Source organism: Paenibacillus sp. S25 (genome assembly GCF_019454085.1).
Lineage (GTDB): Bacteria > Bacillota > Bacilli > Paenibacillales > Paenibacillaceae > Paenibacillus > Paenibacillus polymyxa_B.
In genome coordinates this window covers 2550001-2607671 of sequence record NZ_CP073683.1, presented here as the reverse complement: position 1 = coordinate 2607671, position 57671 = coordinate 2550001, and the positions used below count along the sequence as shown (strand labels likewise).

Below are 57671 nucleotides of genomic sequence, written 5' to 3'. Positions count from 1 at the left end.
TCCAGTGTATACGTTCGAGCCATGGTCGGGCTCAGCGGCATCCCACCCTCATATGAGGATGATTGCAAGTCGTTCCCTTTCATATCCTGATCGAACTGTCCCAAATAGTTAAAGCTGATTTCGGGATCTGTCGTAAATATGGCTGGAGATGCCTCCGGTGCCTGTGTCTGACGGTCAGCTAAATATTTCAGTACACCGTAGCCAATTCCTTTTTGCGGGATACCGCGCAATCCTTCCTTCACACGCTTAATCCGTTGCGAAAGTGCCAATTCTTCCGGCATATCGAGCAAAACAGGATATTGGCTTGTAAACCATCCTATCGTTCGGGTAATGTCCACCTCTGGTAAAATGGCTTCACGTCCATGTCCCTCCAGATTAATCAGGAAACGCTCATGTCCGCTCCATGCTTGCAATGCCATTCCTACCGCCGTCAACAACAGGTCATTAATTTCTGTACGGTAGGCACGATTGGCCTGCTTGAGCAGCTGGTCTGTCTCTGCATGTGTCCACAAAGCAGTAACCGACTCACTATCGCCAATCAATGGCTTTTCGTGCTCGTTATGCCCGTAATCCTGCGGCAAAGGAGCCCGTTCCGCTTGTGCAAGTTTCCCCCAATACGCTCGCTCACGTTCCATAGCTGGACTGTTGGCATAAGCGTGCAGCTGCTCGGCCCACGTTTGGAACGAATCTGTTTTATGAGGCAGCTGAATCACCTGTTCACCCTTGGAGGCTTGATCATAGGCAGTCGCCAAATCCTCGAATAAAATGCGCCAGGATACCCCGTCCACCGCCAAATGATGAATCACGACCAGCAGATGATCTCCATCCGGGCAACGGAACAGCCCCAGTCTCATCAACGGACCTTCGCTTAGGGAAATACCAGATTGAATTTCATTGCATTTCGCTTCAATTATCTTCGCCAAATCTTGCTTGTTTACATCGCTGTCATTATAGTCAAAGCACTCCAGATGGTACGGTTCGCCTTCCTCTACACTGCGGTTCCATGCTGTACATCCGTTCTCCGACAAACTAAAAACCATACGCAATGCATCATGGTGCGATGTAATCTGATGGAGCGCCCGCCGTAGTGCCTGTTCGTCATAGCCTTCCTGACGATAGAGCATGACAGATTGGTTAAAGTAGTGTGGTTCTCCCGTTGGCTGTTCAAAAAACCAGCGCTGAATCGGTGTAAGCACTACATTTCCTGTAACCTCGCCCTGCTCGGCTATTCGGTTAACAGGCTGAATATATGTGCTTAGTCCCGCAATTGTCGGGTATTTGAACAAGTCCTTCATTTCCAGCTTGTATCCAGCCTGAAACAAGCGGGACGATACTTGGATGGCCTTGATGGAATCACCACCCAAATGGAAAAAGTTATCCTGTATTCCGACTTTCGGGATACCAAGAATGGCTCCCCAAGCCGTAGCCAGTGCTTGTTGAACATCCGTCTCGGGTGCCACATAATCCATACCTGTATCGAGATTGTGCTCAGGTGCAGGCAGTGTCCTGCGGTCTACTTTGCCATTCAGCGTCAAAGGCAGTCTGGAGAGCTGCACAAAGTAGGACGGCACCATATAGCCAGGCAGATCCTGCGACAAAATGTTACGTAAGTCGCTGGCGCTCAATTCACTGTCTGTTGCAAAATAGGCACACAGCTGTTTTTGTCCGTTATCGTCCTGCCGCACGGTAACAACCGATTCCTTCACACCTGGAATCGTGGACAAACGGGTCTCAATTTCACCCAGTTCAATGCGGTAGCCGCGAATTTTGACCTGTTCATCCATTCTTCCCTTGTACTCCAGTACACCATCAGCACGCCAACGCACTAAGTCCCCTGTACGATAGCAATATTCTCCAGACCGGAATGGACTTTCAATAAATTTTTCCGCTGTAAGCTCGGGCCGATTCAGATATCCTCGCCCAACACCGTCGCCACCGACGATCAGCTCTCCCCAGGCTCCGATAGGTTGCAGCTTCAACGAACGATTGACCACATAAGCGGTCGAGTGATCAATTGGACGTCCAATGGGAATAGCCTGGGTTTGCGGTTCTGTAATATCATAGATGGTGGAAAAGGTGGTGTTCTCCGTCGGCCCATAAATATTGGCCAGGCGAAGCTGCGGGTACTCCTTCATCACACGATTGACGTGTGGTACAGACAACACATCACCACCCACGAGCAACTCCTTCAAGGACGCAAACACTCCGATTTCTTGCTGCGAATACTGATTGAATAAAGCCGTGGTCATGAACATCGTGTTAACACGATACTTGTCAATCGCCTGCTTGAGCTTGGAGGCATCCAGAATAGTGTCATGACTTACCACATACAGTTGTCCCCCGTTCAGCAGCGTTCCCCAGATTTCAAAAGTGGAGGCATCGAACACAACTGCGCCCAATTGCAGCATACGTGTATTTTCATCAAGCATGGCATAGCTTTTGTTTTTCACTAGTCGCACGACATTACGGTGCTCAATCATCACGCCCTTCGGCTTGCCTGTCGTGCCAGAGGTGTAAATCACATACGCAAGATCTGAGGAAGATCCCCCTGTTGTCATCGCAATTGTTCCATCCGTATGAGCGTCACCTTCAGATTTGCTATTCCATCGTTGTTCATCACTCAAATCGATGACCGGAATGCCGGGTTCAAAAGGCATCTGTTCACGTCGCTGTAACAGTAACAGCCCCGCACTGGAATCCTCCAGTAAATAACGGATACGCTCCTCAGGATAATCGGGATCAATGGGAACGTAAGCCCCTCCGACCTTCAAAATTGCCAGCATACCGACGACCATTTCAATGGAGCGTTCAGCCATAATCCCTACTCGCTGTGTCTCTGGCTTGGACCCGCGCCGTATCCCATGGGAAGCGAGTATGTGTGCCAGACGGTCGGCACGTTCATTCAGCTCGCGGTAGGTAAGCTTCGTGTCCGCAAAGGTGACGGCCAGCCGATCTGGTGATTGCGCTACCTGTTCCTCGAACAGCACATGCAGTGCTTGATCTCGTGGATACGGATAGTCTGCTACCGTATCATTGAATCTCTGCACAAGCAGCTCTTTTTCTTGGGCCGAAACCATTTCAATAGCCGAAAGAACGATATCCGGCTGTTCTATAACCGCATTGATAAGCTGCTGCAAATGTTCAGTCAGTCGTTCAATGGTTTCCCGTTTGTACAGCCGAGTTCCGTATTGAAGAGCACAGGAAATTTGTTCTCCATCCTCCACTGCGAACAGACTCAAATCAAATTTGGCCGTCGTTTGTTCACTTGGATAGGATGCCAATTGCAGCCCTGCCAGCTGCTGCTCTTTTTGCTCTAGGTTTTGCAGTGCAAACATGGTATCAAATAACGGATTACGGCTTAAATCTCGATCCACGCCCAGCTTCTCCACCAGCTCTTCAAACGGATAATCCTGATGTTCAAAAGCCTTTAACGCGTTATCCTTGACCTCCAACACATAATCGCGGAACGTTTTCCCGCCTTCTGGATAATTACGGATTGCCAGTGTATTCACGAACATCCCGATCAGACTGCCAAGATCCGCATGGGGCCGCCCTGCAATTGGCGAACCGACAATAATATCCTCCTGCCCACTATAGTGGCTAAGCAAAGCCGAATAGGCAGCCAACAGCACCATATATAATGTCGATTCCGTCTGCACCGCAATGCTTTTTAAGCCTTCGCTTTGTCGTTGGTCAAGCGTAAATTCCAGCACATCTCCTTCAAAGCTTCTCACCGCCGGGCGTGGATAATCAGTCGGTAGATCTAGCACAGGTAGCTCTCCTGCGAAGGTATTGAGCCAGTAGTTTTCCTGTTCCCGGTAGTGTTCACTTTGCTGCTGCTTCTGTTGCCAAGCGGCGTAGTCTTTATACTGAATGCGCAGCGATGGCAGCGTGTCGCCTGTATATAAACGAATGAAGTCCTGAATCAGTACATTTATAGAGGTACCGTCCGAAATGATATGATGCATATCCATGAGCAAAATATGATGCTCTGGGTCTGTTTCAATCAAACCAACTCGGAATAACGGAGCCTGCTCCAGATCGAACGGCTGAACAAAGTTACGTACCAGCTCATCCGTTTCCTTTGGGGCAGCTCCGTGAGCATAGGTCAATTCCATGCGAAAAGGAACCTCGTCATGTACTCGCTGGACAGGTTCACCGTTCATGGTCTCAAAACTTGTGCGCAATGTTTCATGGCGTTCAATAAGCTGACGGAACGCGTTATCCAGTGCCTTGTGATCAAGTGAACCGGTCAGAGTCAGGGCACCAGGTATGTTATAGCTAATTCCCGCTCCATCAAGCTGATTGAGGATATACATCCGTTTTTGAGCCGATGAGACCGCATAAAATGGCTTATTCTCCGTAACAGGGATGGATTCATAAGTGGTTTGCTCCAGTGCTTCAATAACCTGCGCCAGCTGTTCGATTGTCGGATGCTGAAACAGATCCTTTAGCTGCACATTTTTATGCAATTCCTTATAGATGAGTGATATGACATGTGTCGCCCGCAGGGAATGTCCTCCTGCCTCAAAAAAGTTATCCTTAATCCCAATGCGCTCAAGCTCCAGCACATCTTTCCAGATGCTAGCCAGTTGTGCTTGTAATTGATTTTGAGGAGGTACATATTCTGCGCCTGAGCTTACACCTCCCTCTGGCTGTGGCAACGCTCGGCGATCCACCTTGCCGTTGGGCGTCAGTGGCAACTGCTCCAGCTGCATAAAATACGACGGTACCATGTAGCCCGGCAGCTCCTGACTCAAAGCGCTACGCAGCTCACTTGTCGCTACTTCCGCATGGGTGACCACATATGCGCAGAGCAGCTTTTGCCCCTGTTCATCTTCATGTGCAATTACAACAGCTTCTCGGACTGCCTCCAGCTTCAACAGCTGTGCTTCCACCTCGCCCAGCTCGATCCGGTAGCCCCGGATTTTTACCTGCGCGTCGATCCGTCCCTTATATTCCAGCGTCCCGTCCGCATTCCAACGCACCAGGTCCCCTGTACGATAGCAGCGTTCGCCGCCACGGAATGGGCTGTCAATAAACTTTTCGGTCGTCAGGTCTGGGCGGTTGCGGTATCCGCGGGCCACCCCGTCACCGCCGACGATCAGTTCTCCCCACGCTCCAACAGGCTGGAGCTGCATCGAACCGTCCACGACATATGCCGTCGAGTTATGGATTGGGCTGCCAATGGGCACAGATGCCGATTGAACGCCGGTAATGGCATGTGTGGTGGAAAAGGTCGTATTTTCCGTCGGACCATAGCCGTTAATGATATGTAGATTCGGATGGGCCTCCAATACCCGGTTAATATGCGGTACGGACAGCACATCACCACCAACCAACAGCTCCCGCATCCCCTCAAATAGTTCCAAGTCCTGCTGGGATAGCTGATTAAAGAGTGGTGCGGTCAGCCACATCGTGGTAATGCCGTGATTGCGGACAACTTCCTTGAGCTTGGGTGCGTCCAAAATAATATCCTGACTCACCAGCACCAGCTGTCCACCGTTCAATAGCGCACCCCAAATTTCGAAGGTCGACGCGTCAAAGACAACAGACCCGGTCTGCAAAATGCGCGTGTCGGCATTCAAGCGTGCATAATTTGTGTTTGTCACCAAACGCACGACATTACGGTGCTCCACCATAACCCCTTTGGGCTGGCCTGTAGTCCCTGAGGTGTACATAATATAGGCCAAGCGACCAGCTGCGCTCGCCTTCGGTTGTTCTCCAGCTGCATAAGCCTGCTGTATTTGTTCTGCTTGTTCTGATTGCGTAGCTTTTGGTTGCATGGTTTCTGGTTGTATGGTTGTCGTAGAAGCAAGTTCGGGACTGGCGGAAATGGAGTAGAAAGGATCTAGGCAGTCCACGTATCCCGGATCAGTATTCGTCCCGTGATCATTCGGCAAAATTGGATCGTAACGATTAGCATCATCCGTTCCATAAATTGCAGCATCGCTAAGGTGGAGCACCATTCCCTTAAAATCAGTGGGCCGATGTTCCATTCGCTGCACGAGCAGTATGTCCGCACCGGAATCCTTCAGCAAATAGCGTACACGCTCATCCGGGTAATCAGAATCAATGGGTACATACGCTCCACCTGCTTTGAGAATTCCGAGCATACCGACAATCATCTCAATCGAGCGTTCAGCTACAATGCCGACCGTCTGCTCGGTGCGGATTCCCTGCTTACATAAAGAATGAGCCAGTCGGTTGGCCTTTTCATTCAATTCTGCATAGGTTAGGCTATCTTGCCCACACACTACCGCCACCTGCTGTGGTGCCTGCTTCGCCTGTTTCTCGAACAATTCATGAATAGACGCATGACGTGGATAATCCACATTTGTATCGTTGAAGGTATGAACCAGCTGCTCTACTTCTTGCTCTGACAGTACTTGTGCTGTGGAAATCGCCAACTCTGGCTGCTGCAAAACAATAGTGTACAGCCGCAGAAGCTGCTCAACAAAGTGCTCAATCGTCATCTCGCTATAACGGTCGCTACTATACTTTACGTTCAGGGAGACCGCTTCATTTTCCCATTGAAACTGGAAATGTAGTTCGGATTGTACGTGATTCAAAAATTCAGATACATGAATATTTTGCAAGGATACTGTGGTGTGAATAAGAGGCTTTCCATCCTCATGACGTTGAATGTCAAGTAATTCGGAATAGTTCCAAAAAGGAATGTTTTGATGTTCAATAGCTTCGCCGACAGAGGTTTTGATTTGAGACAGCAAGGCTTTGAAGGTTGTGCTGGAATCCAGCGTATTTTTCAATAAAAGCAGATGGTTGATCGGCTTTGTAGCACCGTTGCTAGACTTGGCTACCGGAATGCCCAGCAGCACACGTTCCTCACCTGTGTATTTATGCAATAAGCTCTCTACTCCAGCAAGCAGGACCATAAACACGGCCCATGGAGCGCCACCAGTTATAGATGATATTCTTTGAGAAATTTCAGTTGGAAATGTGAGCGTGTACGTATGGGAATTTAAACTCGTTACAGTTGTACTTCTGGACACATGGTTGGTGTATGGTAGGCAGCTGATATGATCCTCAGATTCCAGTTTATGACTCCAGTAATTTTTTTCCTTCTCAAATAAGGCTTTCAATGACATCCCTCCTGCTTCTCGGGGCCTGTTCCCCCGGTTGGATGGTGCGTTGTTACGTACATGAGCGTTGTGTCAGAAAAAGAATACTTTGCAGGCAAGGGCAGTCGGACAAGCCGCCGCCCTCTGCACACGCAAAGTGAAATCATTGCATCTTAGAAAACTGATTTAGAAAACAAAGTCGATGGAATCCGGCGAGAAGCCTTCTGGCTGCTCGTCCGTGTTCACCTGAATATCGCTTAACAGTAAATCTGGATCGGTTCCAATCTGGGACAGGATCGCTATCAAATCTCTGGTTAATCTCTCAATAGCGTCGCCCCCAAATAGCTTCGTGCAGTATTCAAAGGAACCCTTGATTTCCCCATCTTCATCACTCATGGACAAGGTCAAATCGAATTTGGAGATACGATGCTCCTGAACATGCGGGCTGAAGGACAGCGTCTCAAGCTGCGCTTCCTGTGACTCCGTATTTTGCAGTACAAACATAGTGTCGAATAACGGGTTACGGCTTGCATCCCGTGCTACATCCAGTTTTTCCACCAACTCTTCCAGTGGATAATCCTGATGCTCGAAGGCTTGCAACGTACGATCTCTGGCTTCCAGCAAGTAGCTGTGGAACGTTTGGTTGCCCTTCGGCTGATGCCGGATGGCTAGCGTGTTGACGAACATTCCGATCAGTGGCTCCAGTTCAGGCAACAAGCGGCCTGCTACCGGCGTACCGATGATCAAATCGTCCTGACCGCTGTATTTGGACAGCAGAACGGTGTAGGCACTCAATAGCACCATGTACAGCGTACTTCCGGTCTGTGCCGCAATTCGGCGCAGTTGCTCGGATACATTCGCGTCCACTGTAAATTCATACATCGCACCCTCGAAGCTGCGAACAGCAGGTCTAGGATAAGCAATTGGCAAATCCAGTACCGGCAATGCTCCGGCTAAATGCTCCAGCCAGAAGTGTTCTCGGCGTTGGTATGACTCACGCTGCATCTCCTGCTGCTGCCACACGGCGTAGTCTTTGTACTGAATTTGCAGCGGCTCCAATTCCTGTCCCTCGTACAGTTGTACCAGCTCATGCACGATGTTGCTCGACGATACACCGTCTGAAATAATATGGTGCATGTCGTACATCAGGAGATGGCGCTCTGGTCCGGTTTGAATGAGACGGACACGCAGCAGTGGTGCCTGGCGAAGATCAAAGCTACGTACAAAGGACTCGATATAGGCTTCGACTTCGGACTCCCTGGCCTGCAGGTGCTCTACTGCAAACTCCACTTGATCGTAAACCCGCTGAACGACCTCGCCTTCCAGCATTTCAAAGGAAGTCCGCAGCGTTTCATGGCGGGCTATTAACTGACGGAACGCATCCTCCAGCCGATCGGCCTGAAGCGGTCCCTCCACGGTTAATACACCCGGCATATTGTAACTGAGATCCCCACCTTCCAGATGGCTCAAAATGTACAATCGTTTTTGAGCCGAGGAAACCGGGTAGTACGCCTGTTGCGCCGCCGCAGGGATCACCGTATAGGTGTCTGTACCGTGCGTTGCGATGAGCTGGGCTTGCTGCTCAATCGTGAAGTGTTGGAACACCTCACGCAGCGTAATCCGACTGTCCAGTTCCTGATGGATTTTGGCCACCAGCGTCGTTGCCCGCAGGGAGTGTCCACCCACGTCAAAGAATGAGTCGGTGACTCCTACGCTGGACAGCTTCAAGACATCCTGCCAGATTTGGGCTAGCTTGGTTTCCAGCGGTGTCCGCGGTGCAACGTACTCCAGGCCTCCTTCGAGGCGTGCTTCCGGTGCCGGCAACGCCTTGCGGTCGATTTTCCCGTTCGGTGTCAGCGGGAAACGATCCAGTTGTACCACATACGTCGGGATCATGTAATCCGGCAGCTTCGGCTGCAGCGCATTGCGCAGCTCCGGCAAACTCAGGGACTCTGAAGCTATGATATAGGCACACAGGTCCTTGTGTCCGTCTTCGTTTTCCCATGCTGTGACCACGGCTTTCTGAATGCCGTCCACGGTCAGCAGCTGCGCTTCCACCTCGCCCAGTTCGATCCGGTACCCCCGGATTTTCACCTGGTGGTCGATCCGGCCCAAATACTCAATACTGCCGTCTGGCATCCACCGTGCCAAGTCGCCCGTCCGGTACATCCGGTTTGCGTGATCCGCTGGATCAGCTGCTGCCGCATCAGCGAACGGATTCAGGACGAACTTCTCTGCCGTCAGCTCCGGCAGGTTCAGGTATCCTCGTCCCACACCTGCACCTCCGATATAAAGCTCACCTGCGATACCGATCGGTACCAGCTGTTGCTGGCTGTTCAGGATGTACACCGACTGGTTCGCTATCGGCGTTCCGATGGATACTGTGTGCTCCCCTTTTTCCAGCAGTACGTTCAGGGACTCCACATCTTCAATCGTATAAGCAGTCGCATCTACCGTCGTTTCGGTCGGGCCATACACGTTCGTAATGACTGGACGATACCCGGACCACTTGTGCAAGAACACATTTACCAGTTGCACGGATAATGCTTCGCCACCGATCAGGTAATGCTTCACTTCCGGCGCTTCCGTCACACTGACGCTTTCGTTCAAAATATGCAGATGCGCAGGTGTGCCGTCCGACAGATCAATTCGGTGCGTGCGGTAGTAGGCGATCAAATGCTCTCCGCTCAGACTGACGTCACGGGACACCACGTGCAGGGTGTGGCCTAACAGCAAGCTGGCAAAGATTTGCTTCACTGAAGCGTCAAATACAAATGCCGACAGCCATGCGACATGAAGCGGCTGTTCATAACGGCTGTATACTCGTTCCCATAAAGCATCTACCAGATTGCTAACACTGCCCTGCTCGATCATGACCCCTTTCGGCTGACCGGTGGTGCCTGACGTGTAAATCATATAGGCCAGGTTATGCGGGCGGGCAACAGGGATTAGATTGCTCGCATCCTGTGCTCCCAACTGAGCTTGAACGTCCTCGTCGTCAAGAACTACAGCTTGTACTAGGGATGGCAAGCTGAGCGACAGGGTGGCGACTCTACTTGTAATCACGACCTTGGCCCCACTGTCTTGGAGCATGTAGTCGATGCGCTCCTGTGGATACACCGTATCCATCGGCACATATGCGCCTCCGGCCTTAAGTACCCCCAGAATGCTCACCAGAATATCCGCAGAACGTTCCAGCAATACGCCAACCGGTTGATCTGCTTCGACCCCTTCCGCTCGTAACACACGAGCCAATTGGTTTGCACGCTCATTCAGCTCAGTGTAGGTCAGCGCGGTGGCCCCAGACACAACTGCTATCCGCTCAGGGTTGCGCTTCGCTTGGTCTTCAAAGCGTTCGCTGAGCGAACGGCCTTGTAATGCTCCAAGCAGGCTGTGCGCATTCGGATCATTGAACACCTTCAGAATCTGCTCGGTTTCTTCTGCCGTAATCAACTCCAGCTCACCCAGCTTCGCATCCGGGTTCGCCGCGACGGCTTCAGCCAAGCGAACAAAGTGACGCGTCATCCGTTCTACCGTTTCGCGCTCGTACAACGCAGTTGCATACTGCAATCCGAACTGGATACCTGCCTCTTCCTCTCTGGCTTCCAGCGTCAAATCAAACTTCGCTGGCGTTTGTTCCAAGCCGTATGGACGGAAGCTCAGATCTGCCAGCTGCAACTCGCCTTCCTCGGTGGTTTGCAGGGTAAACATCGTATCAAACAGCGGATGGCGGCTCATATCCCGCTTCACATTTAGCTTTTCCACCAGTTCCTCAAATGGGTAGTCCTGATGTTCATAGGCTTGCAGAGCACAAACTTTCACTTCTTCCACGTAGCTGCGGAAGGTATGTTCCGCTGTCGGATAGTTTCGCAATGCCAACGTACCGACGAACATCCCGAGGATCGGTTCCAAATCTGCATGCGGTCGTCCTGCAATCGGTGTGCCGACTACAATATCTTCTTGCCCGCTGTATTGGTGTAAGAGCGCGGTGTACGCAGCCAGCAGCACCATGTACAGCGTGGAGCCTGTGTGCGCCGCCAGTTCCTTCAGGCGTTCGCTAGCTTCGCGTTCCAGCCCGAACACCACTGTATCGCCTGCGGTACTTCGCACCGCCGGACGGGCAAAGTCCGTAGGTACATCCAGCACTGGCAGCTCACCCCGGAAGGTGTCGAGCCAGTACGCTTCCTGACGTTGCATCCACTCTTGATGGGCTTCGCTTTGCTGCCATACCGCATAATCCTTGTACTGTATCCGCAATGGCGAAAGCACTTCACCGTCGTATAAGCGGACAAATTCATCGGTCAGTACTCCCATGGACACACCATCCGAGACGATATGGTGCATATCGAGCATGAGCAAATGCTGCGGTTCCTGCTCGGTTCCTTGTACACCCAAATCTACCAAGCCTACCCGCAGCAGCGGAGCGGCTTGCAGATCGAACGGACGTACAAACTGTTGCACACGTTCTTGTGCTTCCTGACTGACCATCGTGTCCGCAGTTGCACCCTCTACCTGTACCTTCGTATACTCCACCTCGAACGGTACGGTGTCCTCTATCCATTGCACCGGCTCACTGTCCACCAGCTCAAAGCGGGTACGCAACGTTGCATGGCGGGCGATCAGTTGACGGAACACGTCCTCCACTCGCTTCACGTCCAACGGACCACTCACTTGCAGCACTGACGGCATGTTGTAGTTCACATCATTCGGGTCGAACTGATGCAGCACATACAGTCGTTTTTGCGCCGAGGAAAGCGGGTAGAAGCTGCGTTCTTCCGTCACTGGAATACACGCATACGCCACTTGATCCAGACCTTCCATGACCGCTGCCAGTTGTTCAATCGTTGGCGCTTCAAAAATACTGCGTAGTGGAAGCGGCTTGTTCAGCTCCTTGTGAATCTTCGAGGCCAGCGTCGTCGCCCGCAGCGAGTGTCCGCCAATCTCGAAGAAGTTTTCCTTCACACCGACCTGCGCCAGACCCAGCACATCCTGCCAAATTTGCGCCAGCTTCACTTCCACCCATGTCCGCGGTGCGACATAATCGGCTCCGCTTTGCAGGTTGCCTTCCGGTGTTGGCAGTGCCTTGCGGTCGATTTTACCATTCGGTGTCAACGGCATCTGCTCCAGCTGCACCAAATACGAAGGCACCATGTAGTTTGGAAGCTCCTCGCCCAGTAAGCTGCGCAGCTCACCAGTGCTCACTTCCCGTTCAGCAACATAGTATGCCACCAGTTGGTTTTGCCCCTGTTCGTCTGCCTGGGCCAGTACGATGACCTCTTGTACGTCCTCCACTTTCAAAATTTGTGCCTCGACCTCGCCCAGCTCGATCCGATAGCCCCGGATTTTCACCTGATGGTCGATCCGGCCCAAATATTCGATGTTGCCGTCTGGCATCCATCTCGCCAAGTCACCCGTACGGTACATTCGTTCGTAGCCGGCTTCACCAGCCGCAAACGGATTTGGTATAAATTTCTCAGCCGTCAGCTCTGGGCGATCCAGATAACCACGGGCCAGACCCGGACCGGACACGCACAGTTCACCCGCTACGCCTACCGGAGCCAAATGTCCATGCACATCCACCATGTATACCCGATGATTCGGCATAGGGCGTCCGATGGAAATCAGTTGTCCGGCTCTCTCATCCTCGGATACCGGCCAGATGGATGTCGCCACCGAGTTTTCGGTTGGACCGTAACCGTTGTAGTACGCCACCTGATCCTTCCACTTGTATACCAATTCTGTTGAAGATGCAGAACCCGCAGTGAACAGAATACGCAGATTTGGCATCCGCTCCGGCTCCAGATACACCGCATAGGTCGGTGGTAACGTCGCCACCGTAATCTGATGTTCTGTCATGTAATGTTCGAATCTCTCATAGTCCAAAATCGTCTCTGACGTTGGCACATACAACGTGGCTCCGCAGAACAGCGCCTGGAAGATTTCCCAGCAAGCCGCATCAAACGAATAGCTGGCGAACAGCAACGTATGATCCGACGTTCGGATCTTGAGCGTCTGATCAAAATACGTTTTCAGATTGCATAGACCGCGATGCTCCAACATAACACCCTTCGGCTGCCCCGTCGTACCCGACGTATAGATGACATACGCCAGATCGTTCGGACCAGACAACGGTTCCAGATTGGAATCATCCTCGTGATACACCGTTTGCTCCCCATCCAGCACCAGCACGTTACCATCGAAAGCTACTTTATCCACCAGATGGTTTTGCGTTAACAACAGCTTCGCACCTGAGTCGTCCAGCATGTAGCGGATACGCTCCTCCGGATAGGTTGGATCAATGGGGACATATGCTCCTCCGGCCTTCAAAATCCCGAAGATCCCCACGATCATGTCCACCGAACGCTCGGTCATCAGACCCACCAGACGATCCTTCGTCACGCCTTGGTTACGCAAGGTACGAGCCAAACGATTGGCGCGTTCATTCAGCTCGCGATAGGTCAACTGTTCTCCTTCGAAGAACAACGCTGCCTGCTCCGGTGTCTGCGCCGTTTGTGTCTCGAACAAGCCATGAATCGTTTGCTCGCTTGGATACTCAGCAGCTGTATTTCCCCATACGCTGAGAATTTGCTCACGCTCCTGCTCACTTACCATATCCAGCTCCTGCACTCGAATGTCTGGCTTCGCCACCACCTGCTCCAACAGCTGTATCAGATGGCCCTGAGTCCGTTCAACGGCTTCACGATCATATAACTTCGCATTGTATTCAAATCGGATTTTCATCGCTTCCTGCGGCATAACGACCAGATTGAAATCATAGTTGGTTTGTTCAATCATGCCGGCATTGCGAATTTCAAAATCCGACTCTGCACCTTCGCCAAGTTGCTCGACCTGCTCCTCCACCGGATAGTTTTCAAACACGATAATGTGGTTGATCAGATCTTGCTTTTGCTCGCTTAAGGCTTGAATTTCATACAGCGGATACGTTTCATAATCTTGAGAAGTCAGCGCCTGCTTCTGATTCGTTCTGATCATGTCGGCAAAGGTGTCCTCAGCCCCGCTGCGGATCCGTATTGGAATGGTGTTAATGAACAAGCCCACCATATTTTCGATCCCCGGAATATCCGCTGGACGACCAGACACTACACCGCCAAAAACAGCGTCGTCACTACCGTTGTACTTTTGGAGCAGCAATCCCCAGGCTGTTTGCAGCAACGTATTCGGGGTCACGTGGTACTGCTTGGCCACCATTTCCATACGTTCGGTCAAGTCCTTGCCCAGATCACACAGGATATGCTCAAATTGTGCACCGTCCGCTTTCACGCCTACTTTTCCGGTCGGAATCGAAGTTTGCTGATCATAGCCGAGCAAATAATCCTTCCAGTACGCAGCTGCTGCTTCTACATCCTGTGCTTCAAGCCACTCAATATACTGACTGTATGGAGTAACGGGGGCAAGCTTCGGCTGTCTATGCTCCACGGCTGCAAAGTAAGCCTCAAACACCTCATCCGTGACTAATGCCACACACCAGCCATCCATCAAGATGTGATGAGAGCTCCACACAAAATAATAATCCTCATCACCTGTTCGTAAAATCGCCACGCGCATCAACGCATCCCGGGACAAATCGAATCCGGCTGCCTTGTCCTTGCGAATAAATTCCTTCACATACGCGTCACGCTCCTGCTCATTCAGATGACGCAAATCTTCACATCTAAAACCAACATCCTTGCGGCGGAAAATCACCTGCACAGGCTCATCCTGCCAACCGCTGATGAAATTGGCTCTAAATATCTCATGCCGCTGTGCCAAATGATTCAAGCTATCTTGGAAAATATCGGCTTGGAAGCGTCCATGCAAATCAAAGGTCGTTTGTTCAAAATAAGCACCTGACTCTGCATCCATCAGACTATGGAACAACATGCCTTTTTGCATCGGCGTCAGCGCATATACATTTTCCAGTTCCCCCATGTCACGAGTCCGCTCTACCAACTGATCCAGCTCGGCCATGGTTACATTTTTAAGCATGACATCGCTTGGCGTCAGCTCCTGCTGTTTGCGGCCTGTGCAATGCGCAATGATTTCCTGCAAACTGATTCGGAACGCTTCGGCTAGCTGCTCCATCGTTTCATGGCGATATTCCTGCTTACTGTAGCTGATCGTCAATTGCAGCTCGCCTTCGGAAATCAGTCCGTTCATATCCAGCGTGTGCGTTCTAGCTGCATGAGCGCTAAGCTCTGCACCGCTAGAATAAGGAGATACGCCAATGGATTGATTTTGCATATCTTGGTCAAATTGTCCCAAATAGTTGAAGCTGATTTCGGGTTCGGTCACAAAACGCTCTTGCTCACGTGCTGCGGACAGGTATCTCAACATCCCGTAGCCAATGCCCTTTTGCGGAATGCGCCGTAGTCCTTCTTTCACATGTTTGATGCGTTGTGAAAGGTCTTGCCCCACGCTCATATCCAGCACAACTGGGAATTGAGTCGTAAACCAGCCCACGGTGCGCGTAATATCCAGTTCTGGCAAAATGGACTCCCGTCCATGACCTTCCAGGCTCACAAGCACTCGTTCCAGACCGGCCCAGCGATGAATAGTCAGTCCCAATGCGGTAAGCAGCAAATCATTCATCTCCGTGTTGTAGGCACGATGCGCCTGTTTTAACAGCTGTTCCGTTTCCTGAGCTGTCCACGTGACCGTAATGTTCTCGCTGTCCCTATTTAAGGAATGAGAATGGGATTCGTCTTTTGGAAGCGGCTGATATATTCCCTGTTCCATTTCCTGCCAGAATGCGAGTTCTGCTGCCATGGCCGGACCGTTCGCATATTGAGACTGCCCATCCGCCCAGGTGCGGAATGAATCCGTTTTGTGCGGAAGACGAGCGGCTTGTCCGTTCAATGCCTGCTCGTAGGCTGTCGTAATATCCTCGAACAAAATGCGCCAAGATACGGTATCCACCACTAAGTGATGAATCGCCATCAGCAAATGATCACCATCGGGGCAATGGAACAGCCCCAGCTTCACCAGCGGTCCTTCGCTTAGATGAATACCCGCCTGGATTTCATTCACTTTAGCCTCGATCGCCGCATATACCTCAGACTCATTTCTGAAGTCGGCCCGATCCAGCGTATACAGCTCGCCCTCCCCAACCGCACGGTTCCAAGCTTCATATCCGTGCTCACTAGGACGGAAAATGATACGCAGTGCGTCGTGATGGCTCACGATGTGATCCATCGCTGTGCGCAGGGCCGTTTCATCAAAACCGTCCTTGCTATGCAGCATAATGGACTGGTTATGATGATGAGCATCCGTCAGGTTCTGCTCAAAGAACCATTGTTGAACAGGTGTCAGTTTCACAGCGCCCACCACTTCGCTCTGATCCGCCAATCGGGTCACCGTTTGGACTTTCAGTGCCAATGCAGACACGGTTGGATGACTGAACAGATCTTTCATCTCCAGTCGATAACCTGCTTGCAGCAATCGGGAGGATACTTGCAAGGCCTTGATCGAATCGCCACCCAGCTCAAAGAAGTTATCCTGCGTGCCTACCGCTTCCACGCCGAGCACCCCGGCCCATACCGCAGCCAATACTTGTTCCACCGTGGTACGCGGTGCCACATAGGCTGCCCCGGTATGGATGCTTCCTTCCGGTTCCGGCAAGGCCTTGCGGTCGATTTTTCCATTGCTAGTCAGCGGGATCGTCTCCAGTCGCATCAAGCGTGCAGGTACCATATGTGCTGGCAGTCCGGCTTCCAGCTCGGCCTGTACCTCCTCGATCCGCAGCTCGGATTCTCCTGTGATGTACCCGCACAAGTACTTGTGTCCATGCTCATCTGTCCGGTCGATGACTACCGCTTGACGCACACCTGGCACCCGTTGGATCGCCGTTTCAATCTCGCCCAGCTCGATCCGGTAGCCCCGGATTTTCACTTGATAATCCATCCGGCCGATAAAGTCCACATTGCCGTCTGGCATCCACCGCGCCAAGTCGCCTGTGCGATACAATCGTTCACCCGCTACGTACGGGTTCGCTACGAACTTCTCGGCCGTCAGGTCTGCACGGTTCAGGTAGCCTCGTGCCACCCCGGCTCCGCCGATACACAGCTCACCCAACACACCGATCGGCACCGGATTCAGCTGGCTGTCCACAATGTAGAAGCGTGCGTTCAGCCACGCCTGACCAATCGGTACACTGCCGCTGTCCGGCAGCTTCGACAGTTCTTCGTCGTAGAAGCTGGAGTCGATTGCCGCTTCCGTGACGCCGTAACTGTTCATAATGCGAATATCCGCGCCAAATCGTTCTTGCAGCACCCGGTAATCCGTCACGCTACAGCTATCCGAGCTGGTAATCAGCAATTCCAGACTGCTCATGTCCAGTCCGTGTTCATGCACATGCTGCATAAACGGTACGATCAAGGCTGGTGTTGATTCGAATACCGTAATCTGATAATCACGAATCCAGCCATACAGACGGCTTGGATCAATCCGGTCGTCCTTCGGACAGATAACCATCGTTCCGCCGTTATAAAGCGTCCGCGCAATATCGCCGACGAACACGTCGAAGGAGAAGCTTGCCAGTTGTAGCAATCGTACCGGGAACCGGTTCAGACGGTAATCCCGGCGATACGCCGCAGCCGTATTCACCAAGCTGCGATGCTCAATCATGACGCCCTTCGGACGTCCCGTTGTACCGGACGTGTAGATCACATACGCCAGATCCTGCGGTTCGTTGATGTGCTCGATATCCGTGGCATCCCCGGTGTACAGCGACTCATCGTCCAGCGCCAGCACGGTATGCAGACGCAAGTGCGCTGCGGGTTCGACTGTAGCTTCGCTTTCATCCAGCCAGACCTGTGCACGCTCCTGCAACCCCGTTTGGGTCAGTAGTACCGTCGCACCACTGTCCTCCAGCATGAAACGAATACGTTCGGACGGATAGTCTGCATCCAGCGGCACATAGGCGCCTCCAGCTTTCCATACCGCCAATACGCCGACCAGCATGTCCACCGAACGTTCACTTAAAATGCCAACAATCGACTCGCGTCCAATACCTTCATTCCGCAATCTACGCGCCAATTGGTTCGCACGCTCGTTCAGTTTCTGGTACGTAAGCTGCTGCTCCTCGTACACCACCGCCACGTGATCCGGTACAAGCTGCGCTTGTTCTTCCACAAAGGTATGGAACAGTGCTCCTGTTTCTACCGCAGCCACATCCGATACCCCTACATCTCCAAAACCGTAGATGATTTGTGCCTTTTCCTCGACGGTTACCATATCTAAAGCTGCCAGTGACTGCTGCGGATGCAGCGTAATTGCACGGACAAGCTCGGTAAAATGCTGTACCAATCGCGCGATGGTTTCAGGCTTGTACAGCGCCGTGCTGTATTCCAGACTGCACAGAATGCCTTCTGGCTGCTCCACTGTATCCAAGGTCAGATCAAATTTGGCCGTGTTATTGTCCGTCGGATACGTCTTAAAGGTCAGACCCTCCAGCTCGAACTCCTGCTGCTCAAATGTTTTCAACTCAAACATCGTGTCAAACAGCGCATTCCGGCTCGTATCCCGCGTTAAATTCAGCTTTTCAACCAGTTCTTCAAAAGGATACTCTTGATGTTCATAAGCACTGAGCGCATGCTCTTTGACCTCTTGCAAGTAATCCAGGAACGTTTTGTCGCCAGACGGATAATTGCGGATCGCCAGCGTGTTGAGGAATACGCCTACCAAGCCCTCCAGTTCCGCATGCGGTCTTCCGGCAATCGGCGTGCCGACGATGATGTCCTCCTGCCCCGAATATTTATGCAAGAGCGTGCTATACGCGGCCAGCAACACCATGTACAAGGTGGAGCCGGTTTGTGCGGCCAGCTGTTTCAACTGCTCGCTGTCCTCCAGGCTGATCGCAAATTCCAATCGAGCTCCTTCCAGACGCTGTACGGCTGGTCTTGCAAAATCCGTTGGCATATCCAGCGCCGGAATGTCACCAGCCATCGTGTTCAGCCAATAGCTTTCCTGCTCACGAAGACGTTCACTTTGCATATCGGCATGCTGCCAAACGGCATAGTCCTTGTATTGGATGCGAAGTGGCGGCAGTTCCTTGCCTTCATACAATTGAGAGAACTCCTGCACGATAATGCCTTCAGTCACACCATCCGAAATAATATGGTGCATGTCATAGAGCATAACGTGACGTTCCGATCCGGTTTCCACCAGCTGAACCCGCAGCAACGGTGCTTGTGCGAGATCAAATGCACGTACAAAGTCCAGTGCATACTGCTGGGTCTCTTCTTCGCTTGCCTGCACATGCTCCACGTTGAATGCGACGCCCGATTCAATCCATTGAATAACCTCGCCATCCACCATCTCGAATCGGGTTCGCAGGGCTTCATGACGGACAATCAGCTGGCGGAAGGCTTGCTCCAGTCGCGTTTTATCCAAGGAACCTTCAATAATCAAAGCGCCCGGCATATTGTAGCTAACCTCTCCACCTTCTAGGTGACTCAGCACATACATCCGTTTTTGCGCCGAGGAAACGGGATAATATACGCGCTTCTCCGCAACAGGGATGGATACATACGTTTGTTGTGTCTGATCTTCTCCCATCACCTGCACCAGTTGCTCAATCGTCGGATATTGGAAAATATCTCGCAGGGCCAGCTTGTAATTCAGCTCCTGATGGATTTTCGCCATCAGTGTTGTGGCGCGCAGAGAATGTCCTCCCACTTCAAAGAAATGGTCCTTAATACCGATCTGCGGATGATTCAAAACGCTTTGCCAAATACGTACCAGTTGCTCTTCCAGCAGTGTCCGCGGTGCCACGTACGCCGTGCCTCCTTCGAGGCGCGCTTCCGGCGCAGGCAACGCTTTGCGGTCAATTTTTCCGTTCGGTGTCAGCGGGAATTGATCCAGTTGTACAACATACGTCGGGATCATATAACCCGGCAGCTTGGGCTGCAGCATGTTGCGCAGCTCTGGCAAATTCAGCGCCTCAGAGGCTACGATATACGCACACAAATCCTTGTCTCCGTCTTCGTTTTCCCAGGCGGTGACGATGGCTTTCTGAATGCCGTCCACGGTCAACAGCTGCGCTTCCACCTCGCCCAGTTCAATCCGGAAGCCCCGGATTTTAACCTGATCATCCATCCGGCCGATAAAGTCCACATTGCCGTCCGGCATCCAGCGCGCCAAATCGCCTGTGCGGTACAATCGTTCACCTGGTACATACGGATTCGCTACGAATTTCTCGGCCGTCAGGTCTGCACGATTCAGATAGCCTCGTGCCACTCCAGCTCCGCCAATGCACAGCTCGCCCAGTACGCCGATCGGCACCGGATTCAGCTGGCTGTCCACGATGTAGAAGCGTGCGTTCAGCCACGCCTGACCAATCGGCACATTGCCGCTGCTTGGCAGCTTCGATAGATCTTCATCGTAGAAGCTGGAGTCGATTGCTGCTTCCGTGACGCCGTAGCTGTTCATAATGCGGATATCTGCGCCAAATCGTTCTTGCAGTACCCGGTAATCCGTCACACTGCAGCTATCCGAGCTGGTGATCAGCAGTTCCAGACTGCTCATGTCCAGCCCCTGTTCATACACATGCTGCATAAACGGTACGATCAGGGCCGGAGTCGATTCGAACACTGTAATCTGGTAATCGCGAATCCAGCCATACAAACGGCTAAAATCAATCCGGTCGTCTTTCGGACAAATAACCATCGTGCCGCCGTTATAAAGCGTCCGCGCGATATCCCCAACGAAGACGTCGAAGGAGAAGCTTGCCAGTTGTAGCAAACGTACCGGGAACTCGCTCAGACGGTAATCCCGACGATACGCCGCAGCCGTATTCACCAAGCTGTGATGTTCGATCATGACCCCTTTCGGACGTCCTGTTGTCCCGGACGTGTAGATCACATACGCCAGATCCTGCGGTTCGTTGATATGATCGACGTCTGTGGTATCACCGGTGTACAGCGACTCATCGTCCAACGCCAGCATCGTCTGCAGACGCAAGTTCGCTGCGGATTCGGATGCTGCTTCGCTGTCAGGTGGCGAATCTGCTGTTCCATTCAGGGTTCCATGGAGAGTCCCTGATTCCATCGTTTCAGTTCCAGCCGCTGTTTCTAACTCGGCCTCAAACTGCCCTCCCGTCAAGGCCTGTCGGCTTTCCTCCAGCCAGACCTGTGCACGCTCCTGCAAGCCTGTTTGGGTCAACAGTACCGTCGCACCGCTGTCCTCCAGCATGAAACGAATACGTTCGGACGGATAGTCTGCATCCAGCGGCACATAGGCGCCTCCAGCTTTCCACACGGCCAATACGCCGACCAGCATGTCCACCGAACGCTCACTCAAAATGCCGACAATCGACTCGCGTCCAATGCCTTCATTCCGCAATCTCCGCGCCAATTGGTTCGCACGCTCGTTCAGTTTCCGGTACGTAAGCTGCTGCTCCTCGTACACCACCGCCACGTGATCCGGCACAAGCTGTGCCTGTTCTTCCACAAAGGTATGGAATAAGGCTTCTGCTTCAACAGCAGCCACATCCGATACCCCCACATTTCCAAATCCATGGATGATTTGTACTTTTTCCTCGGCAGGTACCAGCTCCAAAGCTGCCAATGGCTGCTGCGGATGCAGTGTAATTGCACGTACAAGCTCGGTAAAATGCTGCGCCATTCGCGCAATAGTCTCAGGCTTGTACAGCGCCGTGCTGTATTCCAGGCTGCACAGAATACCTTCTGGCTGCTCCACTGCATCCAGAGTCAGATCAAATTTGGCCGTATTATTTTCCAGCGGATACGAATTCAGGGTCAGACCTTCCAGCTGCAACTCCTGTTGCTCCAATGTTTTCAACTCAAACATCGTGTCAAACAGCGCATTCCGGCTCGTGTCCCGCGTCAAATTCAGCTTTTCAACCAGCTCTTCAAAAGGATAGTCCTGATGCTCATAAGCACTGAGCGCATGCTCCTTCACCTCTTGCAGATAATCCAGGAACGATTGGTCGCCAGACGGATAATTGCGGATTGCCAGCGTGTTGATGAAGACACCTACCAGACTCTCCAGTTCCGCATGTGGTCTTCCGGCAATCGGCGTTCCCACTACGATATCTTCTTGCCCCGTGTATTTATGCAAGAGCGTAGTGTATGCCGCCAGCAGCACCATATACAAGGTTGAACCTGTTTGCGAAGCCAGTTCTTTCAGGCGTTCGCTAACTTCACGCTCCAGTGCAAATTCGATCGTATCCCCTGCCGTACTCTGCACCACCGGACGGGCAAAGTCGGTTGACAGATCCAGCACAGGCACTCCGCCCCGGAAGGTGCCCAGCCAGTACGCTTCCTGACGCTGCATCCACTCCTGATGGGCTTCGCTTTGCTGCCATACCGCATAGTCTTTGTACTGAATCCGCAATGGCGATAGCTCTTCACCGCCATACAAGCGGACAAATTCATCGGTCAGTACCTCCATCGACACACCATCCGAAACGATATGATGCATGTCGAGCATGAGCAGATGCTGTGGTTCTTGCTCTGCTCCTTGTACGCCCAAGTCCACCAAGCCTACCCGCAGCAGCGGTGCAGCTTTCAGATCAAACGGACGGACAAACTGCCGGACCCGTTCTTGTACTTCCTGGCTGATCGTCGTGTACGTAACTGTATCCAAATCTGTAGCTGTGTCCTGATCTGTATCCGAAGTCGAACGCTCTGCCTGTACCTTCGTATATTCCACCTTGAACGGCACGGTGTCCTCCACCCATTGCATCGGCTCATTGTCCACTAGCTCAAAGCGGGTACGCAAGGTTGCATGACGGGCGATCAATTGACGGAATACGTCCTCCACCCGATTTACGTCCAGCGGACCACTCACTTGCAGCACTGACGGCATGTTGTAGTTCACATCATTCGGGTCGAACTGATGCAATACATACAGTCGTTTTTGCGCCGAAGATAACGGGTAGAAGCTGCGTTCTTCCGTTACCGGAATGGACGCGTATGTTACTTGATCCAGACTTTCTAACACCGTTGCCAACTGTTCAATGGTTGGTGCTTCAAAAATACTGCGCAGTGGAAGCGGCTTGTTCAGCTCCTTGTGAATCTTCGAGGCCAGTGTCGTCGCCCGCAGCGAGTGTCCGCCAATCTCGAAGAAGTTTTCCTTCACACCAACCTGCGTGAGGCCCAGCACATCCTGCCAAATGTGTGCCAGCTTCACTTCCACCCACGTCCGCGGTGCGACATAATCGGCTCCGCTTTGCAGGCTGCCTTCCGGTGCTGGTAGGGCCTTGCGGTCAATTTTGCCATTTGGACTCAGCGGCATTTGCTCCAGCTGTACAAAGTACGATGGCACCATGTAGCTTGGCAGCTCCCGGCCCAGCTCACTTCTCAGCTCGCTAGCACCGATCTCTTGCCCCGCGACATAGTACGCCACCATTTGTTTTTGTCCCGTTTCATCCGCACGAGCCGTGACTACGGCTTCGCGTACCGATTCCACTTGCAGCAGCTGCGATTCGACCTCGCCCAGTTCAATCCGGTAACCCCGGATTTTGACTTGATGGTCGATCCGGCCCAGATATTCAATGTTGCCGTCCGGCATCCATCTCGCCAAATCGCCTGTGCGGTACATCCGCTCATACCCGGCTTCCCCGCCAGCAAACGGATCGGCTACGAATTTCTCGGCCGTCAACTCTGGACGGTTCAGATAGCCTCGGGCTACGCCGACACCGCCGATGCACAGCTCACCTGCAACCCCGATTGGCTGCAATTGCTCCGTGCCTTCCTTCACGATGTACAGACGAATGTTTTGAATCGGTTTTCCGATTGGAATGACCGTATATTCCTCTGACGGCTCGCAATCGAAGTACGATACGTCCACCGTCGCTTCGGTTGGGCCATACAGGTTGATCAGCTTCGCTCCGGCCAGACTCGACACAAGCCGTTGGAATCGTGCGACATGCTGTGGCGGTAAGGCTTCGCCACTGGCAAAAACGTGACGCAACGTTCCCAGCTTCGCCTGTATCACTTCCCCTGGTTGCTGCTCCACATATTCCAGGAACGCATGCAGCATGGCGGGTACAAAGTGCATCGTACTCACGCCATCGCGGGCAATCGTATCGACGATGTCTTCCGGGTTCTTTTCCCCGCCTACAGACAGCAAGCTCACCTTCGAGCCGACCAGCGACCACCAGAACAGCTCCCACACCGATACGTCAAAGGTGAAGGCGGTCTTTTGCAGGATTGTGTCTTCCGCACTCAAGCCGTAACGATCATGCATCCACAAAATTCGATTTAGCACGGAATGGTGCTCCACCATCACGCCCTTCGGTTTTCCCGTGGAACCGGACGTATAGATAACATAGGCTACATGGTGCGGTCCGGCCAGTGGCTCCAGATTGGAGCCATCTTCGTGGTAGATGTCCTCGTGTTCCAGTACCAGCACTTGGCCGCCGAAACTCAGCGTTGCTTGCTCAGCCAAATGCGATTGCGTCAGCACCAGCTTCGCGCCCGAATCCTCCAGCATAAAGCGGATACGGTCTACCGGATATTCCGGATCAATGGGCACGTAGGCTCCGCCTGCTTTGAGGATCGCATAGATGCCGACGATCATGTCCAGCGAACGGTGAACCAAAATGCCTACAGGCTGATCCGGTTCAACACCTTCCGTACGCAGCGTCCGAGCCAAACGGTTCGCGCGCTCATTCAACTCCCCGTAGGTCAACGATTCCGCTCCGCACAACACTGCCACCTGATCCGGTGTTTTCGCTGCATGCTGCTCGAACAATGCGCTTAGCGTCTGATCCTGCGGATAGGCTGCCGCCGTATCCCCCCAGACCCGAACGATCTGCGCCTGCTCTTCCGGTGTCACCAATTCCAGTTCATTTACTCGGATATGCGGATTGTCGATAATTTGCTCGATGACATGCAGTACATGTCCCTGCATTCGCTCTATCGTAGACCGATCGTATACATTGGCGTTATATCTGAACAGGATGCGGAAGGTTTCATCTGGCATCACAATCAAGTCCAGATCATAATTCGTTTGCTCAACAACCTCTACATTCGTAATTTCAAAAGCGGACGGACGAACTTCACCCAGCTGCTCAACTTGCTCCTCTACCGGATAATTCTCAAATACCATAATGTGGTTAATCAGGTTCTGCTTCTGCTCGGTCAGCGCCTGAATCTCATATAGCGGGAAGCTGTCATAGGCTCCCGAGGCCAGTGCTTGTTCCTGCGTTTTCCGCATCACTTCCACAAAAGTGGCATTCCGTTCACTTTGAATCCGCACCGGGATCGTATTAATGAACAAACCGATCATATGCTCTACGCCGGCAATATCTGTTGGACGTCCAGATACGACACTACCGAAAATAACATCCTCATTGTTGTTATATTTCTGCAAAATAAGGCCCCACACGCTCTGCATCAGCGTATTAATCGTGACCTGCTGCTGCTTCGCAATCCGGTGTATGGCTTCGCTCCACGTTGGATCCAGATCTACCGTTATTTTTTCAGAGATATATTTGCTGGTGTCGCTTGTTGTAGTGGATACAGTATTAGCCACTTGCTCTTTTGATGAAGTATCCGATCCAGGTAACAACGTCTGCTGTTCAAAGCCCGCCAAATAGCTGCTCCAATAATCTTTTGCCGCACGTTCATCCTGACGTCCCAGCCATTCGATATATTGGCCATACGGTGTGATCGGAGCAAGCTCTGGCTGCTTCTGCTCCAGTAGCGCAAAGTACGTACCAAACACTTCACCCGTAACCAGCGATAAGCACCAGCCATCCATGACAATGTGATGGAAGCTCCATACCAAGTGATACGTTTCTTCATCTGTTTGCAATACCTGTACGCGCATCAGTGCATCGGTACCGAGATTAAAGCCTCTAGCTTGGTCCTCCAGCTTAAACGCCTGGATATACGCCTGTTGCTCCGCTTCCTGCATGCCGCGTACATCCTGGAAGGAAAGGTCGCTATCTTTGTGACGGAACACGATCTGCAATGGCTCCTGACTGTGCCCTGTCTCAAACATATGGAAATTCGTCCGCAGCGCTTCATGACGCTGTGTCAGTACATCCAGACTCTTGCGGAAAACAGCTACATCAAAGCTCCCTTGTTGATCAAACGACGCTTGCTGGAAGTAGGCGCCTGACTCCGGCTCCATCAAGCTATGGAAATGCATCCCCTTCTGCATTGGCGAGAGAGCATATACATTTTCCAGCTCGCCCACAGAAGCTGTTTGCTCTGTCAATTGCTCCAGCTGCCCAAGCGTCAAGCCCTTGAACAATACATCGCTTGGGGTTAGCTCACTCCGCTCTTTGGAGGCACAATGAGCGATCACTTCCTGCAAGCTTTCCTGCAGCAACTGCGCAAAGTTTTCTACATTTTGCTGATGATATACCTTACTGTCATAGCGAATTTCCAGTGTCAGCGTGCCCGCTGTAATCATTCCGTTCACATTCAAAGGATGCTCCAGAACGGTATGATCACTCATCGGCTCCCCACCTGGATGTGAAGACAGAACGATATCCCCATTTTCCAAGTCCTGATCAAATTGTCCCAAATAGTTAAAGCTAATTTCAGGCTGCAAGGCAAGGGAATGATGGGCATCATCCTGAGACATATATTTCAAAATACCGTAGCCAATGCCCTTATGCGGCACATGACGCAGGTCTTCCTTCATCCGCTTGATTCGCTGCCCTACTTCCGCCTTTCCGTCCACATCCAGCAGCACCGGATATTGGCTTGTAAACCAGCCCACGGTACGGGTGATGTCGATATCTGGAACAATGGCTTCCCGGCCATGTCCCTCCAGATTGACCAGCACGCGCTCTTGACCGCTCCAGTTATATACCGCTGTGCCGAGTGCGGTTAACAGCAGATCATTGACCTCGGTGTGGTATGCACGGTGTGCTTCCTGCAGCAACAGTCGTGTTTCCTGTTCGCTCCAAGCCACGGTCACCGTCGCAGTGTCTCTGATTAGAGAATGTTGTCCCTCTGCTCTCTCTTGATCCTTAGGCAACGATGCGACTTCCGTTTGGGCAAGACGGTGCCAGTATTCGCGTTCGTCTTCGATGGCTGGACTATTCGCATATTGTGATAAGCGCTCTGCCCAAGTGGAGAACGAGTCCGTCTTATTTGGCAAACGAATGGCTTCTCCACGAACCGCCTGCTCATATCCCGTGGAAAAATCTTCAAACACAATCCGCCATGAAATCCCGTCTACGACCAAATGGTGAATGGCAATCAGTAAATGATCCCCATCCATGCAGTGGAAAAGTCCCAGTTTCACCAGCGGTCCTTCGTCCAGACGAATGGAGCTTTGGATGGCATTGGCTTTCATTTCAATCGCCATCGACACATCTGCCGCGTCTTCGAGGCCCCTCAAATCCACAACGTCCAGACTGTACAGCTCGCCTTCGTTCAAGCCGCGATTCCACGCTTCATAGCCCTGTTCGGTCTGACGGAAGACCATACGCAGCGCATCATGATGCTCCGTTACCTTGGTCACCGTTTGATGCAATGCGGCTTCATCAAAGCCTTGTGCTCTATACAGCATCACCGACTGATTGAAATAGTGTGGCTCTGCCGAGGATTGCTCAAAGAACCATTGCTGAATCGGGGTTAGCTTGGCGCTTCCCGAAATCACCCGCTGATCGGCTGTACGGCTGACCTTGTGTACATGACCACTCAGCAGCGAGACGGAAGGATATTGGAACAAATCCTTCATGTCCAGCTTGTAGCCCGCTTGCAGCAAACGGGAGGATACCTGGATTGCTTTGATCGAATCGCCGCCCAGATCAAAGAAATTATCCAAAATCCCAACTCTCTTCGCTCCTAATACAGCCTGCCAAATGGACACCAACGTCTGCTCCAGCGCTGTGCGCGGCTCTAGATAATCCGCTCCGCTTTGCAGGCTGCCTTCTGGTGCTGGCAGGGCCTTGCGGTCGATTTTTCCGTTCGGTGTCAGCGGCATCTGCTCCAGTTGGATGAAATACGATGGCACCATGTAGTTTGGTAGCTCCTCGCCCAGTAAGCTGCGTAGCTCGCCAGCGCTTACTTCCCGTTCAGCGACATAGTACGCCACCAGTTGGTTTTGCCCCTGCTCGTCCGCCTGGGCCAGTACGATAACCTCTTGTACGTCCTCCACTTTCAAAATTTGTGCCTCGACCTCACCCAACTCGATCCGGTAGCCCCGGATTTTCACCTGATGGTCGATCCGGCCCAAATATTCGATGTTGCCGTCTGGCATCCATCTCGCCGAGTCACCCGTACGGTACATCCGTTCGTAGCCGGCTTCACCAGCCGCAAACGGGTTCGATACAAATTTCTCAGCCGTCAGCTCTGGGCGATCCAGATAACCACGGGCCAGACCTGGACCAGACACGCACAACTCACCCGCTACGCCTACCGGAGCCAAATGTCCATGCACATCCACCATGTATACCCGGTGATTCGGCACAGGGCGTCCAATAGAAATCAGTTGTCCGGCTCTCTCATCCTCGGATACGGGCCAGATGGACGTCGCCACCGAGTTTTCGGTTGGACCGTAGCCGTTGTAGTACGCCACCTGATCCTTCCACTTGTACACCAATTCTGTTGAAGATGCAGAACCCGCAGTGAACAAAATACGCAGGTTTGGCATCCGTCCCGGCTCCAGATACACCGCATAGGTCGGCGGCAAAGCGGCTACGGTGATGTGATGATCCGCCATATATTGCTCAAACCGCTCGTAATTCAAAATCGTTTCTGACGTTGGCACATACAACGTGGCTCCGCAGAACAGTGCCTGGAAGATTTCCCAGCAAGCCGCATCAAACGAATAGCTGGCGAACAGCAACGCATGATCCGACGTGCTCATCTGAAGCGTCTGATCAAAATACGTCTTCAGATTGCACAGCCCGTGATGCTCGAGCATTACGCCCTTCGGCTGCCCCGTTGTCCCCGACGTATAAATGACATACGCCAAATCATTCGGACCTGACCACGGCTCCAAATTGGAATCATCCTCGTGGTACACCGTTTGCTCCCCATCTAACACCAGCACGTGACCGTCGATAGCTGCTTTGTCCACCAGATGACTTTGTGTCAACAACAGCTTCGCACCCGAGTCATCCAGCATATAGCGGATACGTTCCTCTGGATACGTCGGATCAATAGGGACATACGCGCCCCCGGCCTTCAAAATCCCGAAGATCCCTACGATCATGTCCACCGAACGCTCGGTCATCAGACCCACCAGACGATCTTTCGTCACACCTTGACTGCGCAAGGTACGAGCTAATCGATTGGCGCGTGCATTCAGTTCACGATAGGTCAACTGCTCTCCTTCGAAGAACAGTGCTGTCTGCTCCGGCGTCCGCGCGGTTTGCGCCTCGAACAAGCCATAAATCGTTTGCTCGCTTGGATACTCGGTCGCCGTATCGCCCCATACGCTGAGAATTTGCTTGCGCTCCTGCTCACTTAACATATCCAGCTCATGTACGCGAATGTCCGGCTTCGCTACCACCTGCTCCAGCAGTTGCACCAGATGACCTCGAATTTGCTCTACACTTTCCCGTTCAAAGGCCAAGGCATTATATCCGAAGCTCATGTGAATGGTGTTCCCTGGCAGTACCACCAGGTTAAAGTCATAGTTGGTCTGCTCGACAGACTCGGCTCCGGTGATACTGAAGCTGGACTCATCGTCATTGCCTAATTGCTCCAATTGTTCCTCTACCGGATAGTTCTCGAAAATAAGAATATGATTGATCAAATCCTGCTTAAGCTCCGACAACCCCTGAATTTCATACAACGGGTACGTATCATAGGCATGGGAAGCAATGGATTGCTCCTGGGTTTGCTTCATCACATCTGAGAATAAGCTGTCCACTTGGCTGCGGATGCGTACAGGAATGGTATTGATAAACAGACCAATGATGTGCTCCACATTCGGAATGTCTGCTGGACGTCCAGATACCACGCTGCCAAACACCACATCATCTGTGCCATTATATTTTTGCAACAAAAGGCCCCACACCGTCTGCATCAACGTATTGATCGTTACCTGATAACGCTTGGCTATGCGCTGAATGCCTGCCGTGAGCTCCGCGCCCAAGTCAAAATCCAGACGCTCCGCCTGATATCCTGTTTTGCCCTGAATTTTAGCCTGTGGCAGGCGGGACTGTTCCTCATATCCTTCCAGAACCTTGCTCCAGTAACCTGATGCGGCCTGACGATCCTGCTGCTCCAGCCATTCGATATATTGACTGTATGGCGTTACAGGGGCCAGTTCCGGCTGTTTATGGGCCAGTATTGCAAAATAACTCGCAAACACTTCGCCTGTCACCAGCGACAAGCACCAGCCATCCATCACGATATGGTGGAAGCTCCACACAAAACGGTACGCATCCTCGCCGGTGCGCAAAACGGCCACACGCATCAAAGCATCCTGTGCCAGATCAAAGCCTCTCTGCTTGTCTTTGCGCGTATATTCGAGGATGTACTCGTTTTGCTGCTCTTCCTCCATATCCCGCAAATCTTCCACATAGAATTCGCTGCGCTTATTCCGATACACAACCTGCAGCGGTTCATCCTTCCAGCCACTGTAGAAGTTCGTGCGCAGTGCTGTATGCCGCTGCACCAATACATCCAAACTTGCCGCAAACGCATCGATATTAAAATGTCCTTGCAGATCAAAGGAGGCCTGTTCAAAATAAGCTCCCGATTGCGAGTCCATCAGATTGTAAAAGAGCATGCCCTTTTGCATCGGCGTCAGCGCGTATACATTTTCCAGCTCCCCTATATGTGCGGCCTGCGCTGCCATGTGCTCCAGTTCTCCAGTCGTCAGACCCTGGAAGGACACATCACTTGGCGTCAGCTGCGGCTGTTCCTGAGCGACGCAATGCGCAATCACCTCTTGCAAAGCGGATTGCAGCAGTCCCGCCACACGTTCCAACGTTTCTTTGCGATACTGCTTACGGCTGTAAGCGATCGTCAAGCGCAGCGTGCCTTCCGAGATCATCGCGTTCAAATCCAGCGTGTACAGTAACGGTGAATGGGCATCCTCTGTCTCCCCTGCACTATAGGATGACCATGTGATTCCACTGTTTTGCACATCCTGATCGACCTGTCCCAAATAGTTAAAGCTGATTTCCGGTTCTGCTCCAATCGCATGCGCTTCATCCGACGCGAACGCTGGGGACAGGTAGCGCCATGTGCCATACGTCAGCCCTTTATGCGGAATCCGGCGCAGACCTTCCTTCGTTTCTTTAATCCGCTGGGCCAGCGTCAGGTTGACATCTGTGTCCAGCAGTACCGGATACAAGCTCGTAAACCAGCCTAGCGTACGTGTAATATCCACCTCTGGCAGGATCGTTTCCCGGCCATGTCCCTCCAGATTCACCAGCACCTGTCCTGCGCCTGTCCAGTTGTGCATTGCCAATCCTAACGCCGTCAGCAGCAAATCATTGACCTCGGTGTTATAGGCGCGATGTGCCTGCTTTAACAGTTGCTGGGTTTCAGCTTCGGTCCACTCTACCGTCAGCACTTCGCTGTCTGCATTCAAGGAACCCTCGTAGGCAAAATCCTTCGGCAGCGGCGCCGCTCCCGCTTTGGCCTGTTCCAGCTGCTGCCAGTAGACTGTATCCGATGCCTCCGCAGAACGGTTGGCGTAAGACGACAGCTCCCGTGCCCATGTTTGGAAGGAATCCGTCTTATAGGGCAATCGTACCGGCTCGCCCTTGATCGCCTGCTCGTAGCCTGTCGAGAAATCTTCAAACAGAATCCGCCACGACACCCCGTCTATCACCAAATGGTGAATGGCTATGAGCAGATGGTCGCCCTCGGTTGTACGGAACAATCCGAGTTTGACCAAAGGTCCTGCGGACAGGTCGATGCTGCTTTGGATTTCTGTTGCCTTCGCTTCCATCGCTTCCGCATAGGCTACTTGTTCACGGTAGTCTGCGGTTTCCAGCGTATACAACGCGCCTTCATCTACACCGCGTGTCCAAGCCTCGTAACCGGATGAAGCCTGACGGAAAACCGTACGAAGCGCATCATGATGCTTCACGATGTGATCCATGACTTGGCGAACCGCTGTCTCATCAAAGCCCTCGGCACGATAGAGCATGACCGCCTGATTAAAGTGCTGCGGACGCTCGCGCTCCTGCGCAAAGAACCAATGCTGGATCGGAAGCAAAGCAGTTTCCCCGCTCACTTCTCCTTGATCTGCCATACGGCTGACCTCGTGCATATGCGGTGCCAGGGTTGCAACCGTTGGATACTGGAACAAATCCTTCATGTCCAGCTTATAGCCGGCCTGGAACGCACGCGATGCGATTTGGATCGCCTTGATCGAATCGCCGCCCAGATCAAAGAAATTGTCCAAAATACCGACAGTCTGTAGTCCCAGTACCGACTGCCAGACCGCTACCAGAGCGCGTTCTTGCGCGGTACGCGGCTCTGCATAATCCGTTCCGGTTTGCAGGCTGCCTTCCGGTGCGGGCAGGGCCTTACGGTCAATTTTGCCATTTGGACTCAGCGGCATTTGCTCTAGCTGTACAAAGTACGATGGCACCATGTAGCTTGGCAGTTCCCGGCCCAGCTCACTTCTCAGCTCGCTAGCACCGATCTCTTGCCCCGCGATATAGTACGCCACCATTTGTTTTTGGCCCGTTTCATCCGCACGAGCCGTGACTACGGCTTCGCGTACCGATTCCACTTGCAGCAGCTGCGATTCGACCTCGCCCAGTTCAATCCGGTAACCCCGGATTTTGACTTGATGGTCGATCCGGCCCAGATATTCAATGTTGCCGTCCGGCATCCATCTCGCCAAATCGCCTGTGCGGTACATCCGCTCATACCCGGCTTCCCCGCCAGCAAACGGATCGGCTACGAATTTCTCTGCCGTCAACTCTGGACGGTTCAGATATCCACGTGCTACGCCGACACCGCCGATGCACAGCTCCCCTGCAACCCCAATCGGCTGCAATTGCTCCGTGCCTTCCTTCACGATGTACAGACGAATGTTTTGAATCGGTTTTCCGATTGGAATGACCGTATATTCCTCTGACGGCTCGCAATCGAAGTACGATACGTCCACCGTCGCTTCGGTTGGGCCATACAGGTTGATCAGCTTCGCTCCCGCTAGACTCGACACAAGCCGTTGGAATCGTGCAACATGCTGTGGCGGTAAGGCTTCGCCGCTGGCAAAGACATGCCGCAACGTACCCAGCTTCGCCTGTATCACTTCCCGTGGCTGCTGCTCCACATACTCCAGGAACGCATGCAGCATGGCGGGTACAAAGTGCATCGTACTCACGCCATCGCGGGCAATCGTGTCGACGATGTCTTCCGGGTTCTTTTCCCCGCCGACTGACAGCAGGCTTACCTTCGAGCCGACCATCGACCACCAGAACAGCTCCCACACCGACACGTCGAACGTGAAGGCCGTCTTTTGCAGAATCGTATCTTCCGCACTCAAGCCATAACGATCATGCATCCACAAAATCCGGTTCAAAACGGAATGATGCTCCACCATCACGCCCTTCGGTTTCCCCGTGGAGCCGGAGGTATAGATGACATAGGCTACATGGTGCGGTCCAGCCAGTGGCTCCAGATTCGAACCGTCTTCGTGATATATGTCCTCGCGATCCAGCACCAGCACCTGGCCGTCGAAACTCAGTGATGCTTGCTCGGCCAAATGCGATTGCGTCAGCACCAGCTTCGCGCCCGAGTCCTCCAGCATAAAGCGGATGCGATCCGCCGGATATTCTGGATCGATGGGCACGTAAGCTCCGCCTGCTTTGAGGATCGCGTAGATGCCTACGATCATGTCCAGCGAACGGTGAATCAGTATGCCCACGGGCTGATCCGGTTGGGCGCCTTCCGCACGCAAGGTGCGTGCGAGACGGTTGGCTCGCTCTTTCAGCTCCGCGTAGGTCAACGACTCCGATCCGCACATTACTGCCACCTGATCCGGTGTTCGTGCCGCCTGCTGCTCGAACAGCGCACTTAAGGTCTGATCCTGCGGATAGGCTGCCGCCGTATCCCCCCAGACCTGAACGATCTGTGCCTGTTCTTGCGGTGTTACCAATTCCAGCTCATTCACACGGATATTCGGATTGTCCACGATTTGTCCGATGACGTGGTCGATATGGCCCTGGATACGCTCCATGGCAGACCGACTATACACCAGAGCATTGTATTCAAGCAGGATGGAGATATCCTCGTCAGGCACGACAATCAGGTTGAAATCGTAGTTGGTTTGCTCGGCAAGTGCCACATTGGCAATAGAGAAGCCATTTTGTGCTCTTGTCTCACCAGAACCGCCCACCTGCTTCATCTGTTGCCCGATCGGGTAGTTTTCAAAGACCATAATGTGATGAATCAGGTCTTGTTTTTGTTCAGTCAGTGCCTGGATATCGTATAGCGGGAACGTGTCATAGACACCAGAGGCCAAAGCCTGCTCCTGTGTGCGCTGCAATACTTCAGCAAATGTAGCATCCGGTGCACTACAAATGCGTACCGGAATCGTGTTGATAAACAATCCGATCATGTTCTCCACGCCTGGAATGTCTGCCGGACGACCGGATACTACACCACCAAACACAACATCCTGATGATTATTGTATTGCTGTAAAATAACGCCCCACACGCTTTGCAGCAATGTGTTAATCGTGACATGTTGTTGCTTGGCCATTTGGTTCAATGCCGCGGTCCGTTCTTTACCCAACATAAATGGCAGCTTTTCCGAAACATAGCCGGAATGGGACCCCGCACCGCTTCCGTCTGGTTCTTCATCCCGTGCAACTACAGAAGCTTGCGCGTTCTCACCAGGCAACAAGGTTTGCTGCTCAAAGTCCGCCAAATAGTCGCTCCAATAACGGGTTGCTTCCTGTGTATCCTGATCTTCCAACCATTCGATATAGTCACTATACGGCTTGACAGGTGCGAGTTCTGGCTGCTTGTGCTCCAGCAGGGCAACATAGGCACCAAACACTTCGTCCGTCACCAGCGACAGGCACCAGCCGTCCATCACCATATGATGGAAGCTCCATACAAAACGGTAGGAGCTATCACCCGTGCGGAAGACGGTTACGCGCATGAGCGCATCCTTGCCTAAATCAAAGTTTTGAGCTTTGTCCTGGGCCACAAATTCAGCTACAGCGTGCTCACGCCCTCGGACATCCTCATAACGGAAGCTCGGATTTTTATGACGATAGACGATCTGCAACGGTTGACCATACCAGCCGCTGTAGAAATTCGTCCGTAATATCGCATGTCGGCTTACCAGCAGCTTCAGACTTTCCTCGAATAGGGACGGTTCAAAGTGCCCCTCCAGATCAAAGGTCGCCTGTTCAAAATACACGCCTGTTTCTGCATTCATCAGACTATGGAACAGCATTCCCTTTTGCATGGGCGTTAACGGATACACATTTTCCAGTTCCCCAACCGTCTTGGTCTGCTCCTTAATCGTATCTAATTGCTCCAGGGTCAGACCTTTTAGCAATACATCACTTGGAGTCAATTCGGTCCGCTCCTGTGTGACACAATGCTCGATCATTTCAAGCAGGTTGGATTTTAACAGATTAGCCAGCATGTGGACTGTGTCCTTACGGAAGGCTTTGCCGTTATACCGAATGTCCAGTTCCAGGACACCGTTCGTTACGATTCCGCTCACATCCAGAGCATATTTCATCTTCGTCCGGTCACTAACGACCGATCCAATCGAGTAAGGAGACCTACGCATATCGCTGTTTTGCAAGTCCTGATCAAACTGACCGAGGTAATTGAAGCTCACTTGTGGCTCGGCAAAAGCTTGATAACCAACCGCTTGGCCGGATTCACTCAAATATCTCCAGATTCCGTAGCCCAATCCTTTATTCGGAATATGACGCAGGCTCTCTTTGACCTGTTTGATGCGTCCCGACAAAGCGTGATCACGACCGATGTCTAGCAATACCGGATATTGACTCGTAAACCAGCCTACCGTACGAGAAATGTCCGTATCCGGCAAAATGTCCTCACGTCCGTGTCCCTCCAGATTGATCAGGCTGCGTTCATGGCCGGTCCATGTGTACAGCATCATGCCCAAAGCAGTCAGGAGCAGATCGTTCACTTCCGTGTTATATGCACGGTGCGCTTGCTTCAACAGCCGTTCGGTCTCTTCTTCCGTAAGCTGGACGACCACTGTATCCGTGTCAGCCAAGGTAAAGGGCTCAGCCTGCGCTTGATCCTCAGGCAAACGTACTTGGTCAGCCCAAGCGGCTGTGTTCCATTGCTCCCAATAGGCGTGTTCACTGTCCATGGCTGGGCTATTCGCATATGCGGAGAGTCTTTGTGACCAGGAACGGAAGGAATCCGTTTTGTCCGGTAGCTGAAGCACTTCCTGATGAACGGCCTGTTCATAGGCAGTAGCCAAATCCTCAAACAAAATACGCCAGGATACCCCGTCCACCACCAAATGGTGAATCACCATCAGCAGATGATCCCCATCGGCACAGTGGAACAAACCAGCCTTTAACAGTGGTCCTTCTTGAAGCTGGATACTGCTTTGAATTTCGGTAGCTTTCGCCTCAATTGCCGCGCTGAGCATGGCTTCATCCGTCAAATTGCTAAAGTCCAGCACGTCCAGGTGATACAGCTCGCCTTCCTGTATTCCGCGGTTCCATGCTTTATAGCCTTGCTCGGTCTTGCTGAACACCATCCGCAGAGCATCATGATGCTCTGTTAATTTGCCAAGCGCCTGACGCAAAGCAGCTTCGTCAAACCCCTGCTCCCGGTGCAGCATAACGGCCTGATTAAAGTGATGCGCATCCACTTGCTCCTGTGCAAAGAACCCGTGCTGGATCGGAAGCAACGCCGTTTCTCCGCTCACTTCTCCCTGTTCTACCATACGACTGACCTCGTGCATATGCGGTGCCAGGGTTGCAACGATGGGATAGCGGAACAAATCCTTCATGTCCAGCTTGTAGCCTGCCTGGAACGCACGGGACACGATTTGAATCGCCTTGATCGAATCGCCACCCAGGTCAAAGAAATTGTCCAACATTCCGACGGTTGGCACGCCCAGGACGGATTGCCAGACCGCTACGAGTGCCCGTTCCGGTGCAGTGCGCGGCTCTACATAATCCGCTCCGCTTTGCAGGCTGCCTTCCGGTGCCGGCAGGGACTTGCGGTCGGTTTTACCGTTTGGTGTCAGCGGCATCTGCTCCAACTGAATGAAATACGACGGCATCATATAGCTTGGCAGCTCCCGCCCCAGCTCATGTCTCAGTTCACCGGCTCCAAGCTCTTGACTCGCGACGTAGTACGCCACGAGCTGTGTTTGGCCCGTTTCGTCCCCACGGGCCATGATGACCGCTTCTTGTACCGACTCCACCTGCAACAACTGCGATTCGATCTCGCCCAGTTCGATCCGGTAGCCCCGAATTTTCACCTGATGGTCCATCCGCCCCAAATATTCAATGTTGCCGTCCGGCGTCCATCTCGCCAAGTCGCCTGTATGGTACATCCGCTCATGGCCTGCCTTGCCATCAGCAAACGGATTATTTACAAATTTCTCGGCCGTCAGTTCTTCGCGTTTCCAATACCCACGAGCCAAGCCTTCCCCTGCAATACATAACTCACCCGGTACACCAACGGGCTGCAATTCTCCACTCGCATTTAGGATATAGATTTGCGTATTCGCAATAGGACGTCCGATATTAATGTCCTCAGCATAAGTCAGTTCCTGTACGGCCGACCACACCGTCGTTTCTGTAGGGCCGTACATGTTATAAATGCGCGGACCTTTTATGGCTTGCAGTGCTGTGAGCAGCTTGGACGGAAGGGCTTCACCCCCGACCATAATGACCCTTACGTTTTGCAGCGCACGCGAACCTACTTCATGACCCAGCAGCATTTGCAACCGGGATGGGGTCATTTGCAGCATCTCAATAGATTGTTGAGTAATCAACTCACCCAGTGCCTGCGGGTTCACCTGCTGCTGGCGGTCGCCCAGCACAACCGTCATTCCACCCAGCAGCGGCAGGATGGTTTCCAACACGAAAATATCAAATGAAATGGTCGTGAGTGACAACATCGTTTGGCTCGCTTCAAAGTCAATGGCTTGGTGCATCCCGGTTATAAAGTTGAGGACCGAGCGATGCTGAAGCATAACTCCTTTCGGATTTCCCGTCGAACCTGAGGTATAGATGACGTAAGCCAAATGCTCTGGGCGGGCAATCGTCTCCAGGTTGCTGCTTTCTCCCTGATACATTGCGGCATCCTCAAGAAACAGGGTATTGGCATGGCAATGGTGCTCTTCTGCCAGCTCACGACGGGTCAGAAGCACTGCGGCCTCGCTATCTTCCAGCATGTATTCAATACGAGAGGACGGAAATTCGGGATCGATCGGCACATAAGCACCACCTGCTTTTAGAACGGCCAGCAGACCTACGATCATTTCCACGGAGCGCTGCACCATCAGACCGACCAGTTTGTCAGGTCCTACTCCCTGGGCTTGAAGCATTCGGGCCAATGAATTCGCACGTTCATTCAGTTCCCGATAAGTCAGACTCTGATTTCCAAACACCAATGCCACCTGATCTGGCGTACACTCCACCTGATCCTCGAACAGCTGATGGATCGTCTGTTTGGACGGAAATGCACAAGCAGTGTCATTAAATGCTGCTGTAATCTGTTGCTTTTCCGCTACTGTGACCAATTCCAACTCTTCAACCCGAACATTTGGGTTGAGCGAAATTTGCTCCAAGAGACGGGTAAAATGTCCATACAGACGCTCAATGCCTTTCCGATCAAAGCAGAGCGTATTATACATAAACCGAACCTTAATACCTTCTCCCGGCATAACAGCTACGTTCAGATCGTAGTTGGTTTGCTCTGTAGCCACCACATTCGAAATCGTGAATGGTTCCTGTCCTTTACCTCCCAGCTGCTCTACCTGTTGCTCCACCGGATAATTTTCAAATATCATAATATGATTGATTAAATCCTGCTTCTGCTCGGTGAGTGCTTGAATTTCATACAGCGGGAAGGCATCATAGGCATTGGAAGCCAGCGCTTGCTGCTGTGTTCGTTTCATCAGCTCGTTAAAGGCTTCGCCCTCTTCTGACTGCACGCGCACTGGAATCGTATTAATGAATAGCCCGATCATGTGCTCCACACCTGGAATATCCCCTGGACGACCGGACACAACGCTGCCGAACACGACATCCGAACTGTTATTATATTTTTGCAACAGAACGCCCCATACTGTCTGAATCAGCGTATTGACCGTCACCTGATTTTGCTTCGCCACCCGCTCGATCTGAGCCACCAGCTCTGGCTGGAAGTCACATTCCATATCTTCAGCGACATATTCCCCGGCTTGTATGGATTTAGGCTGTGTTTTTTGCTGTGGAAGCGTAATTTGCTGCTCATAATCAGCCAGATACCTGCTCCAGTATTGCAGGGACGCCTCACGATCCTGACGCTCCAACCATTCAATAAAACGACTGAACGGCGTGACAGGCTCCAGTACTGGCTCCTCACCCGCACGAAGTGCCAGATAGCTGCCAAATACCTCCTGTGTCATAAAGGACAAGCACCAGCCATCCATCAAAATGTGATGGAAGCTCCAAACAAAGTGGTACGTTTCATCCCCAGTTTGCAGAATGGAGACACGAATGAGTGCATCCTCTGCGAGATTGAATCCTTTCGCTTTATCCTCGATGGCAAAAGCTTCAACACGAGCTTCTCGTTCCTCTTTTTCTAGTCCGCGCAAGTCTTCATAATATAATTGTCCGCTACGGTTGCGGAAGACGACCTGTACAGGCTCATCCTTCCATGAACTGATAAAGTTCGTCCGCAATGCCTCATGACGTTGTACGAGCAGGTCAAAGCTTTTGCCGAAAGCAACCACATCAAAGCGACCGTTCAACTCAAAGGTGGCCTGTTCAAAATAAGCTGCCGAATTTTCATCCATCAGACTGAAGAAGAGCATGCCCTTTTGCATCGGTGTCAAGGCATACACATTTTCCAGTTCACCCAGATCTCGCGTATCCTTCACCAATTGCTCCAGCTCATCCAGCGTTACATGGTTTAACAGGACATCACTTGGGGTCAACACCGTTCTTTCTTGGGCGACACAATGATGAATCACCTCACGCAAGCCGGATGCCAGTAGTTCTCCAAGCCGTGCAATCGTTTCATGCCGGAATTGTGTGGTACCGTAGCGAATCGTGAAAATCAGTTCGCCATCCTCGATGACTCCATTGATATCCAGCGCAAAATCCATAGCCGCATTCGTGCTGACAGGCACACCGATGGAATAGGAGGAAGGCTCCAGATCATTGCCTTTATAATCCTGATCGAATTGGCCCAAATAGTTAAAACTGATCTCAGGCTGCGCCTTTAACTGCACGTCTGCTTTCTCCAGAACATTCGTATCCGACAGGTATCGTAAAATACCATAGCCGATGCCTTTTTGCGGAATATGACGCAGCCCTTCCTTGACCCGTTTGATCAGACGAGCGGTATTTCCTCCCTGTCCCAGACTTCCATCCAGAACAACCGGGAACTGGCTCGTAAACCAGCCGACTGTCCGCGTAATATCTACATTCGGTACAATGGCTTCCCGTCCATGGCCTTCCAGGTTGACCAGCACTCGTTCGGAACCAGACCAGTCATAGACGGCTTTTCCGAGCGCAGCCAGCAACAGATCATTCATTTCCGTGTTGTATGCGCGATGAGCTTGTTTGAGCAGCTGCTCGGTTTCCTGCTTCGTCCAGCGGACCGTCACAACCTCACTGTCCCCAAGCAGTGCATTGTCATTCGCAAAATCCTTCGGCAAAGGCTTCGCAAGACTGGCTTCTGCTTGTTCGATATGCTGCCAGTATGCGAGCTCCCGCCCTATCGTCGCACGATTCGCGTAGGCTGACAGCTGTTTAGCCCATGCCTGGAACGAATCTGTTTTATGCGGCAGTCGAATAGCTGTGCCTGTTTTACCTGCAACGGCCTGCTCATAACCCGATGCCAGGTCCTCCAGCAAAATACGCCACGATACACCGTCCACGACCAAATGATGAATGACGATTAGCAAATGATCGCCCTCAGCGCAATGGAACAGACCGAGCTTCACAAGTGGACCCTCGCTCAAGTGAATGCTTGCTTGAATTTCACTCGCCTTGGCTTCTACAGCGGTGGATTCGTCTTCAACTCTGCTAAAATCTACGATGTCCAGCGTGTATAGCTCACCTTCCACCACACTGCGGTTCCAAGCGGCATAGCCTTGCTCCGTCTCACGGAATACAGTGCGCAATGCGTCATGATGCTGGACAATACGTTCCATCGTACGGCGCAGCGCGTCGACATCAAAGCGCCCAGCTCGATACAGCATCATCGCCTGGTTGCTGTGGTGCAGATCAACCGGCTGCTGCTCGAAGAACCACCGTTGAATGGGTGTCAGATCTACCTTACCTACTGCCTCTTCCTGGCTGGCAATCTTGCCATCTGTACGAAGCAAAGGACTGAGTGACGCTACCGTCGGATTGCTAAACAAATCCTTCATGTCCAGTCGATACCCTGCTTGCAGCAATCGGGATGATACTTGCAATGCTTTGATCGAATCGCCGCCCAGTTCAAAGAAGTTATCCTGCGTGCCTACCGTTTCGGCACCCAGCACCCCGGCCCATACTGAAGCTAAAACCTGTTCCACCGTGGTACGCGGTGCCACATAGGCTGCGCCGGTATGGATGCTTCCTTCCGGTTCCGGCAAGGCCTTGCGGTCGATTTTTCCATTGCTAGTCAGCGGGATCGTCTCCAGTCGCATCAAGCGTGCAGGTACCATGTGCGCTGGCAGCCCTGCTTCCAGCTCGGCCTGTACCTCCTCGATCCGCAGCTCGGTTTCTCCTGTGATGTACCCGCACAAGTACTTGTGTCCACGCTCATCCGTCCGGTCGATGACTACCGCTTGACGCACACCCGGCACCCGCTGGATTGCCGTTTCAATCTCGCCCAGCTCGATCCGGTAGCCCCGGATTTTCACTTGATAGTCCATCCGGCCGATAAAGTCCACATTGCCGTCTGGCATCCACCGCGCGAGGTCACCTGTGCGGTACAATCGTTCACCGGCTACATACGGGTTCGCTACGAACTTCTCGGCCGTCAGGTCCGCACGATTCAGGTATCCCCGTGCTACCCCGGCTCCGCCAATGCACAGCTCGCCCAGCACACCGATCGGCACCGGATTCAGCTGGCTGTCCACGATGTAGAAGCGTGCGTTCAGCCACGCCTGACCAATCGGTACACTGCCGCTGCTTGGCAGCTTCGACAGTTCTTCGTCGTAGAAGCTGGAGTCGATTGCCGCTTCCGTGACGCCGTAGCTGTTCATAATGCGAATATCCGCACCAAATCGTTCTTGCAGCACCCGGTAATCCGTCACGCTGCAGCTATCCGAGCTGGTAATCAGCAATTCCAGACTGCTCATGTCCAGTCCCTGTTCATGCACATGCTGCATAAACGGTACAATCAAGGCCGGAGTTGATTCGAACACCGTAATCTGATAATCACGAATCCAGCCATACAGGCGGCTTGGATCAATCCGGTCGTCCTTCGGACAGATAACCATCGTTCCGCCGTTATAAAGCGTCCGCGCAATATCGCCGACGAACACGTCGAAGGAGAAGCTTGCCAGTTGTAGCAGCCGTACCGGGAACTGGTTCAGACGGTAATCCCGGCGGTAGGCCGCAGCCGTATTCACCAAGCTGCGATGCTCAATCATGACCCCTTTTGGACGTCCCGTTGTACCGGACGTGTAGATCACATACGCCAGATCCTGCGGCTCATTGATATGTTCCACATCCGTGGCATCCCCGGTATACAGCGACTCATCGTCCAGCGCCAGTACGGTGTGCAGACGCAAGTGCGCTGCGGATTCGGATGCTACTTCGCTATCAGACTCCGAATCTGATTTCAAGCTTAATCCCTCATTAAGGCTGTCTCTTTCCATCGTCTCAGCGCCAGCTGCTGTCTCCAACTCGCCCTCAGACTGCCCTCCAGCCAAGGCCTGTCGGCTTTCCTCCAGCCATGCTTGGGCACGCTCCTGCAAACCTGTTTGAGTCAGTAGCACCGTAGCGCCGCTGTCCTCCAGCATAAAGCGGATTCGTTCGGACGGATAATCTGCATCCAGCGGCACGTACGCACCGCCGGCCTTCCACACCGCCAATACGCCGACCAGCATGTCCACCGAACGCTCGCTCAAAATACCAACAATGGATTCGCGCCCAATGCCTTCATTCCGCAATCGGCGGGCAAGCTGGTTCGCACGCTCGTTCAGCTCACGGTATGTAAGCTGCCGCACCTCATATACAACTGCCACGTAATCCGGCACAAGCTGCGCTTGTTCTTCCACATAGGCGTGGAACACCCCTTCTGATTGCTTTTCATCACTCCATGCAGATACGCCCACTGATCCAAAACCGTCGATGATTTTTGCTTTTTCCGAAGCAGTCACCAACTCAAGCTCATCTACCAGCGCATCTGGTCTGTTAATCGCTTCTTCAATAATATGCAGCAAATGCTCGCGGATTTGCTCTATAGCTGTGCGTTCCAATACTCGCGCGTTGTACTCCAAATGGACATGAATTTCATCACCTGGCACAACCGTAATGTTGAAATCATAGTTCGTTTGCTCCGATACGGAAGCATTTGCAATCGTAAAACCATTCTCACCACGGCTACCCATTTGCTCCATACGCTGTTCCACTGGGTAGTTTTCAAACACCATAATATGGTTCACCAGGTCCTGCTTTTGCTCTGTCAGGGCCTGAATTTCATACAACGGATAGGTTTCATAAGCACGGGAAGCCAGTGCCTGCTCCTGTATCTGCTTCATTAACGCAGCAAACGTGATATCTTTCTCACTGTGAATCCGTACAGGAACCGTATTAATGAACAAACCAATCATTTTGTCTATGCCCGGAATATCCGCTGATCTGCCGGATACGACACTGCCAAATACAACATCCCGACTGTTGTTATACCGTTGCAGCACAACGCCCCATGCTGCTTGCAGAAGGGTGTTGACCGTCACTTGCTTTTGCTTAACCAGCTTGTTTATCCGTTCCGTCACTTCGCGGCCCAGTGTAAACGAAAGCTTGTCCGCTTCATATTCTTTCGCGTGACCGTCCAGCTGTTTTGCCTGCGGCAATAACGTCTGCTGCTCGAAACCAGCAAAGTAATCACTCCAGAACCGTTCAGCCTCCACGTTGTCCTGTCGCTCCAGCCATTCAATATATTCGCTGTATGGCGTTATCGGGACAAGCTCCAGCTTGCGGTCTTCGAGGATGGCAAAGTACGTATTAAATGCTTCCCCCACAACCAGGAACAAGCACCAGCCGTCCATCAAAATATGGTGGAAGCTCCACACAAAACGGTACGACTCCTCACCTGTACGCAAAATAGACACCCGCATCAGCTCGCCTGAGCTGAAATTAAAGCCTTCGGCTTTGTCACGCTCAGCAAAATCAGCAATGTATGCGTCCTGCTCTCCTTGTCCCAGTGAACGTACATCTTCAAAACAGAATCCAGCCGCTTTATGGCGGTACACTACCTGTAAAGGCTGCTCATTCCAGCCGCTATAAAAATTCGTTCTGAATATTTGATGGCGATCCACCAGTTGATTTAAGCTTTCAGCAAAAGCCTCCACTTGAAAGCTGCCTTGCAGATCAAATGTCGCCTGCTCAAAGTACGCCCCGGATTTCGGCTCCATTATGCCGTGGAACAGGATACCTTTTTGCATGGGTGTTAACGAATAAATGTTTTCCAGTTCTCCCGCAGCAGCGGTTTGCTCTACAATATGATCCAGCTCTACAGCCGTCAGTCCTTGGAAGGACAAATCGCTTGGCGTCAGCTCTGGCAACTCTTTTTCCACACAGTGAGCCAATACCTCACGCAAGCTCTCCTGAAGCAGATCAGCCAGCTTTTTGATTGACTTTTTCATGAACATTTTGTTGCTATAGCTGATCGTCAACTCCAGCGCACCGTCCGTGATCATGCCGTTGATATCCAAAGCATACCGCTTGGTTAACGTGTCACTAATGGAAGCTCCGATGGAATAAGGAGACATGCGAAAGGCATTATTCTTTAAATCCTGATCGAATTGTCCGAGATAGTTAAAGCTGATTTCCGGCTCGCTGATAAAAGGTGCTTCCCCTTCCCTGTCAGCAAGATATCTCAAAATCCCATATCCAATCCCTTTATGCGGCAAACGGCGCAGTCCTTCTTTGACGTTTTTGACACGCCGTCCCACATTCTGTTCCTCGCCCATATCGAGTACAACCGGGAATTGGCTGGTAAACCAACCGATTGTCCGCGTAATATCCACATCCGGCAAAATGGCTTCCCGTCCGTGCCCCTCAAGATTTACAAGCACCTGACGGATGCCTGCCCACTCCTGAATTGCAGTGCCCAAAGCTGTCAGCAACAGGTCGTTTGCTTCCGTATTGTAGGCACGATGAGCTTGTTTCAAGAATTGTTCCGTTTCTTCTACCGTCCACGCTACTGTCAGTGTCCGATCATCGCGAAGCTGTGGCTTAGCCTGAGATTTACGAGTGTAATCTTTAGGCAAGGATGCCTGACTCTTCCCTGCTTGTTCAATCTGCTCCCAATACGCACGCTCATCCTCCAACGCTCCACTGTTCGCATAAGCGGATAGCTGATCTGCCCACAGACGGAAGGAATCCGTTTTGTTGGGTAAACGGACAGACTCGCCCTGTAAAGCCTGCTCATAACCGGATGCCAAATCCTCTAGCAAAATACGCCAAGACACGCCGTCGACCACAAAATGGTGGATCGCTACCAACAAATGGTCTCCATCGGTGCAACGGAACAGACCCAGCTTCACCAAAGGGCCTTCATCTAGACGGATACTGCTTTGAATTTCGCTGGCTTTGTTCTCCAGCAAATGAGCAAAGTCAGACTCATTTGTAAAATCAACTACTTCGAGGCTGTACAATTCTCCTTCTTGCACGCCACGGTTCCATGCTTCATACCCACCGTCCGCATTTTGGCGGAATACGATGCGCAAAGCATCATGGTGCTCGACAATGCGTTGCAGTGCCTGACGAAGCGCCGTTTCATCCAATCGATCCTCACGATGCAGCATCAGAGCCTGGTTATAGTGTTCAGGATTGGATGGCTGCTGTTCAATGAACCAGTGTTGAATCGGTGTCAATGCCACGTTTCCACTGACTTCTCCTTGATCGGAAACACGGCTCACCCGCTGCACTCGTCCATTCAGCTCTGCAATCGTCGGATACTGGAATAACTCCCTCATTTCCAGCTTGTAACCATTTTGCAGCAGTCTTGAAGACACCTGGATGGCCTTAATCGAGTCGCCCCCCAGATGGAAAAAGTTATCCAGCACACCAATATGCTCAATACCAAGTACAGATTTCCACACGGACACTAGCGTACGTTCTACCTCATTACGTGCCTCTACGTAATCCTCACCGGAATCCACACTTCCTTCTGGTTGCGGCAATGCCCGACGATCCACTTTGCCATTTGGTGTCAACGGCAATTGCTCCAGCTGCACAAAATATGACGGTACCATGTAACCCGGCAATTCTTGGCTCAAGGCGCTTCGCAGCTCACTAGCTGCGATATCCGCAAGGGTGACTACATATGCACAGAGCTGCTTTTGCCCCTGCTCATCCTCACGTGCAATGACGACGGCTTCTTGCACCGCCTGCAGCTTCAGCAGCTGTGCTTCCACCTCGCCCAACTCAATCCGGTAGCCACGGATTTTCACCTGTGCGTCAATCCGTCCTTTGTATTCCAACGTCCCGTCCTCATTCCAGCGCACCAAATCGCCTGTGCGGTAGCAGCGCTCTCCGCTGCGGAACGGGCTGTCTACAAACTTTTCAGCCGTTAAATCCGGACGGTTCCGGTAGCCACGTGCCACCCCGTCACCGCCGACGATCAACTCCCCCCATGCCCCAACAGGCTGAAGCTGCATGGAACGGTCTACGACATACGCTGTGGAGTTGTGAATCGGACGCCCAATCGGCACCGCTTCCAATTGCACGCTGGCAATCGCATGAGTTGTAGAAAAAGTTGTATTTTCTGTCGGCCCATAGCCGTTAATGATCCGCAGGGACGGATGAGCCTCCAGCACCCGGTTAATGTGCGGTACGGACAGCACATCACCACCGACCAGCAGTTCTTGTACCCCCTCAAACAGCTCCAAGTCCTGCTGAGATAACTGGTTAAAGAGCGGCGCAGTCAGCCACATTGTCGTGATACCATGGTTGCGCACGGCTTCCTTGAGCTTTGGAGCGTCCAAAATGACATCCTGACTTACCAGCACGAGCTGTCCACCATTCAATAGCGCACCCCAAATTTCGAAGGTAGACGCGTCAAAGACAACGGCGCCAGTTTGCAAAATGCGTGTATCAGCATCTAATTGCGCATAGTTTGTACTTTTCACCAAACGCACGACATTGCGATGTTCTACCATAACCCCTTTGGGCTGTCCGGTCGTGCCCGAAGTGTACATCAAATAAGCTAGTCGGTTTCCAAATTTACGTTCTTGTTCTCCAGCAGTGCTGTCTATGACAGACGAGGATGATTCATTTAAAATCTCATTTTTCAGATTAGTATAATCGGCATAATCCGCATGATAAGCCTCGTTTTGCTCCCAATGTACGGTATTCAAGCCTTGGTCATTCTCTGCCCCGTACACCTTAGCATCGCTCAGATCCAGTACGATTCCGGTGTATTCCTCCAGTTGCTGTTCTGTATGCTGCACCAGCAGCAACTTCGCCCCCGAATCTTCCAGCAGGTAACGTACACGTTCAGCCGGATAATCTGGGTCAATCGGCACATATGCGCCGCCCGCTTTGAGAATCGCCAACATGCCGACAATCATATCCGTGGAACGCTCAGCAACGATACCTACAGTTTGCTCGGCGGTAACACCGTGTCCGCGCAACGTGTGAGCCAGTCGATTTGCTTTTATATTCAGTTCGCCATAAGTTAAACGGGCATTTCCGAACACAACTGCTGTCTGATTCGGTGTACGTTCAGCCTGTTCCTCAAACAACTCATGAATGCCTGCTTCGTGTGGATATTCCACCGCAGTAGCATTGAATACGTCGACGATTTGCGCCCGTTCTTCCTCACTGATCAGCGACAATTCCTGTATCCGCTTGTGTGGGCCCTGCACCATATGCTCCGCTACACTCAAAAATTGTCGAATAATTCGAGCAATTTCCTGTTCACTAAACAGCTCGGTACGATAATCCAGATACAGCACGAGTCTATCGTCATCCAGCATTTCAACCATGTGAATATCGAAGTCGTTCACCGTATCTCCGCAGAAATCGTTATCTACCTGTTGAATGGCTTCATCAAACCGGGAGAAACTCAATGTACGGTACTGAATAGAAGCACCAAACAGACGCTGAATGTCCAGACTGCTTTGCTGTTCACGCAAATCCTGAATAATTTTGTTGTATGGGTAACGCTGATGCCGCAAAATGGACGCCTGCTCCTTCCCTACACCCTGCAGGAAGGTCAGCAGTTCGGATTCTGGTTCGACCAACAGACGCGTAGCCACGGTGCTGACGAACATACCGATAGTATCCTTTTCCTTCTTAGACGTACGATTGGCATAGAGTGTCCCCACGGTTAAGTCCTGCTCTCCCGTCACTTTATGCAAATAAATATACAGAGCTGCCAGGAAGAACGTAAAAATACTAATTTTATGTTCCTCGCAAAAAGCCGTAACACCACGATACAACTCATGTTCCAGTATAAAGCTCTCCCGGCGTGCAGCTGTGCTCAGTGTTAGTGGGTTATATGATTTCAAACCTGTAGTCTCTGGCAAATCGGCAAACTTTTCTGTCCAGTACGTTTTGTCCTTTTGATAACGGTCTGATTGCTCATAGCTTTGCTCTACCTGGATAAAATCCAGATAGGGATTGCCTTTGGTCGGTGCATCTTGACCTGTACCATGCACAATATCCATATAATGTCCGGTGATTTCATTAATGGCCTGATTCATGGACACACCGTCTGAAATAATATGATGCATTTTAAAATTAAACCATGTTTCTTCTGCTCCGAGCTGCAAGATAACAAATCGGTACAACTGCGAATCCAACAATGAGAATGGCTGTGGATTATAGCGCTTTAACCATTCCTTTGCTTCTTCCGGGGTAACTTGGAGCGTTTCTATACTTTCCGCCGTAAACGGCTCTACATATTGATATGGAATCCCATCCTGAGCAGTGATCTTGATACGGAAAGAATCATTTTGGGCAATCACCCGGTTCATTGCTTGTTGCAAGGCATCTATGCGAACAGTTCCCCTGATTTTTACTGTTGCAATAATTGTTGATGTGTTCCGATTAGGATACAGAAGCTCCGTATACCAAATCCGTTGCTGTGGCTGGCTTAGCGAAAACAATTGAACATCTTGCTGTGTCATCCGTCTCTCTCCTCGCAAAATAGATATTGGTAAAAAGGAAATTCGCATATTTATGCGGTTTGTTCCTCGGGATGCTTTCGAAATTGAAGCTCATACAGCTCTGCATAATGACCGCCCTCGGCAAGGAGCTGATCATGGGTACCCTGCTCTTTCAGTTCGCCATCGGCAAGGACACAGATCGTATCAGCCCGTTCAATGGTAGACAATCGATGGGCAATAACTAATGTCGTACGATCCTTCATCAACTCATTTAAGCCCTGCTGGACTTCATATTCCGATTCTGCATCTAAAGCCGAGGTCGCTTCATCCAATAGCAAAATTGGTGCATTTTTGAGCAAAGCACGGGCAATTGCGATCCGCTGTCTTTGACCGCCGGACAAATTGGCTCCGCGTTCACCGACAATCGTGTCGTACCCCTCTGGCAGTTCGGCTATGAAGCCGCTGGCATAGGCTGTTTTGGCTGCAGCCTCTACTTCCTCATCCGTAGCAACCGGTGAGCCAAAGCGGATATTATCCGCTACTGTACCGTGGAACAGCGTAGCCTCCTGTGGTACATAGGCCATCAAATCCCTGACCTCATCCAACGGAAACTCTTCTGCCAAGCGACCACGAACCCGCAGCACACCTTCGTCCGGTGGGTAAAATCCCAGCAACAGCTTCATGACTGTGCTTTTGCCACCACCACTCGGGCCGACAAGCGCGGTTACCTGCCCTTCCGGCACGACCAAGTTTAACCTTTGCAGCGTTGGATGGTCAGGCTGATAGCCAAATGTGATGTCGTGCAGCTCCAGCGCAGCCGGAGTCTGTTCAATGGCGTGGTCTGAATGCAAAGTCTCAACATCGCCATAGAATTCCCCAGATTCACGGACTGATAAAGCTGCCGTCTCGGGATCGATAAGCCTAGTCAGCGGTCCCTTCTTTTTAGCCGCGGGGAACTGCTCCTCTTCCTTCGACTCATCCAGAATTTCGCGAATACGCGCCAAGCCTGCCAAGGAGTTTTGTAACAGTGTTACAGCCGCCCCTAGCTCCAAAAACACCGTTGAAATACCAGTTTGCAGCTGCACAATCTGTCCCAATACTCCCAGTTCCATTTGCTTCTGCGATACCAGAATCAATCCGGCGACAAGCACACCGCCCAGCGTGATGAACTCTATGACAAAATTGCACATATCCTGCAAGCCCATATGCCGTCCCTGCCGAATGCTGATGCGGTTTATGTCCTCGCTTGCATCGTTACAAAGTCCACCTACCTTTGTCCTCAACCCAAACAACTTCACCGTCTGCAAACCTGAAAGCAAATCACTCAATCGTTCCGTGAACCTGCTCATCCGTCCCTGTAACTCTTCACTCGTCTTTCGCATTTTCTTCGCGAAATGAGCATTTATCCAGGCTGAAGCCAGCCCAAGTAAAACCGCCATAATCCCAAATCGCCAATCCAGAACCATCAAAATGACCAACGAGCCCAAGAAAAGCGAAATTTCTAGTATAATCGAGCGGATATGAACGGTGTAAGCCTGCTCCAGCGCCTGTACATCGTTCGTCATACGGGATACAAGATCACCCGAATGGTGTTTTTCGGCTTTTTCGTACGATAGCTTGACAATGTGGCCAAATAGTTTCATTCGTACATCGGCAATCGCCAGCTTTACACACCGTTTATACATATAGCTGCACAGGGGGGAAATAAGACTTAATGCCAAAAATGTACCACTGACCAAATAGACCGCTCGGTATAGCTCCTGTACATCGCCATTAACCGCGAAATTCAGCAAATAATGCACCACGAAAGAAAGTAAAATCGTGATGCTGGCATTGGTCAGACTATTGCCAACCAGCCCGGTAAAATACCATTTTCGGTGCGGCTTCATCAGGGACGTCAACTGCTTAAATTCATAAAACCCCTGCTTGAAGGTCACGACGCTCACTCCTTTCCTCAGGCAACGAATTACCGTTTTCCGCCGTATGCTGTTCTTCTTCAAAATTTTTCAAATACAGCTTTCGGTACACACCATCACGACCTAGTAATTCCTCATGAGAACCCGATTCCACAATGCTCCCCTGATCGAGTACAATAATACGGTTCGCCTGACGTACGGTTGACAGTCGATGAGCAATGACCAGTACCGTCCGGTTTTGCATTACCGCATTCATCGTATTCTGCACCTGAGCCTCCGACTGACTATCGAGTGCTGAAGTCGGCTCGTCCAATAGAAGCAGCGGAGCATTTTTCAGTAATGCTCTTGCTATAGAAATACGCTGTTTTTGACCGCCAGACAATCCGCCTCCCCGCTCGCTCAACAGGGTTTCATAGCCCTCGGGAAGTTGAACAATAAAATCATGCGCATGTGCCGCTTTCGCCGCCTCGACAATTTCTTCCCGAGTCGCCTCCAGACGTCCATATCCGATATTTTCTGCAATAGTGGCCGGAAAAAGCGACGACTCCTGAGATACCATCGAAATATGACTGCGCAGGCTTGTTAAATTCCAATCTGTCAAACTCTTTCCAAATAGTTGAATGGTTCCGGCATGCTCTCCAGGTTCATTAAATCCGCAAAGTAGCTTGAAAATCGTGCTTTTACCGCCACCGCTGGCACCGACAATCGCCACCATATCCCCTTGCCCTGCCTGGAAGCTGATATCCTTCAGCACTGTGTTCCCTTCATCGTAGCCAAAGGTCAAATGCTCAAAGCTGACTACAGCAACACCATCAACGTCATCATCGCTTTCTGCTCTGCCTTCACTCATTCGGTTGGCTTCCCCATCTGCATCGTCTTCCAAATGAGGCGCCCTATTCTCTCGCCTCTGATCTACCAAGATCATTTCGCCGTCCTGACGTTCATTCTGCCAATCCAGCACCTCAAATAAATGCTTTGCGGCTCCGCCCGCTTCCTTCATTTGCGAAATGATTGTCGGCAGCATGGCAATCGGCTGCAATATGAACGAAATCAGGTATAAAAAAAGTACAATGCCTCCAGCATTCAGCTCTCCTTGTTGTATCAGGTATCCTCCGTATACAATGACCAAAATAATCGGTGTTGCCAGCATCATCACACCTACCGGAGTAATGGCCGCATAGCGCTTTTCTAGCCTTAAGCCTCGCTTGACGACCTCCTCCATAATCGCCATATACTTCTTCAACAGCACAGCTTGCATATTGAATGCCTTGACGATAGGAATTCCTCCGATTGCATCTTGCCCCACAGCGTTCAAATGAGCAATTTTCTCCTGAAGATCCGCGGAATATTTTTCAATCGGCTTACTCATTAGTGATGTTATGATCATTCCTATTGGCATGAGCGCAAGACTTGCTAATATCAGTTTCCAGCTTGTCAGTAAAAGCAATATGAGTGATGCCGTAAACACAAGCGGTAAATAAAACAGATTGGAAAACTGCTGGATAAAAAAGTTCTGTAATACTGCCGTATTATTGGTTAGACGGGATACCAAATCTCCGGTAAATTTCCTTTCCACGCTGGAAACCGGTAAATCGCAAAACTTATGTACGAGATCGCCTCTCAAGTCGCGCAGAGCACTAACACTAAATCGCGCTGAAGCGTACCTCATCACAAACTTACAGGGCATTCCAATTAGCGTCATACCAACAACCAGATAGATCATGTTCTGGGTAGAGGAGAATGTCCCCTGTGCCATTTGCTCAATGGCCTTACCCAAAATAATGTCAATAGCTGCCAAACACAAGGAGGCGATCACCGTTATGAAAACCCATAGATTATACGGCCTTACATAACGTGCGAGTCTCCGAAAAGCAGAATTTGATCGAAACAAGGGCATCCCTCTTTTCGCTGCCTACACTTTTCAGTGCGAACTTTTTATATTGGCTGTGGACGTCGTTGAGATAAACTCTGGGTTTGGATGCATAAGTATCCGTACAGAATAAAATGCGATTTTGAACTATGCTGGAATTTGCATCTTGGTTGTGGTTTGGTTGTCGATTGTTGCTGAGATGGTAATAACGAAGTGTATCGTGATGTGTGGGACATTCAACTCTGTCTGAATCGTGGTTGTAGGGTGCTTGTGTTGCAAGCTGTATGAGCTGCCGCCGCGTGGGCCATCGGCGAGGATGCGGAAAGAATGTTCTCGACTGCGCTCATAACCTCTTGTTCTTGTTCATGGATGAAAAAGTGATTACCTTCGAACATCCGAACATCCATAGGTGATGTCGTATGCTGTTGCCAGGCATGGAGTGAATCTGTGCTAACCTCAAAATCCTTCATTCCGCCTAAAACGGTCATCGGACATACCAGTGGATTTCCCGGCTGATAAACATAAGTTTCACATACCTTAAAATCTGCACGCAGACGAGGCATAATAATTTGCATCAATTCTGCATTTTGCAGCACCTCTTCAGGTGTTCCCTGCATTAAACGAAGCTCTTCGGTGAAAGAATCGTCTGCTAAATCATGGAGTCGTTTTTTGGAGTATGGAAGATGTGGTGCGGATTTACCAGATATGATGATGTGCACAGGTAGCTTTCCAGTTTTGCTGTACAATTGCCGTGCTGTTTCAAATGCAATCAGTGCCCCCATACTGTGCCCAAAAAAAGCGAACGGCTTATGCATGTATGGAGCCATTGCGGGAACCAACGATTGAACGATGTCTTGAAGAGTATCCATTGGAGCTTCTGTTGAACGGCTTTCACGTCCTGGAAGTTGTATAGGCAACACGGTAATGTCAGGTGCAAACCTAGACTTCCAAGAGTTAAATATGTAAGCACCACCACCGGCGTAGGGGAAGCAAAATAGTTGGAGCTTCGCAGTCGGTTGGACCTCGGTTTTCGCAAACCAAGATTGTGATCGAGTCGTCATATGAATTCCTCCATCCTCTATGCAGTTCATAATTTTACAGTAAATCCTTATATCTCTTTTTTTCTTCCAACACTTTCTAACTGTTTTTAAATATACAAACTTTAAAACCGCTTGGCATGGGACAAAAGGGCTAAATTGATAGAGCTCATAAAAATAAAACAAAATCCATATTCTGTTATTTGTTTCCAAACTTCAAAAGCAACAATTTCACTTTTTGTATTAGTTATCTGTCAATTATGATCTGTTAATTTAGTTTAAAACGAATTTTTAGGTTTTCACGAATGTTGTAAAACTAGACTCATTATGATTTACATTGAAGCTCCAACCCCTTATCCTACAACAATTTTATCTTTACATGCCATTAACATAAATGTAACAAATTCAACCTGATATCATCCGACAAATTCCGCCTTTTTCCGCAGCTCTCTTTAATTCCCTAAATAATGGATCGAATTTGTATCAAGCTCACATAAGCCAAAATTAATAATTCTTTAATTTTGTAATAAATTTTGTTATTTCATAGTCCTAAAGGACCATGTTTTACATATTTTTTTCTGACTCTTCGTCTAAAAAAATCAGTTCGGATTGAGTTTTTCTCTTCCAAAGCTATGAATTTTCTTTTCAAACTCTACTAGAAACGTTTCTATCTCGCTTCAAAAGTGCCTGTTCTCTAGAAATTTATAGCCTTACTTTTAATCTTTGACCCCCCAAAAAACAGTAACGGCAAGCAGCAAGTCTCCCTGTTGTTGGAGACTTGCTGCTTTATAAATTCATTATGTTTGACTTCACTATCGGTCGATATGCGGAGTGTTGTAAGCTTTATTGTAGTTATGTTCCAATCTTATTATTTTAGTGGAATGGAGTATAGGTATGGGTTTCTTGTATATTTTCCAAAACGCAAAAGCCTTATGGTATACAAAAAGAGCACAGCCCGTTAAGGCTGTGCTCTTTTATCGTGCTTGGCAACGTCCTACTCTCCCAGGACCCTGCGGTCCAAGTACCATCGGCGCTGGAGGGCTTAACGGTCGTGTTCGGGATGGGTACGTGTGGAACCCCTCCGCTATCGCCACCAAACATGAATTTGCTGTGCAAATTCTACCGTACGGTTATTCGGTTCATCACTCATCGTGTGAATGAATAGCCATGCGCTTGTCGTATGTCACTTGTACATACCTTCAAGGTTACACCCTGAAAACTGGATCCGAAACTCATTGCGTTTTATTCTTAGGATAAGCCCTCGACCGATTAGTATTGGTCAGCTCCATGCATTACTGCACTTCCACCCCCAACCTATCTACCTCGTCGTCTTCAAGGGGTCTTACATACTGGGAAATCTCATCTTGAGGGGGGCTTCACGCTTAGATGCTTTCAGCGCTTATCCCTTCCGTACATAGCTACCCAGCGGTGCTCCTGGCGGAACAACTGGTACACCAGCGGTACGTCCATCCCGGTCCTCTCGTACTAAGGACAGCTCCTCTCAAATTTCCTACGCCCACGACAGATAGGGACCGAACTGTCTCACGACGTTCTGAACCCAGCTCGCGTACCGCTTTAATGGGCGAACAGCCCAACCCTTGGGACCTACTTCAGCCCCAGGATGCGATGAGCCGACATCGAGGTGCCAAACCTCCCCGTCGATGTGGACTCTTGGGGGAGATAAGCCTGTTATCCCCAGGGTAGCTTTTATCCGTTGAGCGATGGCCCTTCCATGCGGTACCACCGGATCACTAAGCCCGACTTTCGTCCCTGCTCGACTTGTAGGTCTCGCAGTCAAGCTCCCTTCTGCCTTTGCACTCTTCGAATGATTTCCAACCATTCTGAGGGAACCTTGGGGCGCCTCCGTTACTCTTTAGGAGGCGACCGCCCCAGTCAAACTGCCCACCTGACACTGTCCTCGCACCGGATTACGGTACCAAGTTAGAACCTAGATACGATCAGGGTGGTATCCCAAGGATGCCTCCTCTCAAGCTGGCGCTCAAGATTCAACGGCTCCCACCTATCCTGTACAGATCGTACCCAAATTCAATATCAAGCTGCAGTAAAGCTCCATGGGGTCTTTCCGTCTTGTCGCGGGTAACCTGCATCTTCACAGGTATTAAAATTTCACCGGATCTCTCGTTGAGACAGCGCCCAAGTCGTTACGCCATTCGTGCGGGTCAGAATTTACCTGACAAGGAATTTCGCTACCTTAGGACCGTTATAGTTACGGCCGCCGTTTACTGGGGCTTCGGTTCATAGCTTCGCCCCGAAGGGCTTACCACTCCCCTTAACCTTCCAGCACCGGGCAGGCGTCAGCCCGTATACTTCGCCTTGCGGCTTCGCACAGACCTGTGTTTTTGCTAAACAGTCGCTTGGGCCTTTTCACTGCGGCCCCCTCGGGCTATTCACCCTACCGAGGCACCCCTTCTCCCGAAGTTACGGGGTCATTTTGCCGAGTTCCTTAACGAGAGTTCTTCCGCGCGCCTTAGAATTCTCTTCTCGCCTACCTGTGTCGGTTTGCGGTACGGGCACCTTCTCCTGGCTAGAGGCTTTTCTTGGCAGTCTGAGATCATGACCTTCGCTACTACAATTTTCGCTCCCCATCACAGCCCAGCCTTAACGATGTGCGGATTTGCCTACACACCAGCCTCACTGCTTAGACGGACATCCATCAGTCCGCGTCACTACCCTACTGCGTCACCCCATCGCTCATAACGGATTACGGTGGTACAGGAATTTCGACCTGTTGTCCTTCGACTACGCCTATCGGCCTCGCCTTAGGTCCCGACTTACCCTGAGCGGACGAACCTTCCTCAGGAACCCTTAGGCTTTCGGCGGATCTGATTCTCACAGATCTTTTCGTTACTCATACCGGCATTCTCACTTGAATGCAGTCCAGCGCTCCTTACGGTACACCTTCAACCCGCATTCAACGCTCCCCTACCCCTGATGCATAAGCATCAAGCCATAGCTTCGGTGGTGTGTTTAGCCCCGTTACATTTTCGGCGCAGAGTCACTCGACCAGTGAGCTATTACGCACTCTTTCAATGGTGGCTGCTTCTAAGCCAACATCCTGGTTGTCTGTGCAACTCCACATCCTTTCCCACTTAACACACACTTGGGGACCTTAGCTGATGGTCTGGGCTGTTTCCCTTTCGACAATGGATCTTAGCACTCACTGTCTGACTCCCGGAACTAAATCTATGGCATTCGGAGTTTGACTGAGCTTGGTAACCCTTGCGGGCCCCGCACCCAATCAGTGCTCTACCTCCACGATTCTTCTTTCCGAGGCTAGCCCTAAAGCTATTTCGGGGAGAACCAGCTATCTCCGGGTTCGATTGGAATTTCTCCGCTACCCCCACCTCATCCCCGCATTTTTCAACAT

General features: G+C 51.4%; 5 protein-coding genes and 2 rRNA genes (2 of these 7 only partly in view). All 7 read right to left on the bottom strand.

Translation table 11 applies throughout. The features are described from left to right. A protein-coding gene (locus KAI37_RS11480) for a non-ribosomal peptide synthetase (RefSeq protein ID WP_220031291.1) crosses the window boundary here: on the bottom strand, positions 1 to 7103 show its 5' portion. Its footprint begins 4111 nt before the window's first position; 7103 of the gene's 11214 nt are visible here — the first part of the coding sequence; its start codon is at positions 7101 to 7103; the stop codon falls past the left edge of the window. 165 nt (positions 7104 to 7268) lie between these two features. Next, positions 7269 to 49481, bottom strand: coding sequence for a non-ribosomal peptide synthase/polyketide synthase (locus KAI37_RS11475; protein WP_220031290.1), 42213 nt, complete (start codon positions 49479 to 49481; stop codon positions 7269 to 7271). A gap of 50 nt (positions 49482 to 49531) precedes the next feature. Further along, positions 49532 to 51397 carry an ABC transporter ATP-binding protein gene (locus KAI37_RS11470; protein ID WP_220031289.1) on the bottom strand — a complete coding sequence of 622 codons (1866 nt, stop codon included), beginning with the start codon at positions 51395 to 51397 and terminating at the stop codon, positions 49532 to 49534. Then, positions 51372 to 53267, bottom strand: coding sequence for an ABC transporter ATP-binding protein (locus KAI37_RS11465; protein ID WP_220031288.1), 1896 nt, complete (start codon positions 53265 to 53267; stop codon positions 51372 to 51374). The genes KAI37_RS11470 and KAI37_RS11465 overlap by 26 nt, the downstream gene beginning before the upstream one ends. 215 nt (positions 53268 to 53482) lie before the next feature. Beyond that, positions 53483 to 54307, bottom strand: coding sequence for a thioesterase II family protein (locus tag KAI37_RS11460; protein ID WP_071640822.1), 825 nt, complete (start codon positions 54305 to 54307; stop codon positions 53483 to 53485). Positions 54308 to 55264: 957 nt separating this feature from the next. Continuing rightward, a 5S ribosomal RNA gene (gene rrf / locus KAI37_RS11455) occupies positions 55265 to 55381 on the bottom strand. Positions 55382 to 55532: 151 nt separating this feature from the next. Continuing rightward, a 23S ribosomal RNA gene (locus tag KAI37_RS11450) occupies positions 55533 to 57671 on the bottom strand (it continues 792 nt past the right edge of the window).

Coding starts and splice junctions, on each gene's coding strand:
- KAI37_RS11460 (WP_071640822.1), bottom strand. CDS start 54,307: ATGACGACTCGATCACAATCTTGGTTTGCGAAAACCGAGGTCCAACCG.
- KAI37_RS11475 (WP_220031290.1), bottom strand. CDS start 49,481: ATGACACAGCAAGATGTTCAATTGTTTTCGCTAAGCCAGCCACAGCAA.